This is a genomic window from Thermotalea metallivorans (genome assembly GCF_001562415.1).
Taxonomy (GTDB): domain Bacteria; phylum Bacillota; class Clostridia; order Peptostreptococcales; family Thermotaleaceae; genus Thermotalea; species Thermotalea metallivorans.
Map to the genome: position 1 here is coordinate 1 of NZ_LOEE01000045.1, position 45,035 is coordinate 45,035.

A 45,035-nucleotide genomic window follows, 5' to 3' on the forward strand; every position below is an offset into this window, starting at 1 on the left:
GCTCTGGCACAAGAGAATACTTTACATCCTGGAATTTAGCAAGCCTAGCGATAGATTCTGCATCTTTTGCATCATTTTTCACTTTTCTTAAGTCGAAATTCTTGGTAGAATATACACATAAAGGATTTAGCACAAATCCTTTAATGTCATTCGATCTTAAGAAGAAGAAGAGTGGTAAATGAAAGATACCCGTAGATTCTACGAAGTAGATGGGCTTTTGTTGTAACCGCTCTTCTTCTTTTTTGAGAATCTCCAGAAATTTGTTAAATCCAGCAGGATTGTGATCAATCCGAAAAGGCTTGCGAATCAATGAACCATTAGGTTCAAGCATTGCAACTACAGAGAATTCTGAAGACACATCAATGCCTACAACAAAATCATTAATAAATTCAGACATAAAAACACAACCTTTCAAACAGAATGAATCAGAGCATCCACGAAAAGAAGAACGTCAAACAACCTTGCATTTGAAACGGGTAACACCAGATGGTGGCCCAACCAGCTAAACATCGAATCGTCCTTGTGGAGTGACACGCTATTTCACGGATAAGGCCTCTACTATGAGAGGGATCCAGGAGGTACGCACATCTATCTCTCTGACAAAGAGATTATAGCACGATGTTTAGAAATTTCAATGCTAGGTGTCACTGATTCATCTGAACAATAAATTTAAAGTTGTCAAAGAACATTCGGGTGGGTTTTTGAACCCTAACCCTATAATTATCTTACAAGGAAGTTAGAAGAAACAGAGGCAAAGGAACACAGTAGACTTATTATCCTGAATTATTCATGAAAATCTATGAAAAGATGATAGACAGTCAAAATTAAATTTTATCAGTTTTGAAATCCTGAATTAGGGAAAAGGTCTTAAAAAGGGAAGATTCCTCCCGAAGTTGATACTTTTGGATCTTGAAGATGTTAGGCATATCATTAGTTTTGAACAAATTTTTGGTGAGCGTGTGAAAACCAAGCTTATGGGCAAATTCCTTAATGAGAAACATCTCTCATTTTAGATTATGTGATATAAGGAGGACAAGCTATGAAAATTTCAAAGAAAGATGCGTCCATATGGTTTGATTTTTTATCACAATTGAGTGAGGAAGAAGAAGTTGACACAAGACATGAAGAAATTATTTACGCTACCTTTGCACAAATTGAGGCAGCAATTGATCATAGAAATAATATGTTAATGTCGCAAATTAAAGGCTTGAAAACTCTAGAGAAATGTAACTTAGAGTGCAAGTTCTGTTATAATTATGGACAACTAGAAAATATTCCTCCAGTTGGTGAAGGCATGTGGGAAATTGGAGGCACTAAATTTTATGAGAAGGATATTGATTTACTTCTTTCTATCCATAAGAAACCCACTGGTATTTCTTATGTTTATTTAGAGCCATTCATGGAAATCGAAAAATACTATTCGCTAATCAAGAAATTTAGTGATGCTCAAATTCATCAACATTTATATACAAATGGCACTTTGGCTACGGAAGAGACATTGAAAGCATTAGGCGAAGCCGGCCTTAACGAGATACGGTTCAACCTAGGGGCTTCCAAGTGTTCAGACAAAGTCATTAAAAATATTGGAATAGCGAAAAAATACATTGAAAAAGTAGGTATTGAGACCCCGATGACGCCAGAGTTTTTCGAAACATTTTTTGAGAAAAAGCAAAGCATCTTAGAGACGAACCTTGATTTTATCAATTGTGCTGAATTGCATCTAAATGAGAATAATATAAACAATTATTATGGGGAAAACATGTATATTTCCAGACATGGATACATATCTCCAATTTGGAGCAGGGAATTAACTCTAAAATTCATGAAAATAGCTGATGAAGAAAAGTGGGATGTAGTAGTGCATGATTGCTCGAATTATACAAAATTTGCCAGAGGTTTAAATTTGAGCAGCAAAGAGGATAAGTGGTTTGGAGCAAGCAATTATGCCTGTGAGTTTTCTAGGATTCCATATGAAGTATTTTTACCAATACTAAATGATGACAATTTTAAATTTTTAAGTGAAGAAGAATTGCCTGAGGCCTATAAACCAGTATTGATAAATTATTAGAATCCATTGCCAAATAGATACAAAAAGTCAGTTATACAAAAGCTACTTTTACTAGATGGATGAATATGATGAACAATGATTATATAGAAATTGAGGAGATTGCCAGACAGTATATAGACTTATTAAACATCCGGTGGGATGGTGGCTATATGAAGCAATTTTTGCAAGAAGTCCGGCATTAAATTAACGATGGTCAAGGGTCTTTCGCGTATTGATCCGATAATGGAAGAAATGGCATATCGTTTTTAGCAATGATGCAGCGGCAAAGAGATTGCTATCTTGTTATCGGAAAACAGTTATCAGATATGAAAATAGTCAGCCTTAAGGCTGACTATTTTCATATCATCAGATGCGTATAGACATCCTCAAATTTTTAAGAAATAAATCTTTTGATATTAGTGGCAATGGTTTGCTTCGGCAGCTTCTGCAATTGCTTTTGTTTCATGAACTGTACCTCGTGGATGCTGGGGTGGAGCATAAATAGAGTACAATTTCAGTGGCTTATTTCCCGTATTGATCAGATTGTGCCATTTGCCGGCAGGTATAATGATCGCAAAGTCACCATGGACTTTTTTTTGAAAATCCAACCTATCTTTTCTATCACCCATTTGGATAATTCCTTGACCTTCTTCAATACGTATGAATTGATCCAGTGTTGGATGAATTTCTAAACCTATGTCTTCTCCGACGTTGATGCTCATCAAGGTAAGCTGCAAATGCCTTCCTGTCCATAAAGCAGTGCGAAAAGTATTGTTTTGTTTCGTAACCTCTTCGATATCCACTACAAAGGATTCCGGCCCATAATCTTTTAATTCCATCATACTGTTATCTTTTTCAGAACGTGAAAAATCAAGGATTGAATCATATTCTGTTTTATCTGTAAAAGGAGTATACTGATTATCAAATTGTTTCGGGAAGTCTGGATGATATATGGATGCATTCATGCAGTGATGGCATGGATATATCCTGCAGATATTGTACATATTGTCTGATTCATACATTGGGGTGTGAATGCAATAAGGGCATAGATATGTTTTGTACATATGATACATATTGCTCTCATTCCTTTCCTATGGTTTACAGTATTATCATATGATCTATGTTTAGGAGAGGTGCTTCAATTTACAGATTTCACATTGGATAGATGATCTCTATCCCTTACAATCCTATGAGTTTTTGGATAACATCATAATTGGTATGCATATCCGATACACTCCCTTTTTCTATTTTGGATTGCATTTAAAATCATAAGGGATGTATCGGATTTTTTGTATATTTTTTATTTAGCATTAACAATAGAAAAATTACCCATTTTCCATATGTACTTTTAGAGAACATACTGCTATAATATAACTGTAAATATTTTACGAATAATAAAAGATTGTTAAGTTTGATAATTAACAGACGATGCTGTTTATGAAACTTTTTTAAATTTTTTATTATTCGTAATTTTAAAAAAATATCGAGGGGGGATTTTAAATGAAAAAAAAGTTTAAAGTAGTGAGCTATGTACTGTTTGTAATGGTTTTGCTTTTAAACGTACATAGTCCAATGCTAGGCCCATTTGGTGTTGATGTGGTTTCAGCTGCTACAAGCCAAGCTGCCGCACCAGCTGCTGCACCTAAAGCTACGACCGCCAAGTCAGCAACACAAACAGGCTCTTCAATACTTGTCGTTGGTTCTTTTGGAGATGCTGTTAAGCAGCTGCAAATGCGTCTAAATGAAAATGGTTACAATCTTAAGGTGGATGGTTTTTATGGAATTAAAACTTTCAATGCAGTAAAAGATTTCCAAAGCAAAAATGGATTGAAGGCTGATGGAATTGCTGGTCCTTTGACCTTAGAAAAGCTGCAGCCAGTAGAAGTTGCTAAATCAGAACCAACTCCAGCTGCACCACAAACTCCTTCAAGAGCACCTGGTATTTATCCTGATGTCATAGCAAGTGCTTCTGTAAATCTTACAACTGAAGAAGAATTACAGAAATCCTTGGGAGAAAACGGAACTTGGATTACAACCCTTGGCAGCGATGTGACTGTTGCAAACGACCTTGTTTGGATAGGTGATATTAGAAAAACAGGAGCTTCAGCACCAGCGAGAAAGCTTGGCATATACTATCACTCATCACCAAATATTGGCGGTGAGCAGGTGTTTACATTAAAAGTACCTAATTTGATTGTTCGAGCTGAAAATGCCAATATTGCCTACGGAACACTTGATGGAAATGTAAAAGTAGAAGCGAAAGGTTTTAAGCTCACAAACGCTACTATCACAGGCAACTTGGAATTCGCTACACAAGAGCTATATGATTCTGCAACATTTAATGATATTACAATCAAAGGCGATGTTTTGGTTGCCGGAAATAAGCTTTCAAGTGCGCTGAAACCTCAAACAATTACAAACTATGCTAAGTATAGTGAGTCTGCTACAAGCGGTGATATGATAAAGGTTTCTGTTACTTTTAAAGATGGCAAACCTCATGATGTCTTGATCGATGTTCTAGGTCCTTCTTACTTCTTAAAACCAGGTATTTTATCCTCCGGAGCACAAGGAAACTGGGGGAAAACTGCTTATTCAAAAGCAGGGCAATATGTTATGGTGAAGCCTTCTGAAGATAGACCGGCAGACACGATTTTATCATGGGATAAGCAAATTTCGACTTTGATTGCTGCATACAAAAAATCAGGTTTTGATATAAGCCAGTTCCCAACTTTCCAAAGAGATGCATCTCATCCATCTGTTCTTGACTTTAATAAGATGCTTGGTGGTAAGTATAAGGCTTATACAGTAAGCGAAACAAATGGATCAATTGATCCAACGAAACTTAAAGGTGCACAAAGATCAGAAGTTGCAAAAGTTGATGCGATCACAAGTTGTTCCATTGATGTAGGCAAATATCTGAAATTAGCCGATAACATTATTAAAGCCGGAACGAAATAATTTATTGAATAATCAAAAGTCTTGACACTCATAGGCTGGGCCGTCAAGACTTTTTTTATCCACTGACATCTGCAGGTTAAACCAAAATTTCGCAGGTATAAATAATTACTGATTTCCTTTACGATACTCCCTACAGATTCATTGTGTGTCATTCCAACCCCCTGGATGGGTGCAAATTCAAAGCGCTACAGGCAGCTATAAAAAGGGAGAAAGATCAGACTACCAAAGCTGTGGCTGATTTGGAGGCTGTTGATTATTACTGTGTCGAAGATGCATCTAGTGAACCTTACCGGGTTTTCTGAGGATATCTATATAGCAGAATGCGCTGCATAGATGCAAGAATCCCTTGAATGCTTCATAGTTCTTCTAGAAGCTTTATTTGCTATGGTGTATATATTCGTTGTATGGTATTTTTGTCCTGTGAACTATCGGTAATATGCGACGGGAGTTATGATGGCATGTTTTTCTAGAGAGTAAGAACAACAGGAGTTTTTTGCAGACCGTCATGCAAGCCAAAGACTCCTGTGGGTGACAATGTGACTTTTTTGATAATGCAGCAAACGCAATAGAGGTAGGATTCCGGCCATGCAAAAGGTGTTGCCTGGATAAAACGGTTTTCAAGCCTGATTTAGAGCTTATAAGAAAAGCGAAAGATATATTGGATGCAGATGATAACCAGTAAGTTGATTTAAGCCGGATTTCAAAACAACTGGGAGTTAGATAAGCTAAAGGAGTACATTGATTTTTTAGAGGAAATAAAAAAATATACAAAAGTATGTTTTTGAAATGCCAATTTCCAATATTTAACACAAAAGATGGATACACTACCTTCTTGATAGTACTATTGTATTTCAAAAGCTAATCCAGCATTTGGCGCTATAGTTTTGTCAGTAAATGCAATTAAAAACTTGCTCAAGTTCTTCATCCTTTAATGAATTGGTATACATTTATTATACAGTAGTTCATCTTTTGGGCGAAGAGATGCATATAAATGAATTACTGCACTTTAAATAAATGTGAAGAATTTTAAAAGTTTATTATCATGGATTTAGATATAAAAATTTATTATATCAAATTCTGCCACATTCATTACCCACTTACAGAAGTGAGTGATTGAATGTGGCAGATGTATGTTAAAAAACGCAGAAAAATTTGAGTAAATAATTAATCCGGTCCTGGGAGGGTATTAAGTATTATCATATAATAAAGGAGATGAATGTATGAAGATCAGTACAACACTAAAAATATTTGTCTTGGTCCTTTTTCTTTTTTCTATTGCCAGCACTTTTATGGTATTTTATCAGCTCGACAATATGGTGAGTGACGGAAGAATTGTAAATTATACAGGCATTGTAAGAGGAGCTACCCAAAGATTAACCAAATTAGAAATCGCCGGCAAACCATCGGATGATTTGATTGGAAAACTTGATAAAATCATTAACGGCCTGATCCATGGGGATAAAGATTTAGATCTTCCTGGAGCCACAGATGGTGATTATATTGCTAAGATGAGAGATGTTGAAGAGCATTGGAACAATCTTAAGGAAAAAATATATGCAACCAGAGGAAATGGGCAAGTGTCTGATTTATTGAATGAAAGTGAAAGTTTCTTTGAAAAGACAAATGATGCCGTAGCAGCGGCCGAAAGCTTTTCCAGATCCAAAGTGGTAACTTTAAAAATATTCCAAGGAATTTTGTTTCTGCTAAACTTTATTATGTTGGTGATCATATGGGGGATGAGCAACCGAAGAATATCAAGACCTTTGACATATTTGATAGAATCCATATCCAACTTGGATGTTTCTGAAAATGTATCGGATGCATTTATGAAGAGAAAAGATGAAGTGGGACTATTGGCGAATGCTTTTCAGAAAGTCATAGACAATATCAGGTCCCTCGTAGAAGATGTTGCAGATATTTCAAAGCAGGTAGGAGAATCTTCCGGAGTTTTAAAAACAACTACGCAACAGATTGCTTCTGCCTCTGAAGAAGTGGCCAGAGCCATAGATGAAATAGCCAATGGGGCTACGGAACAAGCAAAAGAAACGGAAGAGGGTGCTTCACATCTTCACGTTTTAGGACAGCTTATAGAAAAAGACCAAAAACTGATGATGGATTTGAATAAGGCTACTGATGATGTCAATACCCTCAGAGATGAAGGATTTGAAATTTTAGAAAAATTAATAGAGAAAACGAAGGAAAATGAAAAATCTTCAGAGGAAATCCGGAAGGTAATTATAGAAACCAATCAAAGTGCTGAGAAAATAGGGGTTGCCAGTCAAATGATAAAAAATATTGCAAATCAGACCAATCTGTTGGCACTCAATGCGGCGATTGAAGCAGCAAGGGCAGGGGAGTCAGGCAGAGGTTTTGCCGTGGTGGCGGAAGAAATTAGAAAACTAGCAGAGGAATCTAACCGTTTTACTGATGAAATTACTGATATTATTAAAGATTTGATGGGTAAAGCAAAGGAAGCTGTAAGTACAATTGAGGAAGTAAGTAAAATTGTGGTCTCCCAGGCAAAAAGCGTAGAAGATACAAGTATAAAATTCGAAGGAATTTCAAAGGCCATAGAAAAAATGAAGAAAGTGATCGAAGCACTGAATCAATCAGGGCAAGAGATGGAAAAAAAGAAAGTTGAAATTATTTCTATGATTGAAAATTTATCTGCTATTTCAGAAGAAAATGCAGCAGGAACTCAAGAAGTTGCCGCCTCTGTAGAGGAACAAACGGCAACGATAGAGGAAATATCAAATATAAGTGAAAGGCTTGATGATCTGGCGCAAAATATGTGGAAAAATTTATTGAAGTTTAAACATGCTAAGCATTAAAATTTTTAGGTGTCCATTCGGAAATACAATGGAAGTTATAGAAAGTTGTCTAATGCCAAACAACCACATTATTATAGGCGATATAGATTCAAAAATGTTGGAGAAAGAGAAGCTTTCGGCGGCGGAGGAAGGCTTGCAGCATATCAATCATATCATTGAACAAAGAAAAACAGGAGAATTCATGGTGGTAAAAGGCTTTCTCCCATGGTTACTTACCGGACTTCTCAACCCTATGTTGCAAAAAAAAGGCCATTGACACCACAAAATTTCATGCAAATGATCATTGTACCGCTTGTGGCATCCGTGAAAAGGTTTGCAATCACAATAACATTCAAGTGAATAAAAGGCCACAATAGGGGAAACGTTATACCCAATGCTTGGTATGCATCCATTATTGTCCTGAAAAAGCAGCTCAATATGGAAAAGGCACTTTAAAAAGGGAAGATATACTAACCAAAATATAGGGGTGGATGAAATTTTGAAGAATTGAGATTATCGAAACCCGCCAAAAAAGATTGATACAGATAACGAGCAATAATGGACGATGGCAGATAGCCATTCAGAGAGATAGGGGGCATTTGGTTAAGCACATTGCAAAATACCGCAGGAGATAAGGATGAAAGGGTCAAAAAGTGACAAAGAACCGTCCCCTGACACGTTATAGATAAAGTTATGGGGTTGGATCCGAGAGGAGGATAATAGGATGTTGAATAATGAAAATAGGGTTATTGTCATTTATAAATCAAAATATGGCAGTGCCCAACGCTATGCCCAGTGGATTGCAGAGGAGGTGAAGGCAGATTTAGTTGAAAGGTCCCAAATTACATTAGAGGGTATGCTTCAGTATGATACAATCGTATATGGTGGGTCATTGTATGCTGTTGGTATTTTGGGGCTATCTTTGATCAAAAAGAATTTTGACAAATTAAAGGAAAAGAAAGTAATTGTATTTTCCGTAGGGGCATCTCCTGCCTATCCTGAAACGATCGAGGATGTTAAGAATAATAATTTTACCGAAGAAATGAAGAAAAAAGTTCATTTTTTTCACCTGCGGGGTGGCTTCAACTATGAAAAGCTAAATGCACTTGATAAGATTTTGATGTATCTTCTGAAGAAAAAGCTGGAGCATAAGAAACGTGATGAACTTACGAATGATGAAAAAGGGATGCTTGCAAGCTATGCACATCCCGTGGATTGGACAAATAAGAAATCAATAGATCCCATTGTTCAATGTATAAATAGTGCTTTGTAAGTTTAATGTTACAATAAACTTATGTAAAACTTTTCATGGCATTGGTACTAAAAAAAGACCAAGGACGCAGTCAAGGGGATGAATCTATTTCCCTTGGCTGCCTTTTCAATTGAATGGGAATCAATGATTCGTCTATTTCTTGATGACAGGTATCCAAACTTCGCAACGATAATCCTCAGAGCAACAGTCTCCTGGAGGATAGACTTCAATTGGAGACATATGATGTAAGGGAATTTCCTATAATCGCATGAAACGTACGCTGAAAGTGGAAAGCAGAGGAACATGCAACTTGAGCAATTTTACCAGCATCAAAAGGATCTTTTATATGATCTTACATGAATCCCACTGCATCCTTCAAAAATTTTGAAAGATTTTTATTGACATTGACGCTGCGTAAAGGTGTATATTTATTTTATCAAGGGGTGATACCATGGAATATACAGTGCAAAAACTAGCCAATTTGGCAGGTGTTAGTACGAGAACGTTGAGATACTATGATGAGATAGGGATTCTTAAGCCGGCAAGAATCAATTCCTCAGGGTATCGGATTTATGGACAAAAGGAAGTAGACAGACTACAGCAAATATTATTTTACAGAGCGTTAGGTGTAAGTTTGGATCGAATCAAGAAGATTGTCACAGATCCTTCCTTTGACGGAATCAATGCACTGAGGGAACATCATGGAAAACTCCTTGAAAAAAGAAGACAAATCGATCTATTGATAGCCAATGTGGAGAAAACCATAGCATCGGCAGAAGGGAGAATTCAAATGACGGACAAAGAGAAATTCGAAGGATTTAAGGAAAAAATGATAGAAGATAATGAGAAAAAGTACGGAAAAGAAATTCGAAAAAAATATGGGGAGGATGTGATCAATCGTTCCAATGAAAAACTAAGGAAAATGACGGAAGAAGATTATGATGCTTTGAAAAATCTTGAAAAGCAAATGAAAGAAACATTATCTGAATCCTTTGAAAATGGAGACCCAGCCAGCGATTTAGCCCAAAAAGCAGCTGATTTGCACAGACAATGGTTGACTTATTTTTGGGATCATTACAGCAAGGAGGCCCATGCCGGTCTTGCACAGATGTATGTGGAGGATGAGAGATTCAAGGCTTATTATGATAAAGAACAGCCGGGAACAGCTGCCTTTTTGAGGGATGCCATTCTCATCTATACAGGGATGAAAAAATCATAGTTTATATTTCAGACGATCTTAAAGGTGCAGACGAAAAATATATGAACCGACCAGGAGATAAATCCAACTTTCTAAGGGTTTATCTCCTTGTTTTTATTAGACACACTCTTGAGAAAAATAGAATTATATACTGCCTTAGACAATGAGGAAGGTAAGGAATTCTGGAGCAAATGCAATTTTCAACCATACTTGGAGCGAAGAAAATGCATGATTGAATCAATGCAGATTCTGTAGAATTCATTGATCTCATGATATAATATAGCTGTGGGTAGCGTATGAAGGATATTAGACGGAGGAAATGTCCTCGTGTCTTTCAAGAAGGGGCTTGCTATGGAATATATCAGTGGCATTGTTGAACGAATTACTTATCAAAATGAAGAAAATGGCTTTTGTGTCATAAAAATAAGGTCGAAAGGTTTCTCTGAATTGGTATCTGTCGTTGGAAATCTTGCTGCTGTAAATGTTGGATCTGCCATTCGATTAAAAGGTGAATGGAAAATGGACAGCAAATACGGCAAGCAATTTGTTGCCATAGATTACCGAGAAACTGTTCCTGCAACGGTGGCAGGGATAGAAAAATATTTAGGAAGCGGGTTAATTAAAGGAATCGGTCCCGTATATGCGAAAAAAATTGTCAAGCAGTTTCAAAAAGATACTTTGAGAATTATTGAAGAAGAGCCGGACAAGCTGATCCAAGTGGATGGCATTGGGAAAAAGCGTGTAGAAATGATCAAAAAGGCATGGCAGGAACAGAAGGAAATCAAAAATGTCATGCTGTTTTTACAGAGCAATGGCGTATCTACTGCCTATGCAGTGAAAATATACAAAACTTATGGCAATGAGAGTATTGAAATTGTAAAATCCAATCCCTACCGATTGGCCGATGATATCTGGGGGATTGGATTCAAAACAGCAGATAAAATCGCTCGCCATATGGGTTTTGATGCAAATTCCTATGAGAGATGCCGTTCAGGGATTGTTTATGTGCTCAATGAATTATCAAACGAGGGACACTGTTATGCCACCAAAGAGCAAATTTTTGCATATGCAGAAAAAATGCTGGAAATTGGAAAAGAAAGAATCGAAGAGGTCCTGCAGCAAATGATAAAAGAAAAGACGGTAATTTTAGAAAAGGAAGATGCAATCTTTCTCCCGCCTTTTTATTATAGTGAGGTAGGCGTGGCTAGGAGGATCAAAGAGATTCTTTCTGTCGAAAGGAAGTATCAAAGGGCCGACGTAGGGAAGATTATTGAAAAAATTGAAAGAGATGAAAATATTGTTTATGACCAGGTGCAAAAAGAAGCAATACAAAGGGCCGTCCAATCAAAGGTTATGGTTCTTACAGGGGGGCCCGGAACAGGGAAAACGACTACAACCCTGGCAATGATCAAGGTATTTCAACGGTTGGGGGCCAAAGTATTATTGGCAGCACCCACAGGGAGAGCTGCCAAAAGAATGTCTGAGGCAACGGGGATGGAGTCGAAAACCATTCACAGGCTTCTTGAATATAAGCCTGTAGAAGGGTATAAGAAAAATGAAGAAAACCCTCTGGAATGTGACGTCCTCATTATAGATGAAAGTTCTATGGTGGATATCCTTTTAATGTATAACCTTCTTAAGGCAGTTTCCAATGAAACCGTCATTATACTGGTAGGGGATGTAGATCAATTGCCCTCCGTAGGTGCCGGCAATGTGTTAAAGGATATGATCGAATCAGGCGTCGTGAATGTAGTTAAACTCACAAGGATATTCCGTCAAGCCCAAGGAAGTGCAATCATTACCAACGCCCATCGAATCAACAAAGGAGATTTTCCAGAGCTGAAGGGCGGAAAAAACAGTGATTTTTTCTTTATAGAAGAGGAAGAACCGTCAAAAATAGTAGAAATCATACGGGAACTTTGCAAAACCAGGCTTCCTCAATATTATAAAATAGATGCCGTCAACGATATACAGGTCCTTTGCCCGATGCAGCGAGGGGAAACGGGGACTGCAAACTTAAATGCCGTTTTGCAGGAGGCTTTGAATCCTTCAGAAATTTCCATAAAATATGGGGGAATCTCTTATAAATTAGGGGACAAGGTCATGCAGGTTAAAAATAACTACGACAAAAATGTTTTTAACGGCGATATAGGGCGGATTACGCGAATGGATATGGAAGATAGGACGTTAACCATTAACTTTGATGGCAATGAAGTAAGTTATGATGCTACGGAGTTGGATGAGGTCGTACTTGCCTATGCCACAACAGTGCATAAAAGCCAGGGAAGCGAATATAAAATTGTGATAGCGCCTTTTACGACCCAGCACTATATGATGCTTCAAAGAAATCTCCTATATACTTGTATAACAAGGGCAAAAAAGATCATGATTCTGGTGGGGACCAAAAAAGCAATTGGCATGGCCGTAAGGAACAATAAAATTATTAAAAGAAATACAAAACTTGCCGAGAGACTCCTCGACGTGACAGCGTGACAGGGGACGGTTCTTTGTCACGGGAATCCAAGGGACAAAAAATCGCCTCTTTGCAATATGATTCGTGCAAGGTGAAGAAAGATTGAGGGAAGAAGGAATCTGGATAAATATTGATCCTGTTCAGAAAAAGGATCAGAACGTCATATTAGGATTGCCGAAAGTCTCTTCTAGTTTTTTCGGAGAAGCTATATTTTTGCCCAAGAGAATCTTTTGTACCCTTTTCAGTTTCTCTAATTCTTCTTGGATCTTTTGTATATCTGTATCATGCAAGAACAATAGAATAAATTTACAAAAATCATAAAAAGAACATTCTGCATATGAAATGTTCTTTTTTATTTAGATTATAATATTATTCAAATATTAAAATATTTCGAAAATAATATTGACAACATCCCTTATTTTACTATAAGATTACCATAACAAGAAAAGTTGGAAAAAATATACTCGTAAAGAAATAGTGCCGGTAAAATGCTATGCAGCTTAAAATTTTAACATGCCTCATGCAAAGCGAGACAAAACACTTTTTTACTCCCATCGGGTTATTTGCAGGAGAGAAAAGCAAAAAAGGGGGTGTAACTGAAGTCGTGCATTGTTATCTTAAATTCAAATATAATGGGGAAGGAGAATGAATATGAAAAGATTGAAAACAGCAAAAAGTATTCTATCGATGATGTTAGTATTATCATTATTAACAATTGCTTTTACATCCATGATATATGCCAAAACAGATGATACAAAAGCTTATAAAGATGCAATTGAACGAGATGTAAAAAAGGTATTGATCAATGGCTTCTCTCAATATTACACAATTAATAATATTCAAGTCGATTTTCATGACATAAAAATTAACGATATCAGTGTTAAAGCGGATCTTCACGTAACAATGAATACAACTTTAAAGGCAAAAAAAGTTGAAGAACTCCCTTATGTGAAAGGAATGCTAAAGAAAGTAAATTTAGAAGATTTTAATTATGAATCCAAAGCGAAAACAGATGAGGCCGTTCTTAAAGCGAATAAAGATAAGCTGAAAAAGGAACAATTAGAGAAAGTTTCCAAAGAAATAGAGTTTAAATTCAATGATTTGAAGCAATATATAAACAAAGCCGATGATAATAATTTTTTTCTTACAGTTACTGCTGATGTAAAGGATCATAAAATCGTCCAAGATTCCATAAAAATATTAGCAGAAAATGTAGATACGCTGGTTCCTATTGAAGAGCTGCTCCCAAAATCTTCTGAGGAAATGGAAGCGGAAGGGTTCCGCGATATGGAACTGGCTCTGGATTCTCAGGAACAGAATTATTCTCCCGCCCTGTATGCATCCTATGATAGGATTGCTGCCAGGGACTATGCGAATAAGTGGTCTACAAATCCTACGGCCTGTTATGACCATGGAACTACCTGTGGCATCAAACAAGCCAGAAATACTTGGAACAATAATACTTATCCATATTATACGGAATTGTGTCATAATGACTGTGCTGATTTTGTATCTCAGTCTTTGCATGCAGGCGGCATACCAATGGATAGTACTTGGAAAAGGGGTACCCCTGCAAATACAACATTGGCGTGGGTAAATACAGGTTCGTTAAAAAGCTACATGCTTGATAAGTCATATTGGAAAGCATCCAATTATACATCGGCTGCAGCCGGGGGAGTACTTTATACATCTTCTTCCCATGTTGTTATGATTGTTAAAAATGATACGATAACAAGACAATTTAGCGGGCATACAAATGACAGGAATCAAGTTAACTACTCCAATGTATCAGGTTATCAGTACTATATATTATGGGATTAATCAATAAGTTCAGAATTGTTTTTATCACATGAAGAAGGAGCTTCTATGAGCTTCTTCTTTATGTAGAATCTGAGTAATGATATTTTGCCGGGAAGGGGCTTTTGATTTTATGAAGAAATTTTTATTGCTGCTGATAGGTTTAATGTTTCTTGTGTCAAGCTGTTATCCTGTAAAGAATTCCGTAGGCACTCAAGGAAACAGGTCTGAAGAAAGCCAAAGACTGATTCCTTTTTTAGCATATTACCATGAGCCCGACAATAAAGTGGCGGCGAAATTGGCCTATTGGGATTTAAATCATAACAAAGTAAACTTTACTGACAAGCTGGTGTATATTGCAGAAGATCTCAATTTCGTTGAACCTGTTATTTGGGATGGCAACAGCAGATTAGTCTTGCGCAAAACTTCCTATCCTGCAGATGAGTTTAAAGAAAAAACAGAGTTTATTAAAGATTATACCATGAATACGGTATATGGCAGAAATATTGAGGCAAAAAGAAATTTGGATGATAATCCTGACCCTGTTCAGCAAAAAGTGAAGGATTATAGTTTATACCTGCATAACAATCATGGCATAATTGAAAGAAAAGCGGTGTTTTTGTTGAAAACCAAAGATGACAAAGGGAATGATGTAGTAATAGGTGAAGAGGACTATCCCAGCTATGTGGATTACAATAAGGAAACAGGTGAAATCACATTTATTTTTAAATATTTTTTTGAAACCCATACAAGCATATATGTTGCCAAGTGTAATGCAGCAAATATTAATAAAATCCATTGGGATGAAATAAGGTTAACCAAAGGGATAAAAACCGGGGGCAACTATACGCCATATCCAAATAATAGCGTACTCATAGGTTCGAAATACTATATTCAAAGTTTTTTAAGTCTAGCAGAGATTGATCTGAATAAGAAAGAGTCCAAAGTATTGGATCATATGGCAAAGGAATGTCGAAGCATTGTAAAAGAGGGTAGTTTTGTGCCGGAATTTCCTAAGGATATTTTACCAATAGGAGTATATGAAGATGTTTTGATTTTGAGTCTCCCCGTCAGTACGGATACGGGTATTGAATATTTACTATGTGCATTCCAAAATAATGAGTTTCAGGGTGCAATACATCTAAAAATTGATGATACCTGGAATGTAATTGATTCAAACAAAAAAAATGTATCTGAAATTAGTGTAAAAGATAAAAAGCTATTCAAAAGATTTAATGCAGCTTTTTTATATTTTCCGTTTTTAGGGAATGTAATGTAGAAGATGAAAAAAAGAAAAAGAGGCACACTATTATTTTCCTGTGAATAATTATCGATTTTGATGCAAATGCAGCTTGATGGTTTGGACATAAAAAGATAGGGTTCTGCATCTAAACACTGAACTCTATCTTTTTTCTTTATAGCGCAGATAATAAAACGATCCATGTTTTCTTATTCAACTAATTTTTCATTAACAAAGAATAAATAAAATACAAGGGTGTTTTTATTTGGAAAATAGAGGTATAATTTATAAAAAGCACTCAAGGAGGCGAAATTTCCATGAAAATCAGAACAAAAATGCCTTTATTGATCGTGTTGTTGGTTGCCCTTCCAATGCTCTTGTTAAGTATTGCCCTGTACGAATATTTATCAATGAATTTTATCCGAAAAAGTCAAGAAAATATTCAAAGGCTGGTGGAAATAGAATCGGAAAGGCTGATGGCTACTTTTCGATTGTTAATAAAGCAGATGGAACTTGACGCAAATCAAAAAGGAGTATTGAGTGCTTTAGAAGGAGAGAAAGATTGGATTGACATAAGAACAGAGTTGTTTAAGGCTTGTAGTCATGCCGGGTTACAGGATATTATCCTCAAAGATAAAGAGGGCAAGGTTTTGTTTGGAAATTCCAGTTTCAATCTTAATGTAAAACAGTTATATGAGAAAAATATGGATGAAAATACTTCGATATCCTTTGATACCAATGAAAAATTTTACATTCGGTCAGGAATCTATCACAACGGCATATATGCCGGTGAGCTGATCTATGTCTATGATCATGCCATCATTGCAAGGGCCATGGATAGGATCAGATTGGGAAAGACTGGATATGCTTATCTTTTGGATTATGAAGGAACTTTGCTGTATCATCCTGACCATGGCAGGATTGGGCAAAAAGTAGAAAATGCATATGTAAAAAGTGTTTTGGATCAGATAAAAAAAGGAGAAGCGATCAAACAATCCGGAAGTTTTTATGAATATAGAGGAAAAGAAAAATATGGTGCTGTAGAAATTCTTCCAGAGTATGATTGGGTTCTGGTTTTGACCCAAGATCTTTATGAAATCAAAGGACCGGCCAGAGAAACAAGGGATATTATTTTTATATTATGGTTTGTGTTTACCCTCATTTTTGTTGTCATCGGAATAAAATTTTCAGATACAATTACCGTTCCTCTGCATCAATTGGCTAAAACCATGAAAGAGGCCCTGAATGGCAGTTTGTTTCTATTCAGTACATATAAAAGAAAAGATGAAATAGGAGAAGTAGCGGATGCTTATAACAATTTGATAGAAAAACTGCAATCAAATTATCAGGAATTAGAATCCCTATTTGAAGAATTGTCGGCCACAGACGAAGAGTTGAAGGCTCAATATGATGAAATACAAGAAACGGTGGAGAATCTAAAATTATTGCAGGAAAAATACAGCATCGCTATTGAAGGAACCAATAGCGGCATATGGGAGATTCGCCTTAAAGACGACAGTATTTATATTTCTGACGAATTTAGGAATATCGTAGGTTTGCATGGAAATGGATCGATCAATATTTATTGGCTGCTGGATGAAATTATTTTTTCCGAGGACAAAGAAATTTTAATGGAAGAATATCTCCAACTTTTGAAGGGGAAAAAAGAAAAGATACATATCAGAGTTCGTATCAAAGATAGGAATGGTGAAATCAAATGGATTCTAATCGTGGGCAAAGGCATAAAAAATGAAAAAGGGGAAATCAATACCCTAAACGGCATTATTCTTGATGTTACGGAACAAAAAAGATATGAAGAATACATAGAGTATCTGGCATATCACGATCCGTTAACCCAGCTCCCGAACAGAAGAATGTTTTTGGACAAGCTCTCTGAAGAAATTCATCATGGGAGGAAAGGGGCTGTTATGCTCTTGGATTTGGATAATTTCAAAATGATTAACGATACATTAGGGCATGTTTATGGAGATGAAGTATTGAAGAAGGTATCATGGCTGCTGGGGGATTTGTCGGAGGAAAAAATGTTTATCTCAAGATTTGGAGGGGACGAATTTCTGATACTTCTTTCCGAACCGGAGAATATCTGTGAAATTCAGCAATATGCAGAGAAAATATTAAGTCTTTTTCAAGAACAACTTCACGTGGGTGAGGATGTCGTTTATATGACTGCCAGCATGGGAATTACTATGTATCCTAATGATGCTTCCGATATTCATCAGCTCATCATGAATGCCGATACTGCCATGTATAAGGCAAAGGATGCAGGGAAGAACAAATATGTTTTTTTCAACCATGAAATGGCGGCCCAATTGAAAAATAAGATTGATGTAGAAAATATCTTGCGAGAAGCCTTGAGAGAAGATGGTTTTACATTGATGTATCAGCCTCAGGTGAATATAAAAACGGGTTATGTGGACGGATTTGAGGCGCTATTAAGACTAAAAAACTATAACGTATCTCCGGCTGTTTTTATACCCGTGGCGGAGGAGACCGGCCTTATTAAAGAAATTGGCAAATGGGTCATTCGAGAAGCTGTATCCCAGATGGCGAGATGGAAAGCCCAAGGATTTGATTTCAAAAGAATAGGGATCAACGTTTCTCCAAAACAACTCAAAGAAGAAAATTTTACGGCAATTCTTCAAGAAATCCTGTTGGAGGAAAACCTGCCACCAGAATATTTGGAAATAGAAATCACAGAAAGTGTGGTTTTGGACAAAACCAATGATACTATCGCCATTATCGAGAATTTAAAAAGGTTAGGAGTTCAAATTGCTTTGGACGATTTCGGCACAGGATATTCGTCCTTGAGTTATTTAACTTTTATTCCTGTTGATAAAATCAAGTTGGATAAATCATTGAATGATAAATTCCTGGGAGATGGAAAAGTCAAAGTAATCGACAGTTTGATTGCCCTTGCCCATAGCTTGAATTTAAAGGTAACGGCAGAAGGCATCGAAGGCATGGAACAATACAAAAAACTGCAAAAAGGCGGATGTGATTTTATTCAAGGATATTTTTTCAGTAGGCCTTTAACTGTACAGGAGACAGAAAACATATACAATAAGAATTTTTTGCAAGACATGGGGCTATAGCATCTATTTCCTCATTCCATATATCACAAGATTTTGTATTCTATTAGTACATGTTTTATTTTTAAAGGATGTTCTATGAAAAAAATGGAATACAACTATTTTTTAGGCATAGACAGTTGCTATCCTATCAATATATAATATTTATGAGAAAGGAGTCATGAAGGCTCCAATCATTTTTTCTACCTATGGATTTATTATATAGCAAAATCAAGACAGCCACGAAGGTTGAACACACTGCAGAAGCAGTGCATTCGTCCCTGTGGCTTTTCTATTGCTTCAAGGGATTTCACATCAATTGTTTGAAGGAGGAGATATCTATGCATATGGCGGATGCTTTGATTTCACCAGCTGTAGGGGGGACCATGTGGGCGGCGGCAGCAGGAGTTGCAGCTTATTCTATAAAAAGAGCCCAAAATGATTTGGATGAGGAAAAAGTACCATTCATGGGGGTCATGGGTGCATTTGTATTTGCTGCTCAAATGATCAACTTTACAATTCCTGCCACAGGATCCAGTGGGCATTTGGGAGGGGGTATGCTCCTTGCCATACTCTTAGGGCCCTATGCAGGTTTTCTCACCATGACGTCTATTTTGGCAATTCAGGCGCTATTTTTTGGGGATGGCGGATTGCTTGCCCTTGGATGTAATATTTTCAATTTGGGTTTTTATACATGTTTTGTTGCTTATCCTCTGATTTATAAACGGATTGTGGGGAAGGAATATTCCACCGGCCGCATATGGGTTGGGGCAATCTTATCTGCCGTCATAGGCCTGCAGTTGGGTGCCTTCAGCGTAGTTCTTGAAACGTTTCTTTCTGGAAAAACGGAACTTCCCTTTGGTACATTTTTGATGCTCATGCAGCCTATTCATCTTGCTATCGGGATTGTGGAAGGTATTGCCACGGCGGCTATTGTTGGTTTTGTTTGGAAAACCCAGCCTCAAATCATTGAAAAAACGACATCAAGGGAAGCCTTTGGTGGTACTTCCATCAAGAGAATCCTTGTTGGATTTGCCATTGCAGCAGTGATAACCGGCGGTATCTTTTCTTGGTTTGCGTCGGCATATCCTGACGGATTAGAATGGGCTATGTTGCGTACTTCCGGGAAGGAGGAACTGGAGGCTTCAGAGGGCATCCATCAGACCCTGGCAGCTATCCAAGAAAAGATTGTGCTTTTGCCTGATTATGGCTTTAAAAGCCAGGAACCAAAAACAAAGGTCGAGGGTGCAGAAGGAGAAGAAGGATGGCCTGCAGTGGAAGTGGAAACAACTGTAGCTGGATTGATTGGAGGGGGAATGACATTGGTTTTTGCAGGTATTACAGGTATGGGCATATACTGGCTGAAAAAGTGGAAGAAAGCACCTACGACTTAAAAAAACGGGGCGGCAACGCTGCTCCTTTACAATAATTGTATGAATAGGATTTGATGATGATTATGGCAAACATAATAAAATCACTATACAACATCAGAATGCTTGATGAGCTTGCGGAAAAAAGGACAGTGATCCACAGTATCCATCCCCTCATGAAGGTAATGACGACACTGGCATACCTGATAACAACTGTATCCTATGATAAATATGCAGTAAGCAGTTTGCTTCCCCTTGTCTTCTATCCTGTGGTTATCATAGTGCTGGCAGAGATTCCGCCGGTGCCAATTGTAAAGATGGCACTTGCGGCTACACCTTTTCTTATAGGCATAGGGATCCTGAACCCTTTGTTTCATCATGAGCCTGCGATTATATTGTCAGGAATTCAGATTTCTGAAGGATGGATATCTTTTTTGTCAATCATGATAAAAGGGATTTTTAACATATTGGCAGCCCTTATCCTGATAGCAACTACAGGCATGACCGGGATTGCATCAGCTCTCCGCATGCTTAGGATTCCACGGGTGTTTGTCCTTCAGCTTTTGCTTACCTATCGCTATATTTCGGTTTTGGCAGAGGAAGCCGTGCGCATATGGGAGGCCTATATGCTGCGGACACCGGGGCGGAAGGCCATAGCTTTCAAAACATGGGTACCTTGCGTAGGCCGGATGCTTATGGGTGCTTACGGGAGAGCCCGAAGAGTTTATCAAGCCATGGCATTGAGAGGATTTCATGGAGAATACAATCCTGGGGATGTAAAAGGGATGAATACAGTAGATTTTGCATATTGTATTGGTTGGGTAACATTTTTCGTTTTGGTTAGATATCTTAACTTTTCTGCACAAATAGGAGCAGCAATTCTAGGAGTGATGAAATGAGCCATCCGATAATTGATTTTGCAGATGTATATTTTACATATCCTGATGGGAAAAAAGCTATCAATGGAATTACATTTCATGTCCGTCATGGAGAATCGGTGGGAATTGTTGGGGCCAATGGGGCCGGCAAAACCTCCCTTTTAATGTTGATGACGGGGCTTCTTTTGCCTATAAGGGGAGAAGTGCATGTAGGGGGAGTACCTGTTGCAAAGAAAACGCTGTCTGTTATCCGTCAGAAAATAGGTTTTACCTTTCAGGACCCGGATGATCAGCTTTTTATGGGCACCGTATATGATGATATTGCTTTTGGACCCAGGAATTATGGAGTAGGTGAGGAAGAGGTAAAAAATAGGGTAATGAAGGCCATGGAAGCGGTAGGTGTGATGCATATAAAAGACAGGGCACCCTATAAACTTTCAGGGGGTGAAAAAAGAGGGGCTGCGATTGCGGCGATTTTATCCATGGAGCCGGATATTCTAGCGATGGATGAGCCTACAGCCGCCCTTGACCCTAAGGCTAGGCGAAAATTGATTCATCTTTTGAAAGGTTTTCCCTATACAAAAATCATTGCTACCCATGACTTAGATATGGTGTTGGAGCTCTGCGAAAGAACTATTGTATTGAAAGAGGGCAGGATTGTTTGTGATGGATTGTCCTTTCAAATACTTTCCGATGCACAGTTGTTGGAACAATGGGGATTGGAAAAACCCCTTTCCCTTCAGCGTTGCCCCATATGTGGAACCAAAAAGGAATGACGCAGTGAGACAGGGGACAGCGAGACAGGGGACGGTTCTCTGTCACATATTTTGTGACAGAGAACCGTCCCCTGTCTCGCTGTTTTGGTCCATAGGCAACCACGTGAATACTATAGCAATTTCATCAATATTTTCAATCAATTCAAAATACGGGACAAAAGCTGTGTTGAAAAGCAATGAAAAAAATATTATAATCATACTAAAATTTCAGAAATTTTAGGAAATGAATAGCCCATGGGGGAGGAAGAAAATTGGCTACGATAAAAGATATAGCGAAGAAGAGCGGATACTCTATTTCTACGGTTTCAAAAGCATTGAACGGCTATGAAGATATCAGCCCGGAAGCGAAAAATAAAATCATTCGAATTGCTGAGGAGATCCATTATATACCGAATTTGCGGTCAAAAAATTTATCCAGAAGAGAAAAAAGTTCAATTGCCTTTATATTTTCTGGACTAAAAAAAGATGGAGCAGCCGATGGCATTATATACAACATTATGGCTGGGGCTTATGAGTATGCCACCAATATGAATTATGATGTTCAGATTTATACAACCAATGTATCCAAACAGAAAGAAATTTCCTATTACAGATTTTGCAAGGAGAGAAATATAGAAGGGGCGGTGGTGCAGGGGATTTCAACGGATGATCCCTATTTTACAGAGCTGGTCAACAGCAATTTGCCCTGTGTTCTTATTGATATTTGCACAGATAATCAAAATGTAGGGTTTATTTCTATTGACAACGTGAAGGCTGCCCAGGAAGCCACCAATTATTTGATTGGTATCGGACATAGAAATATAGCTATGATCAATGGGCGACCCAATGCCTTTGTTTCACAGTTAAGGGAGGAAGGTTTCAGAAAGGCCCTGGAGGAAAAAAATATTGCAATCAATGAAAAGTGGATTGTTTCGGGAGACTTTTCAAGGGGTAAGGCCTACAACAAGGCCTACAAGCTTTTGCAGCTATACCCTGAAATCACGGCCATTTTTTGTGCCAGTGATCTCATGGCGCTAGGCGTCTATGAAGCAGCTGAAAAATTGGGAATTTCTATCCCGAATGATCTATCAGTGGTGGGCTTTGATAATATCCCCCTGGCTTCATTTATTTCCCCTAAACTGACTACTGTAAAGCAAGATATGTATAAAATCGGCTATGAAGCTGCAAAACTTTTAAAATCTATCATTAAAGGCGAAAAAATAGAAAGGCATAAGATTATGGATTATGAACTCCTAATTAGAGATTCAACCAAAGTGATCCATCGGCAATCATAAAGCAATAATTATGAACTTTACGAAAATTTAGCGAAAATATTGCCAGTGTTTTCTTGAAAAATTATACTCAAATTAATGACAAGTTAACTTGTATATTTTGTAGATAAAGGAAATTGATGCGGGGGGATTTTGTTGATGGATTATGCATCGGGAGAGAATGAATTAAAAAATTGGATCATAGCAGAGACTGGGTTTAACCCGGATTATTTAGGAAAGTGTGAAGCAATGATGGCATTGGGAAATGGCTACCTGGGGTTACGATCAGCCACGGAAGAATCTTATGTGGGCGAAGTGAGAAATCTATTTGTGGCAGGTACTTTTAACAGGTTTGACGAATATGAGGTGACGGAACTGCCCAATGGAGCAGACATTACCAGGATGGATATTCGAATCAATGGAAAAAGATTTTCCTTGGAAAATGGAAAAATAAGGAAATACAAAAGGATGCTGAACTTAAAGACAGGAGAGCTTACCCGCCATATACGGTGGGTGAGTCCCAGGGGAGAGGAGTTGGAATTTGTTTTTAGACGTTTTGTATCCCTAAACAATTTGCACTGCATCGGCATGAGGGCAGAAATAACGGCCATGAATCAAGATATGGAAGTTTCTATTGAATCAGGTATCAATGGGCAGCTTACTAATACGGGGGTTCAACACTTTCATGAAGGGGAAAAGAGAATTTTTGAAAAAAAGTATTTGCAGCTGATTCAGACGACTACCCAATCCAAGATTGATTTTGTCGTGAATACTGTCCATCAATATAGGGTGGATGGCAAAGAAGTGGATGGAGAGCCTAAGATGGTGATCGACAGAAGGAAAGTGGTTCTCATTCAGGATATAAAATTAAACAGGGGACAAAAACTGGTGGTAGAAAAAATATCTAATGTCTATACGAGCAGGGATAAGGAGTATGATCATGGAGATTACAGCTTAGAGGTTTTGAGAAAGGATGCGCTTTTCAATCTGAAATCAGAATGCAAAAAGGGATATGAAGGACTACTGCAGGAGAGCATAAAAAAGTGGGAAGAAGTGTGGGAAAAATATTCTATCTGCATAGATAGTCTCCAGGATTTTGATCAGTTAGCCATTCGATTTGCCCATTACCATTTGGTGATCATGACACCCGCCCACGATCATCGAATGGGTATAGGAGCCAAGGGATTAAGCGGCGAAGGATATAAAGGGCATTCCTTTTGGGATACGGAGATATATATACTGCCTTTTTTTACCTACACAGATCCCCAGATCGCCAGGAAGCTTTTAGAGTATAGATATCATACTATCGATGGAGCCAGAAAGAAGGCAAAGGAAAATGGCTATGAAGGGGCCATGTATCCATGGGAATCGGCATGGAAGGATGATGGAGAAGTTACGCCCGTATGGGGAGCAGTAGATATCGTAACCGGCAAAGCAACGAAAATATGGTCAGGCTTTATAGAAAAGCACATATCGTCGGATATAGCCTTTGCCCTATGGCAATATTACATGATCACAGGCGACGAAGATTTTATGGAAAAGTATGGGTATGAGATGCTGTTTGAAATTGCAAAATTTTGGGCTAGCTGCTTGGAATGGAGCGAAGAAAAAAAGGAATACCATATCAATGATGTGATCGGTCCCGATGAATATAAGGAACATGTAAATAACAATGCATTTACAAACTATATGGCCCACTGGACCATAAGCAAGGCCATAGATTATTATCATGTCGTAAAAGAAAAGAAGCCGGAAGTGTATGGAAGATTGAATGTCCTATTGGGTTTGGATGAAGCCTACCGCCATTGGATTTCCAAGGTAGATAAGATTTATTTGCCTCAGCCGAGACAAGAGGACCTGGTTATTCCTCAAGACGATACATACTTACAGAAAGAAATCATTGATTTGACGGAATATAAAAATCAAAAACATGTAGGCTCTATTTTTAGAGATTATAATTTGGAGCAGGTAAACAATATTCAGGTGTCGAAGCAGGCAGATACGTTGATATTATTTTATTTGCTGGAAAATTTATTCACAAAAGACATTAAAAGAGCCAACTGGAATTATTATGAACCAAAGACTTTGCATGATTCCTCTCTAAGTCTTTCCATTCACAGCATATTGGCATGTGACTTGGATGATTTGGAGCTGGCCTACAGCCTGTTTGAAAGGGCGGCGAGAATTGACCTAGGGCCTAATATGAAGTCATCGGACCATGGCATCCATGCTGCAGCCTTAGGGGGAATCTGGCAAGGGGTTGTATGCGGTTTTGGCGGGGTACGGATGCTTAACGGGGAACTTAGGATTGATCCGAAGCTTCCCAAAGAATGGAGCCGATTGGAGTTTCCCATTGAGTGGAGGGGGAACAGATTGCACATTGTCGTGACCAAAGATAAAGAAAAACAAAGACTCTATATCACCAGAATGAGCAATCATGACAATGCCCAGGCAATTACCCTGGAAGTGAGGGGTAGAAAATATACTTTCAAGGAAAGGCTTATGGTTAATTTATAAATTTAAATTTCAAAAGGGGGATTAATAAAAAATGAAAAAATTGAGTTTACTGTTGGCGGGAATTCTTTTAATTGGTGCTTTTCTGGCCGGCTGTGATACAAGAACAACGGACACTAAAGTATCGGGAAGGGAAGTAAGGCTAGCTGTTTGGGGGTCATCTCCCGCAGAAGTCCAGGCATTGGACAAAACCATAGCTGACTTTGAAGGGGAGACGGGCATCAAGGTGGTAAAAGAAGTAATTTCCGATTCCTACTTGGATATTATTAAAACAAGACTGATTGGCGGAGAAGGGCCCGATGTATTCTATTTGGACTCCTATGCTGCTGCCGAAGTGATCGAATCCGGAGCTGTCATGGCTTTGGATGAATGGATTACCGATGATTTCAAAATAGATGACTTCTATCCATCCTTGGTGAATGCTTTCCGCGGTTCAGATGGAAAACTTTACGGGATACCGAAAGATTATTCTACTTTAGCCCTTTATTACAATGAAAATCTTCTGAAAGAAGCCGGGTACACCCCGGAGGATATACCCGATTCTCTGGAAGAGCTGCACCGGTTTGCTGAAGCCCTGCAGCCCAAGTTGCAGGAAGGAAGAAAGGCCTTAACAGTGATGACAGACCTTGCAAGGATGATGTATCTGGCAGAATCCACAGGAGTCGATATCATAAAGGATGATAAGGCCAATATAGCCGATCCGGAAATCATAAAAAATTTGCAATTGATGGTCGATGCCAGGGCAAAGGGATATGCTGATAATCCTCAGGGCTTGGGCACCGGTTGGAACGGCGAAGCCTTTGGCGTACAGAAAACGGCCATGATGATAGAAGGGAATTGGGTGATCAGTTTTCTAAAGGAACAATTTCCTGAAGTGAAATATGGTGTCAAGGAAGTACCTACATATAATGGCAAAAAAGGTACCATGGCATATACCGTGGCCTATGTGATCAATGCCGATACGGACAATAAGGAGAATGCATGGACCTTCATCCAATACATGACAGGTCCCAAGGGAATGGATACTTGGACAAAGGGTTCCGGTGTATTGCCCTCAAGGAAATCCGTGGCCCAGTCCCAAAATCTAGAAAAGGATCCTGTCAAATCCGCCCATGTGGCAGGGGCCCAATATGCAACGCCATGGCAGAAAGGCATTCATTTGCCAACGGTCATGACAAACTTTAACAATGAGTTTTTATCTGCTTTCTTAGGAAAAAAATCACTGAAAGAAGCCATGGAAAAGGCCCAGGAAGTAGCCAATAAAGAAATAGCCGCACAGAAATAGGGACAAAAAATGCAAAAAGAAAAGAAGGCCTCCAGCCTTCTTTTCTAAAATCAGGTGGAAGGAAATCAACAAGGAAGTGAAAAAATGTTCTCATTAAAGCAAAAAGAAGAAATCAATGGTTATCTGTTCATTTTGCCGGCCATTGTGGTCATATTTACCTTTGTACTATTGCCCATCGGTTATTCCATATTTTTATCTTTTTTTAAAGTAAAGCTTTTGGGCGGCGTGCAGTATGATTTTACGGGTTTGAAAAATTATTTGACCATTGTGACAGATGAAAGGGCAAAAATAGCTCTCTGGAATACATTGAAATACGTCATTATTGTGGTACCGACCCAAACGATGATTGCTTTGATCTTGGCCTCCATACTAAACTCTGGCATTAAATTTCAAAACGGGTTCAGAATCATATACTTTCTGCCTACGTTAACATCCTCGGCAGCCCTTACCCTGATATTTATGTGGATGTTCAGTTTGGAAGGATTCATGAATCAATTCATCGGATGGCTTGGTTTCGCCCCGAAAAACTGGCTGGGGGATCCTAGGGTTGCATTGAATGCCATTATGGTTATGAATATTTGGTCTACGGTTCCGTACTTTATGACCATCTATTTGGCTGCCCTGCAGGACATACCAAGGGCTCAATATGAAGCTGCCGAAATAGATGGAGCCAGTGCCATACAGAAATTTTTGTATATTACCGTACCCAATTTAAAGCCTATTACGAACTTTGTTTTGATTATGGGGATCATCGGCACCTTCCAGCTATTTGATCAGTCTTATATATTTTCAGGGGGCTCGGGAGGACCAAGCAATGCCACATTAACCGTTGTATTATTGATTTACCAATATGCATTTAGAACCATGAATACAATAGGTTATGCTTCCTCCATGGCCGTTGTTTTGGCGATTATTATTATGATTGCAACCATTATCGCAAGAAAAATCAATAGGGAAGAATCTTTATATTAGGGGAGTAGACCATGAAAGGAAAAAGAAATATCAAAGAGATACTGTTGTACACGATGCTGATAGGGTATGGATTTGTTACGCTAATGCCATTTGTATGGGCTTTATCGGCATCCTTCAAACCCCTTAGCGAGATATTGAAGGGAGGGATGAATATCATACCTGAAAGCCCCACTCTAGACAATTATAAATTTCTGTTTCATGTATCGCCCTATTTTCCGAGATGGGTATGGAACTCTTTTTTTGTTTCCTTAACGGTCACAGTATTGAATGTGATATTCAATACCATGGCAGGGTATGCTTTGGCAAGGCTGAGATTTCGAGGGAAAAAAATTATATTGAACACAATACTTGCAGTGATTATGGTGCCTGCCCAAATTACCATGATTCCCAATTATCTGATTATGAAGGCATTGGGGATCCTAGATACCTATAGGGCGTTGATTTTTCCAAGCATGGTCAATGCAACTTATATCTTTATGATGCGGCAATTTTTCATCAACTTTGCCAAAGATGTGGAAGAGGCTGCTGCCATTGACGGCTTGAATAGAATCCAAACTTTTTTTAGAATTGTATTTCCCTTGGCAAAACCGGCCATTGCCACCCAATCGGTTTTCATATTCTTAGGCATGTGGAATGAATTTATGAAGCCTTTATTATACATAAATTCTCAAGAATTATTCACCATAACCCAAGGTTTAAATTCTTTCAAGGGGCAATATGCCACTTACTGGAATTATATTATGGCTGCATCCATTGTATCCATTCTGCCTATTGTTCTATTGTATATTTTGCTCAATAAATATTTTATGCACGGCATTCAATTAAAGGGTGATAAATAATGCAGTCCGCGGAGGGTGAAGGAAGTGAAAGAAATCAAAGGGTTCATATTTGATTTAGATGGTGTCATAACAGACACGGCAGAATATCATTTTCAGGCATGGAAGGCTTTAGGGGAAGGCTTGGGGATACCTTTTGACAGAGAATTCAATGAAAAATTAAAAGGGATTGACAGAATGGAATCTTTGGAAAAAATCCTGGAATACGGGAATCAACAGAACAATTTTTCTAAAGAAGAAAAAATTGCCCTGGCAGAAAAGAAAAATGCCTATTATCAAGAACTTATAAAATCCATACGACCCAGGGATGTATTGCCGGGAATAGAAGAATTGCTGAATACCCTAAGAAAGCATCACATAAAAATAGGACTGGCATCGGCCAGCAAAAATGCACCTGCCATTATTGATGCCTTGGGGGTAAGGGATTATATAGACTATCTGGTTGATCCTGCATCGGTGAAAAGGGGAAAGCCTGCACCGGATATATTTTTGGAAGCTGCCAGAGGATTGGGTGTTGATCCCGAAACTTGTGTAGGGATAGAGGATGCGGAGGCAGGCGTAGAGGCTATAAAAGCTGCAGGCATGTTTGCTGTTGGTGTGGGAAGAAAGGAATCTATGAAAAAAGCAGACTTCATTGTTGAAAATACCGGTGAGTTAACCTTTGAAAACATAAAGAAAGCATTTTGTACATGGAAATCCATGCATCAGCATAAAAAAGAAAAAATTGGAGTTGATTAAAGGATGGCAAGAGTGAGATTGAAAAATATAAAAAAGGTATATCCCAATGGGTTTGAGGCAGTAAAAGATTTTAATTTAGACATAGAAGATAAAGAATTTATCGTATTGGTGGGGCCTTCCGGATGTGGCAAATCTACTACGCTCCGCATGATAGCAGGGCTGGAGGAAATCAGCGAGGGAGAGCTGTATATCGAGGAAAAAATGGTTAATGACATAGCACCAAAGGATAGGGACATTGCCATGGTATTTCAAAACTATGCCCTTTATCCCCATATGACAGTTTATGACAATATGGCCTTTGGTCTGAAACTCAGAAAGAGATCGAAGGAGGAAATAAAGGAAAGGGTTTTCAATGCAGCAAAAATACTGGGAATTGAACATTTATTAGATAGAAAACCGAAACAACTGTCCGGGGGACAGCGGCAAAGAGTAGCCTTGGGCCGTGCCATCGTCAGGAATCCAAAGGTGTTTTTGATGGATGAACCTCTTTCGAATCTTGATGCGAAACTCAGGGTGCAAATGAGGGCAGAAATCAGCAAATTGCATCAGAGATTGGAAACTACCTTTGTATATGTTACCCATGATCAGACGGAAGCCCTTACCATGGGAACTAGAATCGTCGTTATGAAAGACGGTGTGATTCAGCAGGCTGCGGATCCTCAGACCATCTATGAGCATCCTGCCAATAGGTTTGTTGCGGGATTTATCGGGTCTCCTCCCATGAATTTTATTGACGCTGCCGCAGTACAGGAAAAGGAGGACATTTACATCGTCTTTAAGGGTGGAAAAGTAAAATTGCCAAAGGCAAAGGCAAAACGATTCCAAGAAAAGGGCCAGGTAGGGAAACAGGTAGTGTTGGGAATTAGACCCGAACATGTAAACTTGTGTGCTGACGAAGGATCGGAGGGCATAAGAGGAAGGGTTGAAGTAACGGAACCGTTAGGAGCAGAAACCTATGTATATTTGAATGTGGAAGGGAACAACCTGATCAGCAGGGTATACTCTGATTGGAAAGTAGGCGTAAATGATAGGGTGAAATTAGAGTTTCATTTGGATAAAATTCATGTATTTGATCAGGAAAGTGAAAAAGCAATTTTTTAAGGTGTTGGAGAGAGAAAGGTCCTTGAGGCATAAAAAAGTGCCGTAAGGACCTTTTCCCAAATTTGAAAGCAGATTGCTGACAACCTGGACAAAAAGTATCGTGACAGAGAACCGTCCCCTGTCACGATAAGAGTATGCTATAATGAATGTGAAACAGACCTGATGGGATAAAAGGAGATTATGGAGATGAAAATAAAAATTCCGGAAACGGTAGGTAAAATTTTAACTATATTTGATGATTGTGGGTTTGAAGCCTATATTGTAGGGGGCTGTGTCAGGGATTCGTTGTTGGGCAAAATCCCTGGGGATTGGGATATATGCACCAATGCCGCACCTGAACAGGTAATAGATATGTTTCAAAAAGAAGGCTATAAAACTATACCCACAGGATTAAAGCATGGAACTATTACTGTGGTGGCAAAGAGTGAGAATTTTGAGATTACTACCTACAGGATCGATGGGAGCTATGAAGACCATAGAAGGCCCAGCAGTGTTGTTTTCACCGATGATATTCGATGGGATCTAAGTCGCAGGGATTTTACCGTCAATGCCATGGCCTATCATCCTATAAAGGGATTTATGGATCCTTTTGATGGGAAAAAGGATCTTGAAAAAAGAATCATTAAATGTGTGGGCAATCCAGAGGATCGGTTCCATGAAGATGCTTTGCGGATGCTAAGGGCCGTCAGATTCTGTGCTCAATTGAATTTTTCTATGGATCCCCAGACGAAGGAAGGAATATGCCGTTATGGACAACTGCTGCAGCATATCAGTAAAGAGAGGATTAGAGAAGAATTTAACAGGATACTTTTATCCGATGTTCCGTCACAGGGAATCAGGGATTTAGTTTCCACAGGTTTAATCCAATGGATTGTTCCTGAATTGATGGAAACCTATGTTTTTTTCCAGCATGATCTTCCCCATGACAAGGATTTGTTTCATCACATTTTAGCTGTGCTGGATTATACGGAAAAAGATTTGGTGCTGCGACTGGCGGCATTGTTCCACGACATAGGAAAACAGCGAGCCTTTGCCGTGGGGAAAAAGGATGTGGGACATGATGGTGACTACCACCTGCAAAGCATGCATATGGCCGAGGCGATTATGAAAAGATTAAAATATGATCACAGGACCGTGGAAAAAGTTAAAATTTTAGTTAGGGAACATGTATCCGAGTTTGAAAAGATAGAGCCCAAAACCATCAAAAAGTTTATCCATTGCCTTGGGGTTGAAAATCTAGAAAGATTGTTGAAACTGCAGATCGCGGATAAAAAAGAAACAGGAGATTCATGGGATTACATCCATATGGTGAGGGTGCAGGAAGAGATGAAGAGGATACTGGATGCAAAAGAACCTTTGACGGTGAAGGATTTGGACATAAAGGGCAGTGATTTGCTGAAGTTTGGAATTCCCCAGGGCAAACAAATCGGCGAGATATTAAACAGGCTGTTGGAATTGGTATGGGAGCGGCCGGAATTAAATCACAAGGAAGAATTGTTAAAGCATATAGAATGGGACATGATAGAAAAAGCAATGCAATAATCAAGAACCCTTGAGATGTAGGCTTCGTCGCGAATCAGCAAGCCGCTTTTTTCCTTATTTTTTTATTTAGAAAAGCGGCGCAGGTCTGAGCAGGAAGCCAAATCTCAAGGGTTTGCCTACAAGCTAAAGAAAAGTTAGTACTTCGCTTTCATAAAAGTCAAGCTTTTTAACTCTGGATGATTAAGTACCTTCAGCTTTAGATATTCAGAACCTTTGCATTCGATAATTTCTAGATTTGATAGGAGAAGCCCGTCATCTAGGCTGTCCAATAGAATTTTAGGACTAATCACCAGTTTTCCATCATTGATACTGATTTTGCAATTCTTGTGAGGGTTGCTATGACACTTATCATCTTTGATTTGGATAGAACAGGTTTCTTCCAAAAATGATTTCAATGCTTCTGAAACGGTCATCATATCAACTCCTTGCTTTTCTTTTATTGTATCACAATGGAGACAACATGGAAATAACAATCCATGCCATTGCCAGAGATGCCTTTTTTATAACACATAGGAAATGATGTACTTTCATAAATTGTGGATAAGTCATAATTTCCGTCATGTATTTCAACAAAATCTTCCTTTAAATCTTCCAACGGAAGACTTTGTTATTTTGTCTTTGTATAGAAAGTATAATAAAAACCCAAGGTACTCATCAAGCTGAAGAAATAGATGATGAATGAATGGAAGATACCCCATTTCTCCCCATGATATGCCAGAAAACGAAGCAGAATTGCCATGATCTCCATCAAGGTAGAAAAAGCTGACCAGAAGAGCACTGCCAGAAGTTTTCTCCATTTGCCTTGGGGCAAAAATCTTATTAGTAAGACTCCTAAGGAGAAGAAAGGTCCTATGGATACAAATAAATCCAATTCACCAAGTTTTAACAAAATAAAGCGTTCTATCCAAAATTTATGGGAAATAAAGAAGTGTTCCAGGATGGAACCCATGACCATTGTCCAGATGCCAACGGGTAGTAAATGCAAAAAAGTTCTCCAGGAACAGGAAAAATATAGGATTACCCAGGAAATAACAGCCAGTAATAGCCAAGGCAGATTATATTGTTCTAAAAATTTTGATATGACATCCAGCATAAAAAGCGCTCCTTAAATGGGAGGATATTGATTTGGGTGTATGGGTGTCCATCCTGCGATGTTTTGCTATAACATTTGATATATCCAGTATTATAATTATGGTTGCCAGAAACAGGATAATTATTCTGAAATAACTTAAAACAGAATCAAATACCGTAAAATGTTCTGGGAGTCCGGCAATTAATAGCAGGTAAAGGTATCAATATTTTTTAAATCTGTTCCCCAGAAAACCCATTGGGATCCCGTCCAACGGAATCCGGCCACCGATGTGGGACCTACATGCACAATAAAGGTCCAAAATGCATCGGTGACTTTGGCTTCTTTTCCCTTTTTCAGCCATACATAGGTAAATTTATATTTGCAGGGAATCAGACCGCCCGGATCCACCTTTAGCGCCGAATATAATTTCTTGGGCTTTACGGATGGCGGAGGGCCGGAAGGCTGAGAAGCACCTGCGGCGGGACCAAAGGGAAAACCTGAAGGAGGAGAAGGCAGTTGTCTGTAGAGGGAACGCTGCCAAGGGCAATACCTTCTGTAAAAATCGTTGCTATTCACAAAAATCACCCCTTTTCGGATTTACTTATATCATATTCGTGAAAAGGGAAAATGATACGGTATTGCCCCGCTGCATTAAATTTGCCCTGTGGTGAATTGTACGATCAGGCTGACTACGGAGACTACAAACCAGACAAACAATCCCAAAATTAAGGGCTTTATACCTGTTTTCAGCATTTTTTTGAAATCAGCACTCAGGCCGATGGCTGATAAGGCCATCACAATCATGAATTTTCCCAGTGTTTTCAAAAAGTGAACCATTTCTCCCTTGAATAAACCCAGGGTGTTGCAGAAGGAGGCCATGAGGAACCAGACAATAAACCAAGGGAAAATCTCTTTGAGGCTGTAATTGAGGTCGGGCTCTTTTTGGGCTTCCTTTTTCTTTTTTGCTGCTGTGACAAGGGCAAAGACAAGGGTAATGGGAATAATCATTGTAGTTCGGGTTAGTTTTACAATGGTCGCATAATCCCCTGCCCCATTGCTGTAAGCATAGCCCGCGGCTACCACGGAAGAAGTGTCGTTGATGGCTGTGCCCGCCCACAGACCGAAGGCCTGATCGGAGAGACCCAAGAGATGTCCCATGGGAGGAAAAATCAGCACAGCAAGGACATTGAATAAAAATATGGTGGAGATGGAATAGGCGATCTCCATGTCTTCAGCTTCGATGACAGGGGAAAGGGCTGCAATGGCTGAGCCGCCGCAGATGGCCGTACCGACGCCGATAAGGGATGTTAGGCGGAAGGGTACACCCAGAAGTCTACCCAGTCCATAGGCCCCGATGAAGGCAGCAGACAAAGTAAACAGCATTACGTACAAGGATTCGAATCCTGTTTTCCAAACCTGAGAAAGACTTAAACCTGCCCCTAAAATAATAATTGCCCATTGAAGTACTTTTTTAGAAGCAAATTTAATTCCATCCAGGGTGTTATCCGGTTTACCAAAGGTATTGTTCATCAGAATACCGATCAGGATGCCAAAGACAGGCCCCCCTATGATGGGAAACCTATTGCCCAGCCATGCAGCAATGAGTGCAATGGTCAGTACAAATAACAGACCGGGAATAATTTTTCCAATCCGATTCAACAAAACCAGCTCCTTTTGTCTATGATGATTACTACTCTATGTTATTATGCATTTATGGTAAATGTCAATCATGAATGACTACGGAGACAAGGATCCGGTGGCCGAAGTATTTGTCTTTGTGATCGAGGAATGTTCTTCTTTATGGTATAAATCTTTTAAGAACTTGGGATGATACATTTTAAAGTTTGGTGAAATTGTTATATAATGTTGATGTACGAAATAAAGAAATCTTTTGGAGATTTTTTTTGAAATATTTTATTATTTGTGATACCATATATAACAATATATAATGTTTGTCTGCACCGTATCATGTATGCAATGTGCAATCATTCTATATAGATGGGTAAGGAGGAGTTGAAGAAATGGCAAAGGACAACGACAGGTTTGATGTGAACACCCGTAGGGACGAAGAGGAAAGTACCCACGGCTTACATCAACCCACCAATTTCATTCAAAATATTATTAACGCCGATTTAGAAGCGAATGTATACGGAAATAGGGTTCACACCCGTTTTCCGCCGGAACCCAACGGTTATCTGCATATAGGACATGCGAAATCCATCTGCTTGAATTTTGGACTTGCAGCTCAATACAATGGCTTATGCAACCTGCGTTTTGACGATACCAACCCTGTCAAAGAGGATGTAGAATATGTGGAATCCATTAAAAGTGATGTAAAATGGCTTGGATTCGATTGGGAAGATCGTGAATATTATGCATCTGATTATTTTGAAGAGATGTATCAGTTTGCTATTCAGCTGATCAAAGAGGGAAAAGCCTATGTTTGCGATTTGAGTCCAGAGGAAATCAGGGAATACCGGGGTACGTTTTCCGAGCCGGGAAAGGAAAGCCCCTATCGGAATCGTTCCGTGGAGGAAAACCTTGATCTGTTTCAAAGAATGAGGGCGGGAGAGTTTGAAGAAGGTTCCAGGGTATTGAGGGCCAAAATCGATATGGCATCTCCAAACCTGAACATGAGAGATCCAGTACTCTACCGGATTGTCAAGGCCAAGCATCATAGGACGGGAGATGCATGGTGCATCTATCCCATGTATGATTATGCCCATCCCATTTCTGATGCCTTGGAAGGCATTACCCACTCCGTCTGTACACTGGAGTTTGAAGATCACCGTCCATTGTACGATTGGGTGGTAAGGGAATTGAAGTTTGAAAATCCGCCAAAGCAAATTGAATTTGCCAGATTAAATCTTACCAATACCATTATGAGTAAGCGATATCTTCGACAACTGGTGGAAGAAAACCACGTGGAAGGGTGGGACGATCCCCGCATGCCTACCATTTCCGGACTCAGAAGACGGGGATATACACCAGAGGCAATTCGAGATTTTTGTGACCGTATCGGTGTGTCGAAAAGCAATAGCATGGTAGATATTGCTCTTTTAGAACACTGTATTCGAGAAGATTTAAAGATGAAGGTGCCAACGGTAATGGCGGTACTTCGTCCCCTCAAGGTAGTTATCACAAACTATCCTGAAGGGCAGGTGGAGATGCTGGAAGCAGAAAATAATGCAGAGAATCCTGAAATGGGCACAAGACTGCTTCCTTTCTCAAGGGTGATTTATATAGAGCAGGATGATTTTATGGAAAATCCACCGAAAAAATTCTTTCGTTTGTCTCCGGGACAGGAGGTAAGGCTGAAGCATGCGTACTTCATTCGCTGTGAAGAAGTAATTAAAGATGAAAAGAGCGGCGAAATCATAGAATTGCATTGCACCTATGACCCTGAGACAAAAAGCGGTACCGGCTTTGCGGGACGCAAGGTAAAAGGAACTCTCCATTGGGTTTCTGTAGAACATGCAGTGAAGGCCCAAGTTCGTTTATATGACCATCTGATCCTCGAAAAGGATGAAGATGACCAGGATGGGAATGCAGACTTTAAGGCAAAACTGAATCCAAACTCTTTGGAAACCTTAACGGAATGCTATATTGAGCCGTCAGTTTCCCATGCAGAGCCGGGGACAAGATACCAGTTTTTAAGACACGGATATTTCAACGTGGATCCTGTTCATTCCACCAAGGATGCCCTTGTATTCAATAGAATCGTAACGTTGAAAAGCTCATGGGAAAAAGTTAAGGATCAATAAATTCGGCAGAATAGGCATCTCTTTCAGATGAGGGAGGGATGCTTATTTGCTTTATAGGTGGAGAAATCAGGATTGAGACATGAGGAAAATTGAAGTTCAAAACTTTTTATGGATATTCGGGCAGGAAACATTCCATAATAAGGATAAAAGAAGATCATAGGGTAGGGGGCATACTATGAAAAATTATAGTGCTTTTGATGTTATCGGACCGAGAATGATAGGTCCTTCCAGCTCCCATACGGCCGGGGCAGCCAGACTGGGGAAAGTGGCTAAAAAAATTAGTGGGAAAGATATAAAAGAAGTGGTATTTATTTTATACGGTTCCTTTGCAAAAACCTATAGAGGTCATGGAACGGACAGAGCCTTGGTGGCAGGCATACTGGGTATGGATCCTAATGATGAAAAACTGAGCAAGTCTATGGAAATAGCAGAAAAGGAAGGCCTGGTATATACCTTTGTCCAATCGGATGAGGATGTAGACCATCCCAATACGGTGAGGATCATCATGACAAACGAAGAGGGAAAGAAATCTGAAATTTTGGGTTCTTCCATCGGAGGGGGAAATATCCTTGTCACAGAGATTAACGGTTTGGCTCTGGAATTTACAGGAGAATATCCGACGCTTATTATCCATCATTTCGACAAGCCCGGTGTAGTGGCGGATGTTACCCATATCATGGATGAGTTTGAGATCAATATTGCTTTCATGAAGGTTTTTCGCCAAAGAAAAGGTGAGGATGCCTTCATGATTATTGAAACGGATCACGCGATTCCTCAGAAAGTATTAGAAGAAATAAGAGAACTGAGGGATGAAATTATGGATGTATATTTGATAGAGGGACTATAATATCTTTCAAGATGAAGAAGTTTCCAGATTGTATGCCTAGAAAAGCGGGGTGAAGTGATGAATAAAGATTTTGTCAGTGGATTAGATTTGTTGGAGCGTTGCCGGAAAGAGGAGAAAAAAATATGGGAAGTGATGATAGAAAGGGAAGTTTATATATCGGGAAAAAGTGAGAAAGAAATTTTAGATTACATGCAAGGGAATCTGGAAATTATGAAAAATGCCATCCGCAGGGGGCTATATGAGAATATCAAGTCAGTAAGCGGCCTGGTGGGTGGTGATGCAAAACGTCTCCGGGAATATTATGAGAATAAAAAAACAGCGGCAGGAAAAAGTATGAACAAGGCAGTAGCCAGTGCCATGGCAGTGCTGGAAGTGAATGCTTCCATGGGACAAATTGTGGCGGCACCCACTGCCGGTTCCAGCGGTATTTTGCCCGGTGTACTGGTCAGTGTCGGAGAAGCCTTTGCCATGGAAGATGACCAACTGGTACATGCCCTCTTTACAGCTGCTGCTGTAGGATATCTTATTACAAGAAATGCAACGGTAGCCGGGGCCGAGGGAGGTTGCCAAGCAGAGACAGGTGCTGCGGCGGCCATGGCTGCTGCTGCCGTTGTGGAAATGCTGGGAGGAACTCCAGAACAGGCCCTTCACGGGGCTTCTATGACCATCAAGAATATTTTGGGGCTGGTATGCGATCCCATTGCAGGACTTGTAGAAGCACCCTGTGTGAAACGGAATGCCATCGGCGCAGCCAATGCGTTGATATCGGCAGACATGGCCTTGGCAGGAATTCAAAGCATTATTCCCTTCGATGAAGTGGTGGATGCCATGTACAAGGTCGGCAGGTCTTTGCCTTGCTCCTTAAGGGAAACAGCCTTGGGAGGATTGGCGGCTACGCCCACAGGAAAGAAAATACAGGAGAGGATCTTCGGGAAGCGGCAAACGGATTAGTAGAAGCTTTGGAGGCCCATAGCTTTCCAAATGAAGGGCATCTTATAAAGATGATCATCATTGCTCCGATAAAAATGATATAAATTTGTCTTTTTTATGATAATCCAAGGGGTGGAAGCATCTACAAGGCCCGGGGCTTCGAAGATGAGGGCATGGGGACCATGGTAAAACAGATAGAATTTCGAAAGAACCGGTTTCTCGGATAGGCAGAGTAAAGCATATTTTCATATAGCAGTCATTTTAAAATATTTGCCTTGACAATGGAAATGGAATCGGTATACAATAATATTTAACATACATCTGAATAACGGCGAAGAAGAGGACAGTAGTAAAAAGAGGAAGTTTACAGAGAAATAATCGGTTGGTGAGAGATTATGACGGATTCTTTTTATGAAAATCACCTCGGAGCCGGATGCCTGAAACAACAGTAGGGCATCCCGCAGACATGCGTTATCATGTTTTGAGTGATAAGGTATGCAATATGCCTTATAATCAGGGTGGTACCGCGGTTTATTCGTCCCTAAGTCATTTTTGGCTTAGGGACTTTCAATTTTTAAAACTTTTTGTATGGGGAGGAGAATGATCGTGAAAAAGTTTAAGCCTTTATCAGAGGCACCGATTTCTGAAAGAGAAAGCAGTATTGCCGATCTCTGGGATCAAAATCATATTCTGCAAAAAAGTATTGAAAATCGTGAAGGGGCAAAGTCCTTTGTGTTCTATGAAGGACCTCCCACGGCCAACGGGAGACCCGGCATTCACCATGTGATTTCCAGAACATTAAAGGACTCTGTATGCCGTTATAAGACCATGACGGGCCACCAGGTAAAGAGAAAAGCAGGGTGGGACACCCATGGATTGCCGGTGGAGATTGAAGTGGAAAAGCAGCTGAAACTCTCTAGCAAGCAGGAAATCGAAAATTACGGAATCGACAAATTCAATGACAAATGCCGGGAATCCGTATTTACCTATGAAAAGCAATGGAGGGAAATGACCAAGCGGATGGGCTATGCCATTGACCTGGATAATGCCTATATTACCTTGGATAACAACTATATCGAATCGGTATGGTGGATTTTGGACAAGTTCTTTAAAGAGGGCTATATTTATGAAGGACATAAGATTCTGCCCTACTGTCCCAGATGCGGAACAGGTCTTGCATCCCATGAGGTATCTCAAGGTTATAAAGAAATCAAATCCAACACGGTTATTGTAACCTTTAAAAGGAAGGATGCCGATGAATATTTCCTTGTATGGACAACAACGCCATGGACCCTGGCCTCGAATGTAGCATTAGCTGTGCATCCCGAGGAAACCTACATCAAGGCAAAATTAAAGGACAAAGTGTATATTGTTGCCAAGACATTGTCGAAACGGGTATTGGGAGAAGATTTTGAAGTATTGGAAGAATGCAAAGGGAAGGATTTAGAGTACATCGAGTATGAACAGCTGATGACCTTTGTAAAGCCTGACAAAAAAGCTTTTTTCGTAACGGTGGCGGATTTTGTAACGACTGATGATGGAACGGGTATTGTGCATATGGCGCCAGCGTTTGGAGAGGATGACTACAATGTAGGAAGAAAATATGGTCTTCCTGTGCTGCAGCCAGTAAACGAAGAGGGGAAATATACAGCTACGCCGTGGGAAGGCAGATTCGTCATGGATTGCGACGTAGATATCATCAAATGGCTTCATGGAGAAGGAAAGTTATTTAAAAAAGAAAAAATAGATCACAACTATCCCCACTGTTGGCGTTGTTCAACACCGCTGCTATACTATGCGAAGCCCAGCTGGTATATTGAAGTGACAAAGATGAAGGAGAAACTTATCGAAAACAATAATTCCATAAACTGGTACCCTGACTATGTAGGGGAAAAGCGCTTTGGAAACTGGCTGGAGAATTTGAATGATTGGGCCTTATCCAGAAGCCGTTACTGGGGTACACCCCTGAATATCTGGAGATGTGAATGCGGCCATACCACATCCGTGGGCTCCCGAAGGGAATTGATCGAAAAAGCAGTGGAAACAATTGATGAATCTGTGGAATTGCACAGACCTTATGTGGATGAGATTCATCTGAAGTGTGAAAAATGTGACGGCATCATGACAAGGGTAACGGAGGTAATTGACTGCTGGTTTGATAGTGGCGCCATGCCCTTTGCCCAACACCATTATCCCTTTGAAAATAAAGAAAACTTTGGTGAACTCTTCCCGGCAGATTTTATCTGTGAAGGCATTGATCAAACGCGAGGTTGGTTTTACTCTTTGATTGTCATCTCAACCTTTGTCATGGGGGTATCTCCCTATAAAAACGTGTTGGTCAATGATTTAATACTGGATAAAGATGGAAGAAAGATGTCGAAATCCAGGGGAAATACCGTTGATCCCTTTGAAATGTTTGATAAATACGGGGCTGATGCACTGCGATGGTACCTGCTGTATGTATCTCCGGCATGGACACCGACGAGGTTTGATGTTGAAGGATTAAAGGAAGTACAGAGCAAATTCTTCGGTACTCTGCAAAATGTATATACTTTCTTTACTCTCTATGCCAATACCGATGGCATTGATCCGAGGGATTTCCATGTAGAAGTAAAAGATCGTCCGGAACTGGACCGGTGGATTATCTCCAAATATAACAGCCTGGTGAAAGAAGTAGAAGGGGAAATGGCCATTTTTGATTTGACAAAGACCGTAAGAAAAATCCAGGATTTTGTGAATGAAGATTTATCCAACTGGTATATCCGCCGTGCCCGCCGCCGTTTCTGGGCATCGGAATTAACGGAGGATAAGAAGGCCGTTTACAATACAACCTATGAGGTGTTGATTGGTGTTTCCAAACTGATGGCGCCCTTTGCTCCCTTCCTTTCCGATGAGATTTATCAAAACCTGACCGGTGAACTGTCTGTGCATCTGGCAGATTATCCTGTAGCAGATACTTCTTTGATGGATGCAGATGTAGAAAGAAGGATGGATTTGATCCGTGATTTGGTGGGGCTGGGTAGAGCCGCCAGGGCAAAGGAGAAGATTAAAGTTCGTCAACCGATTCAAAAAGTACTCATTGACGGAAAATATGAAGCATTGATTGCTGATTTGATTCCGTTGATGCAGGAGGAACTAAACGTGAAGGAGGTTGTCTTTGAAAAAGATTTAAATACATTTATGAATTTCAGCTTGAAGCCGAACTTTAAGGTAGCTGGTCCTATCCTTGGATCGAAAATAAAATCTTTAGGAAAGGCATTATCAGAACTGGATGCGGCAGAAGTTGCACCGAAATTGGAGGCAGGAGAGAGTATTTTCCTTGAACTGGACGGGGAAATGACAGAGATTGTCAAAGACTACGTACAGATTACCATTTTTGCAAAAGAGGGCTTTACGGTGGAAATGGCCAATAATCTGTTTGTGATCCTGGATACTACATTGACCCAGGCATTGATTGACGAAGGCTATGCAAGGGAATTTATTTCCAAGGTGCAGCAAATGCGCAAGAATCATGATTATGAAATGATGGATCATATCCGAATTTATTTCGATGGAGATGATGAAATCGCCCATGCCGTTGAAATCCATAAGGATTATATTATGCATGAAACATTGGCTGTTTCCATCGAGAGGGTATCGGATCCTACCCTAGAGAAGCAAAATCTGAATGATCATGATACGGGTATTCGAATTGAAAGGGTATAAAAAAAGCAGCGGTGCTGCTTTTTTTATACCTAATTTCCCAAAGGAGGCGTCTAAAAAACAATGCAGGAGAGGTTGCACGGACAAGAAGGGAGAGGGAAAGATTTTCCTTTTTGATAACAATTGGATTGCATTTTCTGGTTTTAGGAGGAAACGGTCAAGGATCTATGGAATAAGATAGTGATAAGTGGAATAAGGATTGCATTTTGGAGGGCGAATACATGAGAATCATAGATTTGCATTGCGATACCATCTTAAGGTTGATGGAAGATAAAAAAAATTTGAGCTTAAGGAAAAATGATTTTCAAGTAGATATTGAAAAGTTAAAAAAGGTAAATGCTATGGCTCAATTCTTTGCTTTATATGTAGATTTGGGAAAAGAAACAGATCCGATGGAAAGCTGCTTGCAGATGATGGATAAATTTTATACAGAATTAGATGAAAATCAAGATGTGATGGCCTTAGCCAGGAATTATGATGAGCTGCTGGCCAATGATCGTGCAGGAAAGATCTCGGCATTTTTGACGATTGAGGAGGGTGGAGTACTCAAGGGACAGATAGATCATCTCAGAAATTTATACAGATTGGGTATCCGGTTGATTACATTGACATGGAATTATCCCAATGAAATTGGTTATCCCAATGCCATAGAAACCTATAGGGGGAAAGGCTTAACGCCCTTTGGAGAAGAGGTTGTTTTTGAAATGAACCGGCTGGGAATGGTAATTGATGTGTCTCATTTGTCCGATCAAGGCTTTTATGATGTGGCAAGACTTTCTACGAAACCCTTTGTGGCATCCCATTCCAACGCACGGGCGGTGATGCATCATACGAGGAACCTAACGGACGATATGATCCGTATTCTTGCCGATAAGGGCGGTGTGATGGGGATCAATTTTCAGAAATTTTTCTTAGGGGAAGATCCTATCAGCAAGGTAGAAAATATGGTCCAGCATATTCGGCACATGAAAAACACAGGTGGTATTGAAGTTATTGCAATCGGTACTGATTTCGATGGAGTAAGTCCGGGTTTAGAAATTGAACACATAGGGGAAATTGGCAAATTAATTGACGCTTTAAAGAAAAGTGGGTTTACCCATGACGAGATTGAAAAAATTTGCTATAAAAATACCCTAAGGGTTATTCGAGAGGTCATGAGATAAAAAGAAACAGGTAATCTATTTTACCTGTTTCTTTACGAGTACCGACGATCCTTCTAAATATAATTATGCTGTCTAAGTTTAGATTGAATATCCGATGATGAAATCCTGCTGTCATCATAATCTACCGTTACAGTATTTGCAAAGGAATCAATTCTTACAGCTTTTATGCCGTCCATTTGGGTAATGGAATCATGAATGGCGTTGGCCTGTGATTTTGCATTACCTGTCAGTTTGAATTTTACTACTTTTCCACATCAAATAGTATTTGCTTTTTCAAGGAAAATTACTATACAAATGCTGGCAAATGTGATGAAACTTCCATCCCTTCCATGAAGGATCATGAAGCCTTAAACCAAAATGATGAAAATAGTAATGGCATATAAAGTCCTAAGATTCATATATTTCTAATTTCCCGAGGCTATTAAATCTACTTCTAGGAGGATTATACATTTTCATAATCTCCGGCAGGGAATAAGAGTGATGAAAAAACAGGAACAAGGAAGTGAAAGAAGAAATCAGCAGATTCGTATGCTATCTGGAGAAGGTAAAGGAAGTTCGAAAAAAAATGCCGTATATATGCCTCAGGCATTGCTTCGCCGTTGATGCAGGATTATATGATTTGTGAAGAGAAATACTATATGCACAGAGTACAGGAACCTTGCAAATAAAAAAAATATATGGTAAAGGGAAAGAATGTACGCCAAAATTCTTTTTGGTTAGTGAAGAAATGGGTCCAATTTTTACCCTTTTACTCCCATATACCGGGCAATATAGGCTTTGGGATCTTTGATTTTCAATGAAATTTATGGTAAAACTATTATTTTATTATTATATTACTTTACAAAATTTATAGCTAAATCTAAAAATATGGCATAATATAAACTGTAATTAGTTTCTATAAGTAAAATTTAAAAGAAGGTACAAATGCATTCTAAAAAAGATTTAAAACTATTATGCTTGGTGTCTCAAACCATTCTAACACCATAATGAAAGGGGATATTCGTAATGAAGAATAAACTTATAGTTGGTTTTCAATCTACAGCAGCACATATATTTTTAGGAATTTGTTTTGGTGGGTTTTTTAAGATATATCATAATTTATATCCTTTACTTATATTTTTATTTGTTATAACTGGCTTACTCACTGTGGGTTTTATAAGCAAATATTTTCGAAACTGTAGTTCTGGGCTATTTGAAAAATTTAATATCACATACTATGGCCTGATAGTTTTTGCCATTTCAGGAATCTATATTATCTTGATGAAATGAAAGAATGTCAACGTTAAACGTTGACATTCTTTCTCGTGCGCCCGGCATGGGCAGTAACTTGGCGGTGAAAGTCCGCTATGGGCTTGGCAGTGGGAACCATTAGCCAAAGGCAAGGGTGTCCATCGTGAGGTGGAATCTGAAGGAAGCCGGAGGCAAAGTCCC

Annotated in this window: 35 protein-coding genes, 1 pseudogene and 1 other annotated feature; of the genes and pseudogenes, 29 read left to right on the top strand and 7 right to left on the bottom strand. The window is 39.3% G+C overall.

Annotated features, from left to right (window positions below):
- A partial coding sequence (locus AN619_RS10115; RefSeq protein ID WP_157064984.1) for an IS110 family transposase occupies positions 1-397 on the bottom strand: 397 nt, incomplete at its 3' end.
- Between the two features lie 642 nt (positions 398-1,039).
- On the opposite strand from AN619_RS10115, the gene AN619_RS10120 reads away from it, so the two are divergent.
- The gene (locus AN619_RS10120) at positions 1,040-2,068 is read left to right on the top strand and encodes a radical SAM protein (protein ID WP_068556617.1); all 1,029 of its coding nucleotides are present in this window, start codon (positions 1,040-1,042) and stop codon (positions 2,066-2,068) included.
- Positions 2,069-2,463: 395 nt separating this feature from the next.
- On the opposite strand, the gene AN619_RS16575 is transcribed toward AN619_RS10120, so the two are convergent.
- Complete coding sequence (locus tag AN619_RS16575; RefSeq protein ID WP_330382069.1) at positions 2,464-2,889, bottom strand: cupin domain-containing protein; 426 nt, start codon at positions 2,887-2,889, stop codon at positions 2,464-2,466.
- A gap of 658 nt (positions 2,890-3,547) precedes the next feature.
- Between AN619_RS16575 and AN619_RS16490 the strand changes: the two genes are divergently transcribed.
- From AN619_RS16490 to AN619_RS10225, 21 genes and pseudogenes are all read left to right on the top strand, one after another.
- On the top strand, positions 3,548-5,005 hold the full coding sequence (locus tag AN619_RS16490; RefSeq protein WP_068556619.1) for a peptidoglycan-binding domain-containing protein: 1,458 nt from the start codon (positions 3,548-3,550) through the stop codon (positions 5,003-5,005).
- A 485-nt stretch (positions 5,006-5,490) separates the two neighbouring features.
- Positions 5,491-5,687, top strand: a pseudogene (locus AN619_RS16710) (Ada metal-binding domain-containing protein); the annotation flags it as partial.
- Positions 5,688-6,225: 538 nt separating this feature from the next.
- A complete protein-coding gene (locus tag AN619_RS10135; protein WP_068556622.1) occupies positions 6,226-7,836 on the top strand; it encodes a methyl-accepting chemotaxis protein in 1,611 nt (536 codons plus the stop codon).
- A 52-nt stretch (positions 7,837-7,888) separates the two neighbouring features.
- A complete protein-coding gene (locus AN619_RS10140) occupies positions 7,889-8,092 on the top strand; it encodes a hypothetical protein (RefSeq protein WP_068556624.1) in 204 nt (67 codons plus the stop codon).
- 447 nt (positions 8,093-8,539) lie between these two features.
- Entirely contained in the window at positions 8,540-9,088 is a 549-nt protein-coding gene (locus AN619_RS10145; protein WP_068556626.1) for a flavodoxin domain-containing protein, read from the top strand.
- A 430-nt stretch (positions 9,089-9,518) separates the two neighbouring features.
- Positions 9,519-10,286: a MerR family transcriptional regulator gene (locus AN619_RS10150; protein ID WP_068556628.1), complete on the top strand. Its 768-nt coding sequence runs from the start codon at positions 9,519-9,521 to the stop codon at positions 10,284-10,286.
- A 330-nt stretch (positions 10,287-10,616) separates the two neighbouring features.
- Complete coding sequence (recD2, locus tag AN619_RS10155) at positions 10,617-12,758, top strand: SF1B family DNA helicase RecD2 (RefSeq protein ID WP_068556672.1); 2,142 nt, start codon at positions 10,617-10,619, stop codon at positions 12,756-12,758.
- 631 nt (positions 12,759-13,389) lie between these two features.
- Entirely contained in the window at positions 13,390-14,559 is a 1,170-nt protein-coding gene (locus AN619_RS10160; RefSeq protein WP_068556630.1) for an amidase domain-containing protein, read from the top strand.
- A 109-nt stretch (positions 14,560-14,668) separates the two neighbouring features.
- Positions 14,669-15,814 (top strand): hypothetical protein, encoded by a 1,146-nt coding sequence (locus AN619_RS10165; protein ID WP_068556633.1) that lies wholly within the window; start codon positions 14,669-14,671, stop codon positions 15,812-15,814.
- Between the two features lie 278 nt (positions 15,815-16,092).
- On the top strand, positions 16,093-18,888 hold the full coding sequence (locus AN619_RS10170; protein WP_068556635.1) for an EAL domain-containing protein: 2,796 nt from the start codon (positions 16,093-16,095) through the stop codon (positions 18,886-18,888).
- A gap of 317 nt (positions 18,889-19,205) precedes the next feature.
- Positions 19,206-20,258, top strand: coding sequence for an energy-coupling factor ABC transporter permease (locus tag AN619_RS10175; protein WP_068556636.1), 1,053 nt, complete (start codon positions 19,206-19,208; stop codon positions 20,256-20,258).
- 62 nt (positions 20,259-20,320) lie between these two features.
- Entirely contained in the window at positions 20,321-21,133 is an 813-nt protein-coding gene (locus AN619_RS10180) for an energy-coupling factor transporter transmembrane component T family protein (protein ID WP_068556674.1), read from the top strand.
- On the top strand, positions 21,130-21,888 hold the full coding sequence (locus AN619_RS10185) for an energy-coupling factor ABC transporter ATP-binding protein (protein WP_068556637.1): 759 nt from the start codon (positions 21,130-21,132) through the stop codon (positions 21,886-21,888). Before AN619_RS10180 ends, AN619_RS10185 begins: the two co-directional genes overlap by 4 nt.
- 251 nt (positions 21,889-22,139) lie before the next feature.
- Positions 22,140-23,162, top strand: a complete 1,023-nt coding sequence (locus AN619_RS10190; RefSeq protein WP_068556639.1) for a LacI family DNA-binding transcriptional regulator — start codon at positions 22,140-22,142, stop codon at positions 23,160-23,162.
- 135 nt (positions 23,163-23,297) lie between these two features.
- Positions 23,298-25,655 carry a glycoside hydrolase family 65 protein gene (locus tag AN619_RS10195; RefSeq protein WP_157064985.1) on the top strand — a complete coding sequence of 786 codons (2,358 nt, stop codon included), beginning with the start codon at positions 23,298-23,300 and terminating at the stop codon, positions 25,653-25,655.
- Positions 25,656-25,686: 31 nt separating this feature from the next.
- Positions 25,687-26,937, top strand: coding sequence for an ABC transporter substrate-binding protein (locus AN619_RS10200; protein ID WP_068556644.1), 1,251 nt, complete (start codon positions 25,687-25,689; stop codon positions 26,935-26,937).
- Positions 26,938-27,021: 84 nt separating this feature from the next.
- The gene (locus AN619_RS10205) at positions 27,022-27,909 is read left to right on the top strand and encodes a carbohydrate ABC transporter permease (protein WP_068556646.1); all 888 of its coding nucleotides are present in this window, start codon (positions 27,022-27,024) and stop codon (positions 27,907-27,909) included.
- A gap of 11 nt (positions 27,910-27,920) precedes the next feature.
- Entirely contained in the window at positions 27,921-28,748 is an 828-nt protein-coding gene (locus AN619_RS10210; RefSeq protein ID WP_068556648.1) for a carbohydrate ABC transporter permease, read from the top strand.
- 24 nt (positions 28,749-28,772) lie between these two features.
- On the top strand, positions 28,773-29,483 hold the full coding sequence (gene pgmB, locus AN619_RS10215) for a beta-phosphoglucomutase (protein ID WP_068556650.1): 711 nt from the start codon (positions 28,773-28,775) through the stop codon (positions 29,481-29,483).
- A gap of 3 nt (positions 29,484-29,486) precedes the next feature.
- Positions 29,487-30,584, top strand: a complete 1,098-nt coding sequence (locus AN619_RS10220; protein WP_068556652.1) for an ABC transporter ATP-binding protein — start codon at positions 29,487-29,489, stop codon at positions 30,582-30,584.
- A gap of 186 nt (positions 30,585-30,770) precedes the next feature.
- Positions 30,771-32,126: a CCA tRNA nucleotidyltransferase gene (locus tag AN619_RS10225; protein WP_242867381.1), complete on the top strand. Its 1,356-nt coding sequence runs from the start codon at positions 30,771-30,773 to the stop codon at positions 32,124-32,126.
- A 134-nt stretch (positions 32,127-32,260) separates the two neighbouring features.
- Here the strand turns inward: AN619_RS10225 and AN619_RS10230 are convergent, their stop codons facing one another.
- From AN619_RS10230 to AN619_RS10245, 4 genes are all read right to left on the bottom strand, one after another.
- Entirely contained in the window at positions 32,261-32,539 is a 279-nt protein-coding gene (locus AN619_RS10230; RefSeq protein WP_068556656.1) for a hypothetical protein, read from the bottom strand.
- 194 nt (positions 32,540-32,733) lie between these two features.
- Positions 32,734-33,219 (bottom strand): hypothetical protein, encoded by a 486-nt coding sequence (locus AN619_RS10235; RefSeq protein WP_068556658.1) that lies wholly within the window; start codon positions 33,217-33,219, stop codon positions 32,734-32,736.
- A gap of 180 nt (positions 33,220-33,399) precedes the next feature.
- Positions 33,400-33,774, bottom strand: coding sequence for a hypothetical protein (locus AN619_RS10240; protein WP_068556660.1), 375 nt, complete (start codon positions 33,772-33,774; stop codon positions 33,400-33,402).
- Between the two features lie 75 nt (positions 33,775-33,849).
- On the bottom strand, positions 33,850-34,857 hold the full coding sequence (locus AN619_RS10245) for a YeiH family protein (RefSeq protein ID WP_068556662.1): 1,008 nt from the start codon (positions 34,855-34,857) through the stop codon (positions 33,850-33,852).
- 362 nt (positions 34,858-35,219) lie between these two features.
- Between AN619_RS10245 and AN619_RS10250 the strand changes: the two genes are divergently transcribed.
- From AN619_RS10250 to AN619_RS10270, 5 genes are all read left to right on the top strand, one after another.
- Entirely contained in the window at positions 35,220-36,962 is a 1,743-nt protein-coding gene (locus tag AN619_RS10250; RefSeq protein ID WP_083525084.1) for a glutamine--tRNA ligase/YqeY domain fusion protein, read from the top strand.
- Between the two features lie 175 nt (positions 36,963-37,137).
- Positions 37,138-37,809, top strand: a complete 672-nt coding sequence (sdaAB, locus tag AN619_RS10255) for an L-serine ammonia-lyase, iron-sulfur-dependent subunit beta (protein ID WP_068556664.1) — start codon at positions 37,138-37,140, stop codon at positions 37,807-37,809.
- A gap of 57 nt (positions 37,810-37,866) precedes the next feature.
- On the top strand, positions 37,867-38,760 hold the full coding sequence (sdaAA, locus tag AN619_RS10260) for an L-serine ammonia-lyase, iron-sulfur-dependent, subunit alpha (protein WP_068556666.1): 894 nt from the start codon (positions 37,867-37,869) through the stop codon (positions 38,758-38,760).
- Positions 38,761-39,064: 304 nt separating this feature from the next.
- Positions 39,065-39,285 (top strand) — a binding site (T-box leader).
- A 60-nt stretch (positions 39,286-39,345) separates the two neighbouring features.
- Positions 39,346-42,444 (top strand): isoleucine--tRNA ligase, encoded by a 3,099-nt coding sequence (gene ileS / locus AN619_RS10265; protein ID WP_068556677.1) that lies wholly within the window; start codon positions 39,346-39,348, stop codon positions 42,442-42,444.
- Between the two features lie 218 nt (positions 42,445-42,662).
- On the top strand, positions 42,663-43,604 hold the full coding sequence (locus tag AN619_RS10270) for a dipeptidase (RefSeq protein ID WP_068556668.1): 942 nt from the start codon (positions 42,663-42,665) through the stop codon (positions 43,602-43,604).
- A gap of 53 nt (positions 43,605-43,657) precedes the next feature.
- Here AN619_RS10270 and AN619_RS16715 read toward each other — a convergent pair whose 3' ends face one another.
- Positions 43,658-43,834, bottom strand: a complete 177-nt coding sequence (locus AN619_RS16715) for a heavy-metal-associated domain-containing protein (protein WP_083525085.1) — start codon at positions 43,832-43,834, stop codon at positions 43,658-43,660.
- Positions 43,835-44,084: 250 nt separating this feature from the next.
- Here AN619_RS16715 and AN619_RS16495 point away from each other — a divergent pair, with 250 nt between their 5' ends.
- Positions 44,085-44,207, top strand: a complete 123-nt coding sequence (locus tag AN619_RS16495) for a hypothetical protein (protein ID WP_278279893.1) — start codon at positions 44,085-44,087, stop codon at positions 44,205-44,207.
- 402 nt (positions 44,208-44,609) lie between these two features.
- Complete coding sequence (locus tag AN619_RS10275) at positions 44,610-44,873, top strand: hypothetical protein (RefSeq protein ID WP_068556670.1); 264 nt, start codon at positions 44,610-44,612, stop codon at positions 44,871-44,873.
- Positions 44,874-45,035 lie beyond the last annotated feature (162 nt).

Coding starts and splice junctions, on each gene's coding strand:
- AN619_RS10230 (WP_068556656.1), bottom strand. CDS start 32,539: ATGACCGTTTCAGAAGCATTGAAATCATTTTTGGAAGAAACCTGTTCT.
- AN619_RS10120 (WP_068556617.1), top strand. CDS start 1,040: ATGAAAATTTCAAAGAAAGATGCGTCCATATGGTTTGATTTTTTATCA.
- AN619_RS10270 (WP_068556668.1), top strand. CDS start 42,663: ATGAGAATCATAGATTTGCATTGCGATACCATCTTAAGGTTGATGGAA.
- AN619_RS10165 (WP_068556633.1), top strand. CDS start 14,669: ATGAAGAAATTTTTATTGCTGCTGATAGGTTTAATGTTTCTTGTGTCA.
- AN619_RS10195 (WP_157064985.1), top strand. CDS start 23,298: ATGGATTATGCATCGGGAGAGAATGAATTAAAAAATTGGATCATAGCA.
- AN619_RS10235 (WP_068556658.1), bottom strand. CDS start 33,219: ATGCTGGATGTCATATCAAAATTTTTAGAACAATATAATCTGCCTTGG.
- AN619_RS10205 (WP_068556646.1), top strand. CDS start 27,022: ATGTTCTCATTAAAGCAAAAAGAAGAAATCAATGGTTATCTGTTCATT.
- AN619_RS10275 (WP_068556670.1), top strand. CDS start 44,610: ATGAAGAATAAACTTATAGTTGGTTTTCAATCTACAGCAGCACATATA.
- AN619_RS10140 (WP_068556624.1), top strand. CDS start 7,889: ATGCCAAACAACCACATTATTATAGGCGATATAGATTCAAAAATGTTG.
- AN619_RS10135 (WP_068556622.1), top strand. CDS start 6,226: ATGAAGATCAGTACAACACTAAAAATATTTGTCTTGGTCCTTTTTCTT.
- AN619_RS10160 (WP_068556630.1), top strand. CDS start 13,390: ATGAAAAGATTGAAAACAGCAAAAAGTATTCTATCGATGATGTTAGTA.
- AN619_RS10210 (WP_068556648.1), top strand. CDS start 27,921: ATGAAAGGAAAAAGAAATATCAAAGAGATACTGTTGTACACGATGCTG.
- sdaAB (WP_068556664.1), top strand. CDS start 37,138: ATGAAAAATTATAGTGCTTTTGATGTTATCGGACCGAGAATGATAGGT.
- AN619_RS10250 (WP_083525084.1), top strand. CDS start 35,220: ATGGCAAAGGACAACGACAGGTTTGATGTGAACACCCGTAGGGACGAA.
- sdaAA (WP_068556666.1), top strand. CDS start 37,867: ATGAATAAAGATTTTGTCAGTGGATTAGATTTGTTGGAGCGTTGCCGG.
- AN619_RS10175 (WP_068556636.1), top strand. CDS start 19,206: ATGCATATGGCGGATGCTTTGATTTCACCAGCTGTAGGGGGGACCATG.
- AN619_RS10220 (WP_068556652.1), top strand. CDS start 29,487: ATGGCAAGAGTGAGATTGAAAAATATAAAAAAGGTATATCCCAATGGG.
- AN619_RS10225 (WP_242867381.1), top strand. CDS start 30,771: ATGAAAATAAAAATTCCGGAAACGGTAGGTAAAATTTTAACTATATTT.
- AN619_RS10170 (WP_068556635.1), top strand. CDS start 16,093: ATGAAAATCAGAACAAAAATGCCTTTATTGATCGTGTTGTTGGTTGCC.
- AN619_RS10200 (WP_068556644.1), top strand. CDS start 25,687: ATGAAAAAATTGAGTTTACTGTTGGCGGGAATTCTTTTAATTGGTGCT.
- AN619_RS10185 (WP_068556637.1), top strand. CDS start 21,130: ATGAGCCATCCGATAATTGATTTTGCAGATGTATATTTTACATATCCT.
- AN619_RS10145 (WP_068556626.1), top strand. CDS start 8,540: ATGTTGAATAATGAAAATAGGGTTATTGTCATTTATAAATCAAAATAT.
- AN619_RS16490 (WP_068556619.1), top strand. CDS start 3,548: ATGAAAAAAAAGTTTAAAGTAGTGAGCTATGTACTGTTTGTAATGGTT.
- AN619_RS16575 (WP_330382069.1), bottom strand. CDS start 2,889: ATGATGGAATTAAAAGATTATGGGCCGGAATCCTTTGTAGTGGATATC.
- AN619_RS10150 (WP_068556628.1), top strand. CDS start 9,519: ATGGAATATACAGTGCAAAAACTAGCCAATTTGGCAGGTGTTAGTACG.
- recD2 (WP_068556672.1), top strand. CDS start 10,617: ATGGAATATATCAGTGGCATTGTTGAACGAATTACTTATCAAAATGAA.
- AN619_RS16495 (WP_278279893.1), top strand. CDS start 44,085: ATGAAAAAACAGGAACAAGGAAGTGAAAGAAGAAATCAGCAGATTCGT.
- AN619_RS10180 (WP_068556674.1), top strand. CDS start 20,321: ATGGCAAACATAATAAAATCACTATACAACATCAGAATGCTTGATGAG.